This is a genomic window from Pseudomonas aegrilactucae (assembly GCF_019168305.1).
Lineage (GTDB): Bacteria > Pseudomonadota > Gammaproteobacteria > Pseudomonadales > Pseudomonadaceae > Aquipseudomonas > Aquipseudomonas aegrilactucae.
Genome location: NZ_JAHTBI010000043.1, coordinates 1 through 51308, shown reverse-complemented (window position 1 = coordinate 51308; position 51308 = coordinate 1). Strand labels below are relative to the sequence as shown.

41 protein-coding genes and 1 pseudogene are annotated in these 51308 nt (G+C 64.9%); 35 read left to right on the top strand and 7 right to left on the bottom strand.

Going from position 1 to position 51308, the window contains the following annotated elements; genetic code table 11:
* The first annotated feature begins 538 nt into the window (after positions 1-538).
* From KUO17_RS12820 to KUO17_RS12720, 21 genes are all read left to right on the top strand, one after another.
* Entirely contained in the window at positions 539-733 is a 195-nt protein-coding gene (locus KUO17_RS12820; protein WP_217975927.1) for a Flp family type IVb pilin, read from the top strand.
* Between the two features lie 18 nt (positions 734-751).
* Entirely contained in the window at positions 752-1312 is a 561-nt protein-coding gene (locus KUO17_RS12815; protein WP_217975926.1) for an A24 family peptidase, read from the top strand.
* Between the two features lie 14 nt (positions 1313-1326).
* Entirely contained in the window at positions 1327-2241 is a 915-nt protein-coding gene (gene cpaB, locus KUO17_RS12810; RefSeq protein WP_217975925.1) for a Flp pilus assembly protein CpaB, read from the top strand.
* Between the two features lie 63 nt (positions 2242-2304).
* Positions 2305-3828, top strand: a complete 1524-nt coding sequence (locus tag KUO17_RS12805; RefSeq protein WP_217975924.1) for a type II and III secretion system protein family protein — start codon at positions 2305-2307, stop codon at positions 3826-3828.
* Between the two features lie 17 nt (positions 3829-3845).
* On the top strand, positions 3846-4496 hold the full coding sequence (locus tag KUO17_RS12800) for a CpaD family pilus assembly lipoprotein (protein WP_217975923.1): 651 nt from the start codon (positions 3846-3848) through the stop codon (positions 4494-4496).
* Positions 4497-4511: 15 nt separating this feature from the next.
* Positions 4512-5750 (top strand): CpaE/TadZ family protein, encoded by a 1239-nt coding sequence (locus KUO17_RS12795; protein ID WP_217975922.1) that lies wholly within the window; start codon positions 4512-4514, stop codon positions 5748-5750.
* Between the two features lie 16 nt (positions 5751-5766).
* Positions 5767-7128, top strand: a complete 1362-nt coding sequence (locus KUO17_RS12790; protein ID WP_217975921.1) for a TadA family conjugal transfer-associated ATPase — start codon at positions 5767-5769, stop codon at positions 7126-7128.
* Positions 7125-8108, top strand: a complete 984-nt coding sequence (locus tag KUO17_RS12785; protein WP_217975920.1) for a type II secretion system F family protein — start codon at positions 7125-7127, stop codon at positions 8106-8108. The genes KUO17_RS12790 and KUO17_RS12785 overlap by 4 nt, the downstream gene beginning before the upstream one ends.
* Positions 8105-9076: a type II secretion system F family protein gene (locus KUO17_RS12780; protein WP_217975919.1), complete on the top strand. Its 972-nt coding sequence runs from the start codon at positions 8105-8107 to the stop codon at positions 9074-9076. The genes KUO17_RS12785 and KUO17_RS12780 overlap by 4 nt, the downstream gene beginning before the upstream one ends.
* Positions 9077-9107: 31 nt before the next feature.
* Complete coding sequence (locus tag KUO17_RS12775; RefSeq protein ID WP_217975918.1) at positions 9108-9959, top strand: tetratricopeptide repeat protein; 852 nt, start codon at positions 9108-9110, stop codon at positions 9957-9959.
* Positions 9960-9966: 7 nt separating this feature from the next.
* Positions 9967-10536 (top strand): TadE/TadG family type IV pilus assembly protein, encoded by a 570-nt coding sequence (locus KUO17_RS12770; RefSeq protein ID WP_217975917.1) that lies wholly within the window; start codon positions 9967-9969, stop codon positions 10534-10536.
* Complete coding sequence (locus tag KUO17_RS12765; RefSeq protein ID WP_217975916.1) at positions 10533-11105, top strand: TadE/TadG family type IV pilus assembly protein; 573 nt, start codon at positions 10533-10535, stop codon at positions 11103-11105. Before KUO17_RS12770 ends, KUO17_RS12765 begins: the two co-directional genes overlap by 4 nt.
* Positions 11106-11110: 5 nt before the next feature.
* The gene (locus tag KUO17_RS12760) at positions 11111-11506 is read left to right on the top strand and encodes a YbaN family protein (protein WP_217975930.1); all 396 of its coding nucleotides are present in this window, start codon (positions 11111-11113) and stop codon (positions 11504-11506) included.
* Positions 11507-11606: 100 nt separating this feature from the next.
* Positions 11607-13166, top strand: a complete 1560-nt coding sequence (locus KUO17_RS12755; protein WP_217975915.1) for a TadE/TadG family type IV pilus assembly protein — start codon at positions 11607-11609, stop codon at positions 13164-13166.
* 45 nt (positions 13167-13211) lie between these two features.
* Positions 13212-22415, top strand: a complete 9204-nt coding sequence (locus tag KUO17_RS12750; RefSeq protein ID WP_217975914.1) for a beta-propeller fold lactonase family protein — start codon at positions 13212-13214, stop codon at positions 22413-22415.
* Positions 22416-22578: 163 nt separating this feature from the next.
* On the top strand, positions 22579-22920 hold the full coding sequence (locus KUO17_RS12745) for a hypothetical protein (protein ID WP_217975913.1): 342 nt from the start codon (positions 22579-22581) through the stop codon (positions 22918-22920).
* Positions 22898-24256: a TolC family protein gene (locus tag KUO17_RS12740; protein ID WP_217975912.1), complete on the top strand. Its 1359-nt coding sequence runs from the start codon at positions 22898-22900 to the stop codon at positions 24254-24256. Before KUO17_RS12745 ends, KUO17_RS12740 begins: the two co-directional genes overlap by 23 nt.
* Positions 24237-25028, top strand: a complete 792-nt coding sequence (locus tag KUO17_RS12735; RefSeq protein WP_217975911.1) for an efflux RND transporter periplasmic adaptor subunit — start codon at positions 24237-24239, stop codon at positions 25026-25028. Before KUO17_RS12740 ends, KUO17_RS12735 begins: the two co-directional genes overlap by 20 nt.
* Positions 25025-26356: an efflux RND transporter periplasmic adaptor subunit gene (locus KUO17_RS12730; protein WP_217975910.1), complete on the top strand. Its 1332-nt coding sequence runs from the start codon at positions 25025-25027 to the stop codon at positions 26354-26356. The genes KUO17_RS12735 and KUO17_RS12730 overlap by 4 nt, the downstream gene beginning before the upstream one ends.
* Entirely contained in the window at positions 26353-28470 is a 2118-nt protein-coding gene (locus tag KUO17_RS26960) for an HlyD family efflux transporter periplasmic adaptor subunit (protein ID WP_217975909.1), read from the top strand. Before KUO17_RS12730 ends, KUO17_RS26960 begins: the two co-directional genes overlap by 4 nt.
* 96 nt (positions 28471-28566) lie before the next feature.
* The gene (locus tag KUO17_RS12720) at positions 28567-29154 is read left to right on the top strand and encodes a biliverdin-producing heme oxygenase (protein WP_217975908.1); all 588 of its coding nucleotides are present in this window, start codon (positions 28567-28569) and stop codon (positions 29152-29154) included.
* A gap of 118 nt (positions 29155-29272) precedes the next feature.
* Here KUO17_RS12720 and KUO17_RS12715 read toward each other — a convergent pair whose 3' ends face one another.
* Positions 29273-30676, bottom strand: coding sequence for an amino acid permease (locus KUO17_RS12715; protein ID WP_217975907.1), 1404 nt, complete (start codon positions 30674-30676; stop codon positions 29273-29275).
* Positions 30677-31010: 334 nt separating this feature from the next.
* On the opposite strand from KUO17_RS12715, the gene gcvA reads away from it, so the two are divergent.
* The 3 genes and pseudogenes from gcvA to KUO17_RS12700 all read left to right on the top strand — a co-directional run.
* Positions 31011-31901, top strand: coding sequence for a transcriptional regulator GcvA (gene gcvA / locus KUO17_RS12710; RefSeq protein ID WP_217975906.1), 891 nt, complete (start codon positions 31011-31013; stop codon positions 31899-31901).
* Between the two features lie 89 nt (positions 31902-31990).
* Positions 31991-33238 carry a 2-aminoadipate transaminase gene (locus KUO17_RS12705; RefSeq protein WP_217975905.1) on the top strand — a complete coding sequence of 416 codons (1248 nt, stop codon included), beginning with the start codon at positions 31991-31993 and terminating at the stop codon, positions 33236-33238.
* A gap of 100 nt (positions 33239-33338) precedes the next feature.
* Positions 33339-33647, top strand: a pseudogene (locus tag KUO17_RS12700) (MerR family transcriptional regulator); the annotation flags it as partial.
* A 13-nt stretch (positions 33648-33660) separates the two neighbouring features.
* Here the strand turns inward: KUO17_RS12700 and KUO17_RS12695 are convergent.
* A complete protein-coding gene (locus KUO17_RS12695) occupies positions 33661-34701 on the bottom strand; it encodes an NAD-dependent epimerase/dehydratase family protein (protein ID WP_217975904.1) in 1041 nt (346 codons plus the stop codon).
* A gap of 191 nt (positions 34702-34892) precedes the next feature.
* Here KUO17_RS12695 and KUO17_RS12690 point away from each other — a divergent pair, with 191 nt between their 5' ends.
* Entirely contained in the window at positions 34893-35480 is a 588-nt protein-coding gene (locus KUO17_RS12690) for a hypothetical protein (protein WP_217975903.1), read from the top strand.
* Here KUO17_RS12690 and KUO17_RS12685 read toward each other — a convergent pair.
* On the bottom strand, positions 35455-35889 hold the full coding sequence (locus tag KUO17_RS12685) for an Imm10 family immunity protein (RefSeq protein WP_217975902.1): 435 nt from the start codon (positions 35887-35889) through the stop codon (positions 35455-35457). The two genes, KUO17_RS12690 and KUO17_RS12685, sit on opposite strands and share 26 nt — an antisense overlap.
* Before the next feature lie 297 nt (positions 35890-36186).
* Positions 36187-37197, bottom strand: coding sequence for a zinc-dependent alcohol dehydrogenase family protein (locus KUO17_RS12680; protein WP_217975901.1), 1011 nt, complete (start codon positions 37195-37197; stop codon positions 36187-36189).
* Positions 37198-37369: 172 nt separating this feature from the next.
* Here KUO17_RS12680 and KUO17_RS12675 point away from each other — a divergent pair, with 172 nt between their 5' ends.
* The 7 genes from KUO17_RS12675 to KUO17_RS12645 all read left to right on the top strand — a co-directional run bounded on the left by KUO17_RS12675 (position 37370) and on the right by KUO17_RS12645 (position 46502).
* The gene (locus tag KUO17_RS12675) at positions 37370-38293 is read left to right on the top strand and encodes a LysR family transcriptional regulator (protein ID WP_217975900.1); all 924 of its coding nucleotides are present in this window, start codon (positions 37370-37372) and stop codon (positions 38291-38293) included.
* Positions 38250-38861 carry an RNA polymerase sigma factor gene (locus KUO17_RS12670; RefSeq protein WP_255263559.1) on the top strand — a complete coding sequence of 204 codons (612 nt, stop codon included), beginning with the start codon at positions 38250-38252 and terminating at the stop codon, positions 38859-38861. Before KUO17_RS12675 ends, KUO17_RS12670 begins: the two co-directional genes overlap by 44 nt.
* A 5-nt stretch (positions 38862-38866) precedes the next feature.
* Positions 38867-39796 carry a FecR family protein gene (locus tag KUO17_RS12665; RefSeq protein WP_217975899.1) on the top strand — a complete coding sequence of 310 codons (930 nt, stop codon included), beginning with the start codon at positions 38867-38869 and terminating at the stop codon, positions 39794-39796.
* Positions 39797-39890: 94 nt separating this feature from the next.
* The gene (locus tag KUO17_RS12660) at positions 39891-42356 is read left to right on the top strand and encodes a TonB-dependent siderophore receptor (RefSeq protein WP_217975898.1); all 2466 of its coding nucleotides are present in this window, start codon (positions 39891-39893) and stop codon (positions 42354-42356) included.
* A 136-nt stretch (positions 42357-42492) separates the two neighbouring features.
* A complete protein-coding gene (locus KUO17_RS12655) occupies positions 42493-43032 on the top strand; it encodes a sigma-70 family RNA polymerase sigma factor (protein ID WP_217975897.1) in 540 nt (179 codons plus the stop codon).
* A complete protein-coding gene (locus tag KUO17_RS12650) occupies positions 43025-43993 on the top strand; it encodes a FecR family protein (protein WP_217975896.1) in 969 nt (322 codons plus the stop codon). The genes KUO17_RS12655 and KUO17_RS12650 overlap by 8 nt, the downstream gene beginning before the upstream one ends.
* A gap of 79 nt (positions 43994-44072) precedes the next feature.
* Positions 44073-46502 (top strand): TonB-dependent siderophore receptor, encoded by a 2430-nt coding sequence (locus tag KUO17_RS12645; RefSeq protein ID WP_255263558.1) that lies wholly within the window; start codon positions 44073-44075, stop codon positions 46500-46502.
* Between the two features lie 93 nt (positions 46503-46595).
* On the opposite strand, the gene KUO17_RS12640 is transcribed toward KUO17_RS12645, so the two are convergent.
* Both KUO17_RS12640 and KUO17_RS12635 read right to left on the bottom strand, forming a co-directional pair.
* Complete coding sequence (locus tag KUO17_RS12640) at positions 46596-47198, bottom strand: hypothetical protein (protein WP_217975895.1); 603 nt, start codon at positions 47196-47198, stop codon at positions 46596-46598.
* Between the two features lie 122 nt (positions 47199-47320).
* Positions 47321-48262 (bottom strand): alpha/beta fold hydrolase, encoded by a 942-nt coding sequence (locus tag KUO17_RS12635; RefSeq protein ID WP_217975894.1) that lies wholly within the window; start codon positions 48260-48262, stop codon positions 47321-47323.
* 93 nt (positions 48263-48355) lie between these two features.
* On the opposite strand from KUO17_RS12635, the gene KUO17_RS12630 reads away from it, so the two are divergent.
* Both KUO17_RS12630 and KUO17_RS12625 read left to right on the top strand, forming a co-directional pair.
* Positions 48356-48940: a CGNR zinc finger domain-containing protein gene (locus KUO17_RS12630; protein WP_217975893.1), complete on the top strand. Its 585-nt coding sequence runs from the start codon at positions 48356-48358 to the stop codon at positions 48938-48940.
* Positions 48941-49132: 192 nt separating this feature from the next.
* Positions 49133-49933, top strand: a complete 801-nt coding sequence (locus tag KUO17_RS12625; RefSeq protein ID WP_217975892.1) for a hypothetical protein — start codon at positions 49133-49135, stop codon at positions 49931-49933.
* A 197-nt stretch (positions 49934-50130) separates the two neighbouring features.
* Here KUO17_RS12625 and KUO17_RS12620 read toward each other — a convergent pair whose 3' ends face one another.
* The gene (locus tag KUO17_RS12620; protein WP_217975891.1) at positions 50131-50460 is read right to left on the bottom strand and encodes a hypothetical protein; all 330 of its coding nucleotides are present in this window, start codon (positions 50458-50460) and stop codon (positions 50131-50133) included.
* 440 nt (positions 50461-50900) lie between these two features.
* Between KUO17_RS12620 and KUO17_RS12615 the strand changes: the two genes are divergently transcribed.
* A complete protein-coding gene (locus KUO17_RS12615) occupies positions 50901-51209 on the top strand; it encodes a DUF3077 domain-containing protein (protein ID WP_217975890.1) in 309 nt (102 codons plus the stop codon).
* The last annotated feature ends 99 nt before the right edge of the window (positions 51210-51308 follow it).

The following is a 51308-nucleotide window of genomic DNA, read 5'->3' as shown; positions in this document are numbered from 1 at the left end:
GTCCAATTTTCATGCCAGAAATAATTTAATCGTTAACTATCAATGACTTGTATTTTTACTGTTCATTTTTTGATCGTTTTTATCTGAAAAAACCCGAAAAAGTGCGCAACTTCTTGCGCAGTACTGCGCAAGAAGTTGCGCACTCGTCTGTACATGACAGCCCATATGGCCTGCAGCGATGTATGCACAGGGTTATCCACATTTGAGTGCGCAAGAAGTTGCGCAGTGGGTAAAAATCGAAGAATCGGATTTTTGCTATTGCAATTCTGTAAAACACGAAAAATCGCAATTTCCCTGCCTAACAGCGCCGCGTGAAACTGAATTTATTTGACCGTTCGTCGGAAAATGTCACGCACCAGCCATTGCTCAGCACCCGCCATCCAACACCGCAAAACACCCGCTCTCTCGCCGCCTTCGCCACGCCCTTCGTTAAGCATTCTTAATGGTTGGCGCCTTGCCCGCCAATTGAGAATAAATCTTAATATCGCCACGCCCAGACGGGCCTTTCTTCCACACCGCCTTACACCGGAGACAGTCCATGAACCACCGCATCCGCGCCTTCCTCAACGACGAAAGCGGCGTCACCGCCATCGAGTACGGCATCCTCGCCGCCGCCATGGCCGCGGCCATCGGCATCATCTTCGGTGAAGACGGCGTGTTCATCAGCGCGCTCAAGGACCGCTTCCGCGCCATCGGCGACCAGATCAGCAACACCAACGGCAACGCCCAGTAACCCGGTCGCCTGCCCGCCATGAACAGCCCACTCGCCTTCTATGTGCTCATTCCCGCCCTGTGCTGGGTGATCGCCTCGGACCTGCTCTACCGGCGCATCCACAACCTGCTGGTGGTGATGCTGTTGCTGGTGTGGTGCGCGCTGCCGGTGTTCGGCCTGCTCGGCCTGGGCCCCTGGGCCGGCCTGGGCACCGCCCAGGTGTTCAATACCGTAGGCAGCGCCCTGCTCGGTGGGCTGGCGGTACTGGCGGTAGGTTTCGTGCTGTTCAACCTGGGCCAGGTCGGCGCAGGCGACGTCAAGCTGATGGCCGTGCTGTGCCTGTGGAGCTGCGGCAGCAACCAGACCGCCTTCCTGATCGTCACGGCGCTGGCCGGCGGCATCCTGTCCCTGAGCATGCCGCTGCTGAACCTGTTCGAACAGGCCTGTGCACGGCTCTGGCTGCGCCTGTCCACGCACCTGCCGCAACTGGGCATTGCGACCCCGACGGTGCTCACCACCGAGCGCCCGCAGGGCTTGCCCTACGGCCTGGCGATCGCCGCCGGCAGTTTCTACACCTTGTTGTTTCCCATTCACTCCTGACGACCGGTTGACCCATGAAAACCCCTTCCGTCCTTCTTCTGGCTGGTGCCCTGGTACTGGCTGGCGGCGCCGCCCTGCTCGCCCGCGTGCTGCTGGCCCCGGCGCCCGCACCGGCGCCTGTCGTCCAGGCCCAGGCCGCGCCCGAGCCGCCCAAGCCTGCAGTGCTGGCCCTGGCCCGCGACCTGGAACCCGGCCAGTTCATCGACTACAGCGCCCTGACCTGGCAGCAAGCCGATCGCGAGCTGCCCGCCTCGCAGTACTACATCCGCGATCAGGACGACATGAGCCTGGTGGTCGGTGCCACCGTGCGCACACCGCTGCGCGCCGGGCAGCTTTTGACCAGTTCCAGCGTGGTACGCGCGGATGAACCGGGCTTTCTGGGGGCGGTGCTCAAGCCCGGCATGCGCGCCCTGTCACTGCCCACCAGCGCCGTGGCCGCCGGTGCCGGGCTGGTGGCCGCCGGTGATCGCGTCGACGTGATCCTGAGCCTCGACCAGGAAGCCCTGAGCGGCGCTGAAACCAGCGGCACGCCCCCCTTCCCGCCACCGCTGGCAGCCCAGACCCTGCTGCGCGACGTGCGCGTACTGGCCCTGGACCGTACCGCACGCAGCGACGTGACCCTGCGCGATGCCAAGCGCGAGGCCGCCACCGGCAAATCGCGTCGCCAGGAAGTGTTCTTCGACACCGTGACCCTCGAAGTCACCCCGCGCCAGGCCGAGCGCCTGGCCCTGACCAAGGAAATCGGCGTGATGCAACTGGCGCTGCGCAGCAGTCGCGAAGCCACCAAGGGCATCCCGCAAAGTGGTACCCGCGAGGTCACCCGCCTGGCCCAGGCCGCCGACCTGTACCCCAAGCCGACCGCGATAGTGCCCCCGATCATGCTGTACCGGGGCAACAAGGTCGAGGCGGTGCTGCCCCTCCAGCACTGACCCCCAATTCTGCCACCGCCCCTGTTGCAGGGGCATTGACCGGCCCTTTCGGAATTCTTGACGATGAAGTTCGCCCCCACCTCCCATGCCTTGTCGCTGTCCTGCGCGCTGGGCCTTGGCCTGATCTGCTCAAGCCCCCTGCACGCCGAGGTCGTGGTGCTCGACCCGCCCCTGGACCTGCCCGCGCAGTACCCTGAAGCTGCGCCCGAGGGGGGTGTGCAAGCGCCCGACTACGACGCAGGCGACAACTACATCGCCTCTGCCCCGGCGCCCCCCGCGCCTGCGGCGCCGATCCTGCCCAAGACCCTGACCGAGGTGAAGGAAACCCGCGACGTGCACTTGCTGCTCAAGCAGGGCCGCCTGCTGCAACTGCCCAAGGTGGCCGCCAAGGTACTGGTGGCCGACCCGAAAGTGGCCAGCTACCAGGTGCCGGGCCCGGGCAGCGTGTTCGTGTTCGCCGAGGGCGCGGGCACCACCACCTTGTATGCACTGGATGCGCAGGACCAGGTGATCGCCGCAATCCGCGTGATCGCCGACTACGACCTGGGCGCCCTGAGCAAGCAGATCGCCGCTGAAGTACCGGGCTCGCAGGTCGAGTTCGGCCCGTCCTCGGGCAAGGGCCTGATCGTGCGTGGCACGGTGCGTACCCCGCAGCAGGCCCGTCAGGTGATCAATGCGGTGGAGGCCTACCTCGGTGCGCCCAGCAGCAGCCCCAACGGTGGCGGCGGTGGTGGCGGCAGCGACGGCCCGCGGGTGGTCAACCAGCTCAAGGTCGAGCTGTCGGCCCAGGTCAACCTGAGCGTGCGCATCGTCGAGGTCTCACGCAGCCTGACCTCGGAACTGGGCCTTAACTGGGAGGCCACGCTCAAGAACGGCAACTACTTCTTCCGTAATGCCGGCGGCCTGTTCGATGCCAGCACCGGCGTGTTCAACGGAGGCAGCGCAGTCAACGCGGTGGCCGGCGGCTTCCACCGCTTCGGCTCCACCACTGTCGGCGGCCTGCTCACGGCGCTCTCCGAGGACGGCCTGGCCACGGTACTGGCCGAGCCCAACCTGACCGCCATGTCCGGTGAGACCGCAGGCTTTGCCGCCGGCGGCGAGGTGCCGATCGTGATCATCACCAACAACAACGTGACCATCGAGTACAAACAGTACGGCGTGATCATGCGCATGACCCCCACCCTGCTCTCGCCCAACCGCATCAGCCTGCACGTGGCACCCGAAGTCAGCGACCTGAGCGACGAAGGCGCGGTGATGCTTGAAGGCAACGTGATCCCCGCGTTCAAGGTGCGCCGCGCCGACACCACGGTGGAACTGGCCAGCGGCCAGAGCTTCGCCCTGGCCGGCATGCTGCGCAGCAACATCGACCAGCAGGTCACCGGCGTGCCGGGACTGCGCAGCATCCCCGGCATCGGACGGCTGTTCGAAACCCACAAAGGCAGCCAGGAAGACACGGAGCTGGTGATCATCGCCACCGCCAACGTGGTCGAGCCGACCTCCCCCAGCGCATTGCAGACCCCCGGCCGCGGCATCCGCGCGCTGGACGCGCAACTGCCGAGCCAGGCTTCGGCCGGCTACCTGTACTAAGTCTCGGAGCCCTGCCCATGCACGTCGCCAAACCCCTGTTCGTCGCCCTGTCGCTGTCACTGCTGCTGGGCGCCTGCGATCGCAACGTCAACAACCAGCGCATCGCCACCTATACCCCGTTTCCGGAAAACCTGGCGATCCAGGCCAAGCCTTCGGCCATGGTCGCCAACCTCAAGGCCACCGGCCATGGCGGCCTGAGCCGCGAGTCGCTGGCCGACCTCAATACCCTGTTGCAGCGCCAGGGCCGCGTGACCCAGCAAACCCTGACCCTGCGCCCCACCAGCCTCGCCGGTGAGCAGGTGGCCATGCGCCTGAGCGAAGCACTCAAGCAACTGGGCGCACGCCAGGTGATCGTGGCGCCCACCCAACTCAGCGCCAGCACTGCCAGCACCGCCGACCTGCAGGTGGTGTCCGAAGCGGTGGTGGCGCAGATCCCGGACTGCCACATCGCCGACCCGACCCGCTGGACCGTGCACCCGTTCATGGCTGTCGGCCCGCTGGGCTGCGCCAACCGCGCCAACATCGCCGCCATGCTCGCCGACCCGCGTGACCTGAACCGCGCCCAGATGCTGGACGGCGGCGACGGTGTGGCAGCGGTCAACGCCGTGGAGCGCTACCAGCGCCACGAAACCGTCGAACTGCTCGATATCGACTTCAACAAAGACTGACCGGGGAGCGATCCGATGAACGACACCACGCGTACCACCCTGCCCGGCAGCGAAGAGCGCCCGCCGCTGATGCTGTTTGCCGCTACTGCCGCCGACACCGCGCAGTTCGCCGAATACCTGCAGCGCCTCGGCCTGCCGGCCCACCTGGCCCAGCCTGGCGGCTTTGCCGCTGCGCTGCAGTGGTGCGAAGCGCAATCAGCGCCCGAGCTGCTGCTGGTCGACCTCGACGGCCAGGCTGCGCCCCTGCAGGCGATTGCCGAGCTGACCCAGGTATGCCCGCCCTCGTGCCGGATCATCGCCCTGGGCAGTGCCCACGACCTGAACCTGTACCGCGCCCTGCTGCACAACGGCGTATTCGACTACCTGTGCAAGCCGCTGCCGCTGGACCAGCTGGCCAGCACCCTGCGCCGCGCCAACGACCCGCAGCCCGGCCTGGCGCAAGGCTCGCGCATGGGGCGCACGATTGCGGTCACCAGCGCCTCTGGCGGGCGCGGCACCAGCACCGTGGCCGCCGCCCTGGGCCTGCTGCTGACCCAGCGCCGGCACAGCAGCACCGCGGTGGTGGACTTCGACCGCGGGCGCAGCGACCAGGCCCTGCTGCTGGGTTTTGACGGCGACGCTGGCCTGGCCGGTGCGCTGAGCGCCGGCGAAGTCGACTCGCGCTTTCTCGAACGCTCCATCGGCCAGGTCAGCGAACGCCTGTTCCTGCTGGCCCAGCACGCCGACCTGCGCAGCGCCGACCACTTCAGCAGCGAGCAGGTGCTGGACCTGGGTGCGAGCCTCTGCCAGTTGTTCAACCAGGTGGTCTGGGACCTGCCCGGCGGGCGCTGCCATGGCGCGCTGGAGGTGCTGAGCCATGCCGACACGCGCATCCTGCTGTGCGACTTCAGCGTGCAGGATGCGCGCAACACCCTGCGCCTGCTGCGCGAGATCGGTGACGAAAGCAACGGCCAGCGCCTGTTGCTGGTGGCCAACCCCGGCCGCGCCGGGCACACCGACGTGGTCGAGCGCCAGCAGTTCGAAGACTTCGTGGGGCGCAAGGTCGACCTGCTGCTGCCCAATGTCGGCAGCGCGCTGGCCGACAGCCTGCTGGCCGGCCCCCTGCAGCTCACGCGCAGCCCGGCCCTGGAACGCGCCCTGCTCGACCTGGCCGACCTGGCCTGTGGCCGCCAGCCCGAACAGCACGTGGCAGCCCCCAGCAGTCTGATCCTGCGCCTGCGCCAGGCACTTGCGCGCCCACGCCGCGCAGCCTGAACCGAGGAGATCGCCCATGCTCATCCGACATACCCGCAAACCGGCCCCCGTGGCCGCACCACAACCGGTCGCGCCTGCCGTGCAAGAAGTACGCGCCACCAGCGTGCAGCGCAACACGGCGGCCAAGCCCGGCGACACCCTCGGCACCCAGAACCGCAAGCTGATCCGCGACCAGCTGTACGACCAGATCGACCCGCTCAAGGCCGCAAGCCTTGGCCGCGACGCCCTGCGTCAGCAGATCGAGGCGGTGATCCGGCGCATCTGCGACGACAGCCGCTTGCAGCTGTCGCGCCAGGAAGAGCAGGCCGTGGGCGAGGAAATGCTCAACGAGATGGTCGGCATCGGGCCGATCCAGCCGTTGCTCGCCGACGACACGGTCAACGACATCCTGGTCAACGGTGCCGGCCAGGTGTTCGTCGAACGCTTCGGCAAGCTGGAGCTGTCGCCGATCACCTTCATCGATGAAGAGCACGTGTTCAACACTGCCCAGCGCATCGCCGCAGCAGTGGGCCGGCGCATCGACGAAAGCCACCCGATGGTGGATGCGCGCCTGGCCGACGGCAGCCGGGTCAACGTGATCACCTACCCGCTGGCGATCGACGGCACCACCATCTCGATCCGTAAGTTCATGCGCCGCAACATGTCCCTGGAAATTCTCGCCGAGCGCGGCGCGTTATCCCAGGAAATGGTCGAGGTGCTCAAGCGTGCCATGCTGGCCAAGCTCAACATCATCGTCTCGGGCGGTACCGGTGCGGGCAAGACCACCCTGCTCAACGCGCTGTCGCAGAACATCAGCGATGAAGACCGGGTCATCACCATTGAGGACGCCGCCGAACTGCAACTGCAACAGCAGCACGTGGTGCGCCTGGAAACCCGCCCGGTCAGCGCCGAGGGCACCGGCAAGGTCGACCAGCGCGACCTGGTGCGCAACGCCCTGCGCATGCGCCCCGACCGCATCATCCTGGGCGAGGTGCGTGGCGGCGAAAGCTTCGACATGCTGCAGGCGATGAACACCGGCCACGACGGCTCGCTCTGCACGGTGCACTCCAACACCCCGCGCGACGCGATCATGCGCATGGAAAACATGGTGATGATGGCCAGCATGCAGTTGCCGCTCGAAGCCATCCGCCGCCAGATCGCCAGCGCCGTGAACCTCATCGTGCAGGTCGAGCGCATGCGCGATGGCGGCCGGCGCATCGTCTCGATCACCGAAGTGTGCGGCATGGAAAACGACGTGATCCAGACCCAGGAACTGTTCGGTTTCACCACCACCAGCGTGGACGCCGACGGTCGCCTGATCGGCCAGTTCAACGCCAGCGGCCAGCGCCCGCTGTTCTACACCAGCCATGCGCACCTGTTCGGGGGGTACGGCGGATGAACACGGTACTCGATCTGTTCACCCTGCTGGTGTTCCTGTGCGTGCTGGCCGGGTTCTATGCCGCACGCGGCATGAGCCGCAAACGCCAGCGCGCCGAAGCCCAGGCCGAGCGCCTCGACGCACTCAAGGCGGTGTTCGAGGGCCAGGGCCAGGCGCGGGTCGAGTCCGCCCAGAGCGTGCTCAAGACCCTTGACGTACCCACCTTCGCCACCTGGCCCGTGGTGGGCCAGGCGCTGGGCCGGGTGTGGCTCGACCTGCAGGTGCTGGGCTGGCGCGACAGCCTGCGCCCGCGCCTGATCGCCCTGGGCCTGACCAGCCTGCTGGTGGGCATCGGCCTGGGCCGGCAGATGCCGATGCCGTGGCTGATGGGCAGCCTGCTGACCCTGGCGAGCTTCTTCGGCATCGGCCTGGGCCTGTACCGCAGCGCCATGGCCAAGCACCTGAACGAACTCAAGCTGAACCTGCCCCAGGCCATCGACGCGATCACCCGCGCAGCGCGCGCCGGGGTGCCGGTGACCAATGCCTTCGCGCTGGTGGCACAGAACATCAACGGCCCGCTGGCCGTGGAGTTCGCCCTGATCGACAACTGGCTGCGCCTGGGCGTGCCGCTGCGCCAGGTGATGCAGGACTCGGCCACCCGCGTGCCGCTCAACGAATACCGCTTCTTCGCGGTGATCCTGATCATCAACCAGGAAGCCGGCGGCCGCCTGGGCGAAACCCTCGACCGCTTGTCCGCCACCCTGCGCGAGCGCCAGGAACTGTTCCTCAAGGTGCAGGCCAAGACCTCCGAAGCGCGCGCCTCGGCCAAGATCGTCGCGGCCCTGGTGCCGTGCGCGCTGGGCTACATGTACCTGAATTCGCCACGCGACTTTCACTTTCTGCTCGAAGACCCCACCGGCAACACCGTGCTGTTCTATGCGCTGGGCAGCGTGACGCTGGGCTTGCTGATTACCCACCTGATGGTCCGGAAGGTCACATGAACACACTGCTCACCGATCCGTATGTGCACCTGGCCCTGGGCCTGCTGCTGTGTGGCCTGGGCATCGGCCTGATCGGCCTGTACCGCCAGCAGCAGCGCCCGACCCTGAGCCTGCGCCTGACAGCGCCGGGAGCGGTGCGGCCCGGCACCGGCGCGGCCGCGAACAACGACATCCTGCGCCAGCAGGGCCTGCAACTGCCTGCGCGCCTTTTGGCGCTGTCGCAGGCGCTGGCACGCACCGGCGAAGGCATGGCCGGCACCGCCAGCGACCGTGCCAAGCTGCTGCGCCTGTTGAGCATGGCCGGCTTTCGCCAGGCCGAGGCGCTGGGCCTGCTGATGGTCGGCAAGTACCTGCTGGGCCTGCTGCTGGTCGTGGTGGCGGTGTTCGGCGGGCTGGAGTCCGGTTCGCGCCTGGGCCTGAACGGCGTGGCCGCCGGGCTGATCGCGCTGTTCGTCGGCACCACGCTGCCGGAGCTGTGGCTCAAGCTGCGCGCCGCGCGCCGTGGCGGGCGCCTGGAGCGCAGCCTGCCCGACGCGCTGGACCTGATGGTGATCTGCGCCGAGGCCGGCCTGCCGCTGGGCCGGGTGCTGCAGGTGGTGTCCAAGGAAATGGCCCTGTCGGCGCAGGAGATGGCCGACGAGCTGCGCTACACCTGCGCTGAACTGCAACTGCTCAGTGACCGCGCCAAGGCCCTGCTGAACCTGGCCGAACGCACCGGCGTGGCCGGCATCGAGACCATGGTCTCGACCCTGATCCAGGCCGAACGCTACGGCACGCCGCTGTCGCAGGCACTGCGCACCATTTCCGACGAAAGCCGCAAGACCCTGATCCTCACGCTGGAAGAGCGTGCCGGCAAGCTGCCGGCGCAGCTCAGCGTGCCGCTGATGACCCTGATCCTGCCGCCGATCATCGCGATGATGGGTGCACCGGCCATGGTGCGCATCGTGCGCCTGCTGGCACCGAACTGACCTATTCACCTTGACCCCCGAGCCCCTGCGCATGCCTCGTTACCTGACCACCCTGACCCTGCTTGCCCTGCTGACCCTGAGCGGCTGCGCCAACCTGGGCAGCCTGCCCGGCAGCGCCGCCCCCGCCGGCAAGGAAGCCCGCGAAGCGCTGAAACTGGCCCGTGTGCTGCGCGACAACGGGCGCCTGCCCGGCGCCTATGAGGTGTACCAGCGCATGGACCAGCGCCAGCAGCTCAGCGGCGCCTACCTGCTCGAATACGCCAGTGTCGCCGCCGCCGTGCGCCCGGCCGGCGAGAGCTATGCATTGTATGAGCGTGCGCGCCGCGAGCTGGGCCCGGACGTCGCCAGCATCGCGCCTGCCCAGCGCCAGGCCCTGTGCACGGGCCTGGCCCGCGCCGCGCTGGCGCTGGGCAATGCGAGCAACGCCGAGCGTGACTTTCGCTGCGCCCTGAGCGCGGCGCCCGAGGATGCCCAGGCACTCAATGGCCTGGGCGTGGCGCAAACCCTGCTGGGCCAGGCGCAGCAGGCACGTGCCTCGTTCACCCAGGCCTTGAGCATCAACCCAGGCTACAGCGCCGCCACCAACAACCTGGCCCTGAGCTGGCTGGCCGAGGGCAACAGCGCCCAGGCCATCGGCCTGCTCAATGGCGCCCGTCACCAGGGCGACGTGTCGCTGCAACTGAACCTGGCGCTGGCCTACGTGCTCGAAGGCCACGACGACACCGCGCGGCGCGTGCTCGAAGAGCAGTTGGAGCCTGAATACGCCACGCGCATCCTCGAGCGCTTCAGCGCCACCCGCCAGCGCATTGCCAGCGGTGCACCGCTGGCCAGCGAACTGCTCGCCGCCAGCCAGCAGCCGCTGGCCCTCAGCGCCCAGGACTGAGCCGACGATGAGCTTACTTGACGCCCTGCGGCGCCTGCGCCGCCGCCAAGACGGGGTGACCGCGGTGGAAACCGCGTTCGTGCTGCCGGTGCTGCTGTTCGGCCTGATGATGCTGTTCGAACTGGCCCACATCGCGCTGGTGATCGGCGCCGGCAACCTGGCCCTGGAGCATGCCGTGCAGCGCTTTCGTGAGCAGCCCAACTTCTACAACCTGAGCGCCGCCGCCATGGAGCAGCAGATTGCCCAGCGCATGGATGAGCGCAGCTTCGGCCTGTTCAAGACCTCGGAACTGAAAGTCGACGTGCTGCCCTTCGACAGCCTCAAGCGCTTTGGCGAAAGCCAGTTCGGCAGCAGCGAAGGCGCCGAAGAGGCGCTGGAAGGCGAGGACCAGGCCGGTGTCGACGAGGCCGAGAACCCCGTCACTGCGCCGCCGATCCTGAGCGTCACGGTGGACCTCAAGCAGTCGTTCATGACCGCCATGCCGGCCCTGTTCGGCCTGGGCGAAGGCTACCAGTACCAATACCGCCACCTGCTCGGCAACCTGATCAACGGTGTGGACGACGAGGACCCGCAATGAACGCCAAAGCGCAACGCGGCAGCGCGCTGCTTGAAACCATCCTGCTGCTGCCGGTGCTGATCGGCATCACCCTGCTGGCGGCCGACCTGTACATCCTGCACCAGGCCCGCAGCTACCTGGAGCAGTCGGCGCACAACGTCGCCTCGGTGATCGGCGCGCAGGGCAGGCTGGATGCCAACGGGCTGCGCGCACTGATCGAGCAGGCCGCCTCGACCCAGGTGCTGCACAACTACGAGATGATCATCAGCAAGGTCGAGAACGACCGCAGCATGCAGTGGCGCCCGCTGCACCGCGGCCCGGCGCAGGGCTTGTGCACCGCCTACAGCGAGGGCAACCGCTACACCGGCGAACTGCCCGAGGCGTTGCCCGACCCGGAGGACGAAGACACCGGCACCCGCACCTCGCTGATCGTGGTGCAGGTGTGTCGCAGCAGCGAAGACCTGGCCCTGAGCGACGCGCTGATCGGCGGTGCCACCCTTGAAGCCATGGCCATCAGCCGGCTGCAGCATGGCACCCCGAGCCTGGACGCTGCACTGACCCGCGAGCTCGACCCGCAGGAGACCCCATGAGTACGCTGCCGGTGCCCGCGCGCGGCCTGAAACGCGCAGCCTACCTGCTGCTGGCCTACGCCAGCCTGGGCCTGGCGATCCTGGGGGTGTTCGTGCCCGGGCTGCCGAGCACCGAGTTCGTGTTGCTCAGTGCCTGGGCCGCGGCACGCAGTTCGCCGCGCCTGAGCCGCTGGCTGGAGCAGCATCGCGTGTTCGGCCCGCTGCTGCGCAACTGGCGCAATGGCGGGGTGATCACGCGCAAGAGCAAGGCCATCGCCAGCCTGGCCATGGGCGCCTGCCTGGCGCTGCTGGTGTGGCATCAGCCGCCGCTGTGGCTGGCGCTGTGCGCCGGCGGCGGCATGGCCTGCGGCGCGCTGTACATCTGGTCGCGCCCGGAGCAGCCGCAGATTAAGCAATCTTAATGGTGCGCCGATTGTCGATAACAAGAATTATTCCTATCTTTGCCGCCACCTGAGCCGTGCTAAACCCGGCCTGAACCTGCTACAGGACCTCGCCTTGCGCATGCCCCGCCCTCTTCGCCCTGCCCTGCTCCGCCGCTTCGCCGCCCAACAGCAAGGCGCCATCGCCCCCTTCGCGATCCTGGTGCTGGGCGGCGCGCTGCTGGTGATCGCCTACGTCATCGACCAGGGCCGCGCCCTGGAGAACAGCGCCCAGCTCAAGCGCGCCACCGATGCCGCGGCCATGGCCGTGGGCAACCAGCGCCTGCTCGACGACCGCATGAGCGAGGCCCAGATGCAAAGCATGGCCAGCAGGTACGTGATGGCCAACCTGGGCATGGACCGTGAACTGCGCGAGCAGATCGGCCAGGCCTCGGTCAGCGTCAGCACCGCACGCAGCGAAGCCGGGCGTCTCAGCATTCGCGTGCAGGCCGACTTCGACGCGCAGTCTGAGCTGTTCCAGGCCAACACCACACGCATCCAGGTGGCCTCCACCGTCGAGGTGGTCAACCGGCCGGTGGAGATCGCGCTGATGCTGCCCAATACCAACAGCGAAAGCGCTGCCGACATTGCCGCCCTGCGCCGTTTGACGCGGGATTTCGCCCGCGACGTGATCGGCACCCGCCCCGATGCCAGGACCTGGGTGGCGCTGGTGCCCTACAGCCAGTCGGTGAACGTGTACGACCCCGAGGACAGCAACCGCATCCTGCGCTGGTCGACCCCCGCGGCGCTGCGCCCGGTGGAGCTGCGCTCGCTGTTCACCCGCTATGCGGGCCTGAACGACCGGCGCATCCCGGACCGGCGCGCCAACCTGCTGTGCATGTACCGGGGCCTGGGCACGGGCCAGAACTACTACTGGGACCAGGCGCCATCCGGGCAATTCAAGATCCACTACCGCCACGACCTGGTGGAGAACGGCAGCCCGCGCGCCCCGGCGATCTCCTGGGTGGGACCCAACCCGGATTTCGGTGAAGCCAACGGGGCCAACGACACCCGCTGGATGGTGGCGGACAGGGGCTGCCCGCATGCCCCGCTGCTGCCGCTGACCCGCGACCTGAACAAGATCGAGGAGCGCCTGCCGATGTTCGAGACGCGCTTCAACGTCAACTACGCCATCGCCATGGGCTGGGCCGGCATGGCCCTGTCGCCGCAGATGCGCGGCACTGCCGGCTGGGGCGACGCCGAACTGCCGATGGACTTCAACGCCGACAACCAGGGCGACAACGTCAAGATCGTGGTGATGCTGGCCAACACCGTGGGTGACTGGTTCGATACCGACAGCTACAACGCCGAGGTCGGCCAGGCCATCGACGGCGACACCGAGCCCGGCGAAGGCGGCAAGAACGCCGCAAGACAGCGTTTCATCAACCTGTGCAACAGCTTTCGCGCGCGCGGCCTGAAGTTGCATTTTCTCGGCGTGCGCCCGGGCGATCCGAACGAGTTCGGCCGCCGCCTGTTCGACCAGGTCGCCGGCCCCGGCCTGCTGATCTGTACCCAGGGACGCGACAACATGCTGTTCGCCAACGCCACCAACTTCAGGGATGGCGAAGCGCAGATCCGCAACCTGCTCAAAGAAATCTCCGACAAGATCAAGCATGAGCGCTACGTGCGCCTGATCGACTGATTCGCCCGCCCCTGCCCCTTTTTCAGTTATCGACAAGGACATGCCATGAGTGCGTCACGCCCGCGTAACCGCAAGCCCTACAACAGCCTGGCGCTGGCCCTGGAGCCACGCATGATGTTCGATGCCGCGGCGGTGACCACCGCCGTGCAGACTGCCGAACAGGCTGATGTGCAGCAGGCCGAGCCGGTGAACACCGCACCGACGGTGACGGCCGAGCCAGCCAAGGCCACCCACACGGTGGGCGCCAGCGACAATGGCGGTGTGACGCTGTTCAGCAATGCCCTGGCCAACAGCGGCGATGCGAACCAGGGCTTCGACAGCCTGGTGATCACCGTGAACAGCGTCAGCAGCCAGGAGGCGCTGATCGTCGATGGCACCCGGATCATCCTGGGCGCCGGCACCGGCACCACGGCAGGCAACGACTACTTCTACGACGTCACCACCAACGGCGGCGTGACCACGCTGACCCTCACCCTGGCCGCCAGCGATAAAAACGACGCAGCCTCGCTGCAAACACTGATCCAGGGCGTGCACTACACCACCCTGGACAACAGCGTCGACAGCGGCACCCGCACCATCAGCCTGGTGCAGGTCAAGGACGAGGGCGGCACCGACGGCGGCGGCCTGGACACCACCACGCTGGCGATCAGCGCCGAAGTCACCCTGAACAACGCCACCAACCGCGCGCCCGTGTTGGGCAACGACAGCCTGGTGGACCTGGCCCAGTCGCTCAGCGCCAACGGCCTGGGCACCCTCACCGAGGTGGCCTACAGCAGTGATGGCAAATTTGCCTATGCCGGCAGCGACAAGGGCCTGCTGGTATATGCCGTCGACAGTCATGGCACGCTGCTGCAGCTCCAGAACCTCACCGGCGTGGCCGGCCTGGGCACCCTCACCGACATGGCCCTGAGCCGCGACGGCAAGTCGCTGTATGCGGTGTCGGGGTCGAACATCCTGAACCTGGCGATTGCCGACGACGGCACCCTGAGCCTGAGCCAGACCACCGCCGGGGGCGATACCCTCAAAGGCATCGCGCTGTCGGATGACGGCACCCAGGTGTATGTCACTACCCAGGTCTCGGGGCTGCGCGTGTTCGCTCGCGATACCGCCACCGGCCAACTCGACCCGACGATCCGGCAACGCCTGGATGAGGGCACGCTCAAGAGCTCACGCTTCAACACGGTGACCAGCGTGGGCGACTATGTGTTCATCGTCTCCGACCCCTCCAGCCTCGTCGCCGACGACACCCTCACCGTGCTCAAGCGCAACGCCGACGGCAGCCTTGCCGTGGTGGACCTGGGCTGGGCACTGACCGGCGCAGCCCGCTCCGTGACGACCCGCCATGGCCTGGCCGCCAGTGCCGATGGCCAGACGATCTACCTAAGCGACCAGACCCGCGGCGTGATCCAGACCTTGCGCCTGACCGCCAACGGCCTGGTGCTGCAGGACACCCTGAGCCTGGCCCAGGCCAACAGCGTGCGCCTGAGCGCCGACGGCAAGCAGCTGTACGCCACCTCTGCCAACGGCAGCCTCAACCTGTATGCGGTCGGGGCCAATGGCACGCTCAGCTTCGTCGCCAGCCAGGCGGTCAGCGGCGCACGCGAGGTGGGCCTGAGCGCCGACGGCAAATCGGTACTGGTGGTAGGCGAAGGCCTGAGCCGCTTCAGCAGCGTGCAGACCTACATAAACGGCAGCCAGATCACCTTCACCGCCCCGCTCAGCCTCAGCGACGCCAACCTAGACCGCCTGGCCGGCGGCGCCGGCGACTACACCGGCGCCAGCCTGACCATCAGCCGTGCGGACGGCGCCAGCAGCGAGGACCACTTCGGCTTCGCCCCGGGCGACGGCTGGACCCTGAGCGGCAACGACCTGTTCAAGGACAGCCAGAAAGTCGGCACCCTGATCGACGACAACGCCGGCACCCTGACCCTGACCTTCACCGCCGCGCTGACCAAGGCCGAGGCCAACGCCGTGGTGCAGCGCCTGCTCTACAGCAACAGCGCCACCAGCAGCGAAACCCGCACCGTGCAACTGCAGGCCCGCGCCAGCGACGGCGAGCTGCAAAGCCAGGTGCAGACCCTGGAATTGCTGCTGACCGACAACAGTGCACCGACGCTAGACGCCGTGGTGGTCACCCAGCCCACCTACGTTGACGCCAGCACTACGGTGAAGCTGTTCAGTGACACCCAGGTCAATACCGGCGAGGCCGGCCAGCGCATCACCACCCTCGAACTGAAACTAAGCGGTGTGGCCAGCGTCGCCAGCGAGTACCTGCTGGTCGACGGCACAGCCATCGACCTTTCCCGTGGTGCCAGCGGCACCACTACCAGCGGCCTGAACTACGTCTACACCCGCACTGGCGATAGCGCGAGCCTGGTGCTCAGCAGCCAGGGCCTGGAGACCAAGGCCGTGCAGACCCTGATCAACGGCCTGGCCTATCGCAACGACAGCCCCCTGGCGGTGAGCGGCGAACGCAGCTTCAGCCTGACCCGTGTGCAGGATGACGGCGGTAACGCCAACGGTGGCACCGACAGCCGCGAGCTGACGGTCACCAGCCGCATCACCCTGAACATCGACAACCCACCGACCCTCTCGGGTGATTTCACACCCGACCCGACCCTGATGTACGCCGACGGCACCCTGTCCGGCTTCACCGACTACGTCACCGCCATCCGCCTGAGCGACGACGGCAAGACCCTGCTGATTGTCGCCAACAGCGCCAGCAACAGCGCCGGCGTCAGCGACCTGCGGGTGTATGCCCGCGACCCGGACAGCGGCCAGTTGAGCCTGCTGCAGAGCTTCACCCAGGGCGCCAACGACGACTCCGCCACCGCCGCCATCGAGGTCGACGGGCTCAAGACCATCAGCACGGTCAGCGTCAGTGGCGACGGCACGTCGGTGTACGTGGCCGGTTTTACCGGCACCCAGGCCGACGGCACCCTGGTGCACTTTCAGCGCGACCCGGACAGCGGCCTGCTCGCCTATGTCGGCATCATTGCGCGCAATGACGAAGCCGGCGTCACCGGCCTGGATGGCCAGGTCACCCAGATCGTGGTGTCAGCCGACGGCAAGAGCCTCTACACCATCAACGGCATGAGCGCCCATGACACCGCCACCGGCAAGGCCCAGCTCAACCTGTTCAGCCGCGACCCGGCCACAGGCGACCTGACCTTTGTCAGCGGCTTCAACGACACCAGCAAGATGCCGGCGCCCAGCGGCCTGGCCGTGTCTGCCGACGGCACCTCGGCGTACGTCAGCAACGCCGCCAACGGCAGGACCCTGACCGTCTTCAAGCGCGATGCCGACGGTACCCTGAGCCATGTCGAGAACATCACCCTGGCCAGCATCGGCGCCGACCCGGACAGCGCCGCCCTGCCCTCCAGCACCGGTTTCATGAACGCCCTGCAGGACGTGATCGTTTCCGCCGACGGACGCTCGGTGTACCTGAGCTCCAACGACCCGGGCTTTCTCAACACCTTCAGCCGCGACCCGCTGACCGGCAAGTTGACCTTCGTGCAGGCCATTGCGACGTATCCGTTGAACACCGTGACCACCTTGCGCGAGCTGTCGCTGTCGGCCGATGGCAAGGCGTTGTACGCCACCACGTTCAGCGGTGGCGCACTGCTGGTGTTCAGCCGTGACACCGCCACGGGCCTGCTGACCTACACCGACAGGGTGGTGATCGGCAAGAACGCCAACCATATTGCCGTGAGCGCCGATGGCCTGAGCATCTACACCGGCACCACCAGCTTCCAGACCGGTGTGAGCGTGATCAGCGCGAAGATCAACGCCGCCTTCAACCAGGGCCAGGACAACCTGTTCGCCAGCGGCGTGAGCTTCAGCGACGTCGACTTCGACGCCAAGGGCGACTACCAGGGCAGCGTATTCACGGTCAGCCGCAGCGGTGCGGCCAACGCAGCCGATCTGTTCGGCTTCAGGACCGGCAACGGCCTGACCCTGCAAGGCAACCAGGTATTGCTGGGCGACGTTGCAGTGGCGCGCTTCGAACAAGCCGGCGGCACCCTCAGCGTGACCTTGAGCAGCGCGGTGGACAAGGCCGTGGCCAACCAGATTCTGCACCAGCTGACCTTTGCCGGTGAACTGCCGAGCGGTGCCAGCACCCTGGGCCTGAACCTCGTCGTCAGCGACGGCATCAAGCAGGCCAGCCGCGAGATCGTGCTGGTGCTCAACCATGCCCCCGAGGCACTTGAACCGCCCACCCTGAACCCGGCACAGGTTGGCAGCGCCTACGCCTATACCCTGCCCGCCGACCTGTTCAGCGACCGCGAAGGCGATGCGCTGACCTACACCGTCAGTGGCCTGCCGGCCGGGCTGAGCTTCGACCCGGCCACCGGCCTCATCAGTGGCACCCCGAGCGGCAACGTGGCCGGCGACCATGACCTGCTGATCACCGCCACCGACGCCCGCGGCGCGGTCAGCGAACTGACCGTGCAGTTGCAGATCAGCAATGATCCGTTGCAAATGCCGACCCTGGCCGGCGAAACCAGCCAGCTGGAGCAAGGCGGCGAAATCGCCAACCGTGACGACAACTGGAACGACCTGCTCAAAGGCTCGCGCGACACCGCCACCAGTGCCGATGGCTACCTGTATGTGGTCAGCCAGCCGGAGGATGGCCAGGCGACCGTCAGCGTGTTCCTGCGTGACAGCGACGGTCAGATGCAGTGGGTGCAGACCTTGCGGGCCGGCAACGACGGCCTGGCGGACCTGGCAGGCGCCCAGGCCGTGCGCGTGTCGGCCGACCAGAAGTGGCTGTACGTGGCGGCCGAAAGCGGCCTGCTGGTGTTCAGCCGCAGCGCAGACGGCAACCTGACGCTGGCGGCCCGCCTGGATGGCAGCGCGTTCGGCGCCCAGATCGGCGACCTCGCCAACCAGGGCGACCGGGTGTACCTGGCCGCGGGCGACAGCGTCTACCTGTATCGCCAGGCGCCAGACGGCAGCCTGACCCAGGTGGCGCAGTACGCAGCAATCGACGGGTTGGAAAACGCCAATCGCCTGTTGCTCTCGGCCGACGGCCAGTACCTGTTCGCCAGCGGCATGGGCACCTCGACCCTGGTCAGTGTGCTGCGCATCGCCAGCGACGGCAGCCTGAGCCTGGTCGACAGTGTCAAGACCACTGCTCCCGACACCTACTACGCCACCGCCGCCATGGCCGTGTCCGGCGACGGCAAGACCCTGTATGTGCTCGACAACTACGACCAGGCGGTGCTGCGCCTGTTCACGCTGGGTGCCGACGGCACACTGCAAGCACTCGGCGAGCAAGCCGTGAACGCGGTGGCCAACGACCTGATCGTGGCGGCCAACGGCAGCGCGGTGATCGTGGTGGGCAAGGTGATCGAAGTGTTCAGCCGTGGCGACGACGGCCTGCTCGCCCCCGTCAGTGGCGCACCGCAACTGCAACTGCTCGCCAACAGCCTCGGTGGCCTGAGCCTGAGCGCCGATGGCAAGACGCTGTTCGTGGCGGGCGACTTCGGCTACGAAAACCTGATCGGTTACGACCTGGGCCTGCGCGGCCAGCACTACACCGAAGGCGGCGACGGCGTGGCGGTGCTGCCGAGCGGCCAGCTCGGCGACCCGCAACTGGACGCCGCCGGCAACTACCAGGGCGCGACACTGGTGTTCGAACGCCAGAACGCGCCGGGCGCCAACGATGTGTTCGGCTTTATCGCCGCCAACGGCCTGAGCCTGCGCGATGGCCAACTGTTCAACGGTGACGTGGCGATTGCCACCTTCGAACAGGCCAATGGGCGCCTGAGCATCACCTTCCTCGCCGGCGTCAGCCAGGCCACTGCACAGCAGGTGCTGCGCCAGGTCGACTACCGCAACACCAGCCAGGACCCCACCGCCAACGGCGACCACGCCACCGTGCGGGTGACCATCGATGATGGCGACAACAACCGCGCCCGCCTTGATGTCGACATCGAACTCGAAGGCGTCAACGACCCGGCCATCATGGACAGCACCGTCCTCGACCCAACCGTGGCCGAGGATGGCGAGTTCGTGAAGCTGTTCAAGGACACCGTGATCGATACCATCGAAGTGGGCCAGACGGTGTGGCAGGTAATCCTGACCTTCGACAAGACTGACGTGAATGATGTGATCCGCGTCGGTACCGTGAAGATCCCCCTCGACCAGGCCACCAGTGGCGTTCTGACCCGCGACGGCGTGCAGTACTACATCAGCTTCGAAAACGGCAAGACTGTGCTGACCCTCTACCCGGAAGGCGATGGTTCCACGGCCGCCGCGATGATCGACAGCCTCGCCTTCAACAACACCGGCACGGGCCTTACGGGCACGCGCACGATCACACTGAGCATCCGCGAGAACCTGCCCGAGAACGACACCGGTGTCGACCTGACCACCCTGGCAGAGACGGTGACCATCACCCTGGCGCCACCGCGTGAACCCAACACCGCCCCGCTGCTGGGCAACCCCGGCACTGCCCCGCACTATGTCGAGAACGGCGCCCCGGTGCTGATCGCCCCAGGCGCGGTGATCAGCGATGCGCAGATGGACCGCCTGGGTGGCGGCAACGGCAACTACCAGGGCGCGACCCTGACCGTCAGCCTTGGCCAGCCCGCAACCGGCGACACATTCGGCTTCACGGCCGGCAACGGCCTGAGCCTGCAGGGCAACAGCCTGCTCAAGGACGGCGTGGTGATCGCCAGCGTGAGCAACCGCGACGGGCAGTTGATCGTCAGGTTCAACGACGACGCCGGGCTGGCCCCGAGCAGCAGCGACGTGCAGAACACCTTGCGCCAGATCACCTATGCCAGCACCAGCGACGCGCCGCGTGCCGGCGACACCCTGAGCGTGACCCTGAGCGACCTGCACGTGACCTCCAGCGTGCTGAGCATCGCGTTGCGCATCGAGGCGATCAACGATGCGCCGGTGGTCGCTGCGGACCCGGTGCTGTCACTCGGCGAGTTCGGCATCACCGCCAGCCTGCCCGGCCTGCAAGGCCTGAGCGATGTGCGCAGCGCCACCTACAGCGTCGACGGCAAGTACCTGTACGCCGCCGACAGCAGCGGCAAGCTGGCAGTGTTCAGCCGCGATGCCAGCAGCGGTGCACTGACCTGGATCGCCACACTGCCCGCCGCCACCGATGTGATCTCGATCGACCGTGTACAGGTGAGCAGCGACGGCAAGGCGTTGTACGCCATTGCCACAGTGCCTCAAGGCAGCGATACGACAAAGGCCGTGCTGGTGTACAGCCTGGACAGCCAGGGCAACGCCAGCCTGGTACAACAGGTGCGCAATGGCGAGAGTACCGAATGGTCCCTCGACGGCGCCAACGACCTGGTGATTTCCAGCGATGGCAAGTCGGCGTATCTGCAAAGCCTGTACGAAGTGGCGCGCTATGCCCGCGATCCTCAGAGCGGCCACCTGACGTTCATCGAGAAGCTGCCCACCGACGGTAACGAGCCCCCCTACCTGTGGGGTCCGAACACGATGGCCAGTGCCGGCGACATTGTCGTCGTGGCGACCGCCTCCGCGTACGGTGCCGATACCCTGATCGTGTATCAGCGCAACAGTGAAGGGGCACTTACGCCACTCACCTACCTGCGCGATGGCACCCTGGACAGCGACGGCAATCGCTACAACCTGGAAGGCCCGAACAAGCAGGTGCAACTCTCGGCGGACGGCAACACCGTCTACCTCTACGTCAACGACACGTTGCAGCAATTCACCCTGGATCGTGACAACGCCAGCCTGACCCTGCAAAGCAGCGTGCCCCTGAACGGTGTCAGCGACATGGTGCTGGGCGCCGATGGGGCCACGCTGTACGTGATCGCCGCTGACCGCATCAATCGCTACAGCACCGCTAGCGGCCTGGTCCTGGTCGACAGCCTGAGCAGCGGCCAGGCCAGCGCGCTGGGCGCCGCGCGTCAGCTCCAGGTCTGGGCAGATGGCCGCGTGCTGGTGGTCGGCCAGGGCCTGGCGCTGCTCGACGCGCCAGGCCTAAAGGGGCCGGTGTACAGCGTCGACGGCCCGGCCGTGGTGGTGCTGCCCAACCTGCACCTGAGCGACGCCGAACTCGACGCGGCAAATGCCGGAGCGGGTAGTTACAAGGACGCAAGTCTGGTAGTGGAGCGTGTCGGTGGCGCCTCGACACAGGACCGTTTCGGCCTCAAGGACGGCAATGGCTACAGCCTTCGCGACGGCCAGGTGTATCTGGACGGCGTTGCGGTGGCGCGCTTCAGCGAGGCCGGTGGCAGCCTGACCCTGAGCGTCGATGCGGCATTGACCACCGCCCAGGTCAACACCCTGGTGCACCAGTTGACCTACACCAACGACGGCGGCGCAGCGGGCAGCCAGGTAAACCTGCGCGTGACCCTCAACGACGGTGAACTGAACAGCGCCGGCTACCAGACGCAGGTCAGCCTGACCGGCAAGACCACCCCGGTCGATCCGGTTGACCCTGTAGATCCAGTTGACCCTGTAGACCCGGTTGACCCTGTAGATCCAGTCGATCCAGTCGATCCAGTTGACCCAATCGATCCGGTCATCCCGCCAGCACCGACCGCACCGATCAGTCGCGTTGCCCCCGTGGTCCCCGGCGAGCGCGACACGGTTCGCTCCACCGGCCTGTTCAGTACAGCGCAGGTACGGGCACAAAGCCTTGAACCGGCCCTCCACGCAGGCCCCGACAGTGCCGAGTTGCTGCGCCAGGTGCAGACCGACCAGGCGCACTTCAGGCAAGTGGCCGAGCAGATCAGCGCGCTGCCCGAGCCCGACGACCTCACCCCGCACGACCCGCTGCCGGCCTCGCTGCAGGCCGACAACCCGCTGGTCAGCCGCGAACCGCTGAGCGACGCGCCAAGGGCCACCCAGGCCGAACTCAACCTGGCGTTGCCAGCCGAAACGCTCGATGGCTGGGCCCTGGTCAACCTGCCACGCGGCCTGTTCGCCAGCCGCGACGGCCGGCTGGTGCTGAGCCTGCGCCTGGCCAACGGCCTGCCCTTGCCCGCCTGGGTGCGCTTCGACGCACGCCAGGGCCAGGTGCAGGTCGAGGCACGCCACCTGACGCGCTTCGGGCAACTGCAACTGCAATTGCTGGCGCGCGACGCCAACGGCCACGAAGTACGGCTGCCGCTGCGCCTGCAAGCCACCACCGATGCACGCGCCGACAGCGGCGCAGGCGGTTTCAGCGAACAGGTGAGCGCCACCGGCAACGGCGGCCTGCTGGCACGCAGCCAGGCGCTGCTGGCCAGCCTGATGGGCCGCTGAGCCCTGCGGGCCGCCCGGTTGCGGCGGCCCGCACCACCCGGCATTAAGCAATCTTAATGAACCCGGGATTGCCCGATATTGGGAATCATTCCTATCTTAGCCGGCGTCGGGTCGACCGCACCGCTGCCGGTACGCCTCACTCCATTCGTTCAAGGGAAATCACGTGATCAAGAAGCATCTGCCAGGCCCCCGCAAAGGCTTGCCGTTGAACCTCGCACTGGGCCTTGTGGCCATGGGCCTGAGCGCTTGCTCGATCACGCCCGAGCCATTGAGCCTGGACCAGCAGTTGGCCCAGGCCACCGGTGACCGCAGCACGATGTTCGACCATCAGGAGCCGGTCAGCCAGCCCATCGACCTGGAGCAGGCCATGGCCCGCGCGGTCAAGTACAACCTGCAACAGCGCCTGGGCCTGATGGAGCGTGCACTGGAAGACAACCTGCTCGACCAGCAGCGCTACGACATGCTGCCCAAGCTGGCCGCACGTGCCGGCTGGCGGGGGGCGTGACAACACCCTGGCCTCGTCCAGCGAATCGATCCGCACCGGCAGCCAGTCGCTGGAGCCGTCCACCAGCCAGGACCGCTCCACCCACAGCGCCGACCTGCAACTGTCGTGGAACGTGCTGGACTTCGGCATCGGCTACTTCGGCGCCAAGGCCCAGGCCAACAAGGTACTGGCCGCCGAAGAGCGCCGCCGCCGGGTGATCGCCGACATCATCCAGCAGGTGCGCAGTGCCTACTGGGAAGCCGCCACCGCGCAGCGCCTGCAACCGCAGGTGCAACGTGCCCTGGTCGAGGCGCGCCGGGCCCTGGCGCAGGCCCGCCAGACCGAACGCCAGCGTCTGCTGGCCCCGGTCGAGGCGCTGCGCTACCAGAAGGGCCTGCTGGAGATGGTGCGCCAGCTGGAGACCGTGGACGGCGAACTGGCCACCGCCAAGGCGCGTCTGGCGGGCCTGATGAACCTGCCACCGGCCACCCGCTTCGAGCTGGTGACCCCGACCGAGCAGCAGTTGCAACAACCCAAGCTGGCCTATGCCCTGGACGACCTCGAGGCAATGGCCATGGTCAAGCGCCCCGAAGTGCGCGAAGAGACCTACCAGGCGCGTAATGCCGTGCTGGAAACCCGTGCGGCGCTGCTGCGCCTGATGCCGGGGGCCTCGCTGTTCGTCGGCGGCAACTACGACAGCAACAGCTTCACTGCCAACAACAGCTGGGCCGATGCCGGCGTGCAGGTGAGCTGGAACCTGTTCAGCGTGCTCAGCTACCCGGCCATCACGCGCACCGGCGAAGCCCGCCAGGCGCTGGCCGACGTGCGCCGCCAGGCGCTGCGCATGGCGGTGCTGACCCAGGTAAACGTGGCCTGGCAGCAGTACCATCAGGCGGTGCAGCTGTTCGACCGTTCCAACGAGCTGCAACGCATCCAGAGCGGCATCCTGGTGCAGACCGAAAACGCCGTGCGCAGCGACGCGCAAACCGTGCTGGAGCAGGTGCGCACCAGCACCGAAACCGTGCTGGCGACCCGTGGCCGCGACCGTAGCTTCGCCCAGTTGCAGACGGCCTATGGCGCGATCTACCAGGCCGCCGGCCTGGACCCGCTGCCCGAGCGCCTGGCCGGCGATTCGGTGGCCGAACTGGCCCAGGCCATCGCCCGCAACAGCCTGGCCCTGGCCAATGGCAACGTGCAGGTGCCCTACCTCGCTGCGCGCGGGCCGGTGCCGCCGGGGCAACCCGTACCGCTGGCGGCACCCCGTGCAGCGCAGCCGCAGCTCGACCTGTGGAGCAGCGTGGGCTCCTTGCAAAGCACCGAACTGGTCGAGGTCAGCCATGCGTCGGCCACCCGTTAAGCACTGCCTGCTGGCGCTGCTGCTGTCGGGCAGTGCCAGCGTTGCCGCCGACGAGCCACCACCGCTACAGCCACCGGAGGCGGTCAGTGCCGCCCAGCCGGACCTGCGTGTGCAGCTCAGCGCGACCCAGCGCACCGTGCTGTCGAGCGAGCTGGCCGGCAAGATCACCGAGCTCAAGGTCAAGGAAGGCGACAGCTTTGGCAAGGGCGAGCGGCTGGTGAGTTTCGACTGCGCGATCCATCGCGCACGGCTCAACCACTCGACCGCCGCCGAACACGCGGCCAGCAAGAAACTGGGGGTGGCCAAGCGGCTGGACCAGCTGCAGTCGATCAGTGTCTCGGACCTGACCCAGGCCCAGGCCGAAGTGAACATGGCCCGCGCGCAGAACGGCGTGAACCAGGTGATGGTGCAGCATTGCACCATCGCCGCACCGTTTTCCGGGCGTGTGGCCGAACGCAAGGTGCAGCCCGGCGAATACGTGGCCGAAGGCAAGGAACTGCTGACCCTGTATGACGACAGTGCCTTTGAAGTCGAGCTGATCGTGCCCTCGCGCTGGATGGCCTGGCTCAAGCCCGGCTACACCTTCAACGTGCACCTGGAAGAGACCGCCACCGACTACCCGGCCAAGGTGGTGCGCCTGGGCTCGGTGATCGACCCGCTGAGCCAGTCGATCAAGGTGTTCGGGCGCATCGACGGCCAGGCCGGCGTGCTGTTGCCCGGCATGAGCGGTACCGCACGCATCGACCCGCCCGCCACAGCGCCGCGCTCATGAACGCGGCGTTGCCCTCCCCGGCCCTCGCAGGGCTGGTGCAACTCGAACGCCAGGCCCGCGCCGCCGAGAGCCTGGCCATGCTCGGCTTTGTCATGGTCAACGACAGCCACCTGCTGCTGCCCTATCGCCAGGCCCTGCTGTGGGACGCCCAGGCCGGGCGCCTGCTGTGCCTGTCGGGGCTGGCCAGCGTGGAGCACGATGCGCCCTTCACGCATTGGATCAGCCAGCACTGCCGGCAGTGGCAGAGCCTGTATCCGGGGCCGGCGCTGAGCGCAGTGCAGGCCGATGTGCTGGCGCCCAAAGACCAGGCGCAGTGGGCCGAATACCTGCCACCGCACCTGCTGTGGTTGCCACTGGTGGCGCGCAACGGGCAGTTGCTCGGGGCCCTGCTGCTGGCCCGCGAGCAGCCGCTGGGGGCAAGCGAAGCCGCGTTGTTGCCACTGCTGCAGGATGCCTACGGGCATGCCTGGAACAGCCTGCGCCCGGCCCCCCGCAAGCGCACCCTGGCCTGGCGACGGGACAGGCGCTGGTGGCTGGGGGGTGGCGTACTGGTGCTGGGCATTCTGGCGCTGCCGATTCGCCAGGCCGCACTGGCGCCGGCCGAAATCGTCGCCCTGCAACCGAGCGTGCTGCGCGCCCCGCTGCAGGGTGTGGTGGAGCGTATTCTGGTCGAGCCCAACCAGCCGGTGAGTGCCGGCCAGGCACTGATCCAGCTGGATGCCCGCGAACTGCAAAGCCGCCTGCAGGCATCGCGCCAGGCACTGGCGATTGCCGATGGTGAGTTCCGCCAGGCCCAGCAACAGGCCCTGAACGACGAACGCAGCAAGGCCGGCCTGGCGGTGCTGCAAGGGCGACGCGAACAGGCCATGAGCGAGGTACGCTTCCTGGAGCAGAACCTTGAGCGCACACGTATCCTGGCCCCGCACGCGGGGGTAGCAGTGTTCGACGACCCCAGCGACTGGATCGGCCGCCCGGTGGCGCTGGGCGAACAGATCATGCAGGTGGCGGACCCGGCCCGCGCGCAGCTGGAAATCCAGCTGCCGGTCAACGACGCCATCGAACTGCAGAACGCAGCACCGGCGCTGCTGTTCCTCAACACCGACCCCAGCGCGCCGTTGCGCGCCAGCCTCAAGCGCCTGGGCTACCGCGCCAGCGCCACCGCCGAGGGCGGCATGGCGTATCGCCTCAAAGCCGGCTTCGAGGCGCCCGACCCGCGTATCCGCATCGGCCTCAAAGGCACCGCGAAGGTCTACGGCGAACGCACCAGCCTGTTCACCTACCTGCTGCGTCGCCCCCTGGCGACCCTGCGCATCTGGCTGGCGCTGTGAGCGGCGGCGCATCGCTGGGCTGTCTGCGCGAAGAGCTGCGCCTGCACGAAGGCCCGCCGCACAATGACGGCGCGCCAAGCTGGACCCTGGAAGACCCCGCGCGCGGGCAGTTCTTCCGCCTGGGCTGGGCCGAGCTTGAAATGCTCGGCTGCTGGGGGCTGGGCAAGCCGCAAGCGGTGGCCGAACACGTGGTACGCCACACCACGCTGGCCCTGGACGCCAGCGATGTCGAACGCTTCCACGGTTTCCTGCGCCACAACCAGCTGCTGCAAGCCACCGGCGGCGACGACAACGCGCGCCTGCTCAAGATCCTCGAGGCACAGAAGACCGGCTGGGCCCGCTGGCTGCTGAAGAACTACCTGTTCGTGCGCATTCCGCTGCTGCGTCCCGACCGTTTTCTGCAGCGCAGCCTGCCGTGGGTAGCGCCGTTCTTCAGCCTCACGTTCCTGTACCTGACCGTGGCCGCCGGTGTGCTCGGGCTGGCCCTGGCATTGCGCCAGTGGGACACCTTCACCCACACCTTCCTGCACTTCTTCACCCTGCAAGGTGCGGCCATGGCCGGCCTGACGTTGATGCTGGCCAAGGTGCTGCACGAGCTGGGGCACGCCTACACCTGCAAGCGCTACGGCGCACGGGTGGCGACCATGGGCGTGGCACTGCTGGTGCTGTGGCCGGTGCTGTACACCGACACCTCCGGCGCCTGGCGCCTGCGCAAGCGCCGCCAGCGCCTGGCCATCGGCGCGGCCGGCATGGCCGCCGAACTGGCGCTGGCGTGCTGGGCCACACTGCTATGGAGCTTCCTGCAGGACGGCATGCTGCGCAGCGCGGCGTTCATGCTGGCGAGCACCACGTGGATCCTGACCCTGGCGGTGAACCTCAGCCCGTTCATGCGCTTTGACGGCTACTTTCTGCTGTCGGACCTGCTCGGGGTGCCCAACCTGCAGCAACGTGCGTTCGCCCTGGCCCGCTGGCGCCTGCGCGAAGGGCTGTTCGGTTTTGGCGATCCGCCGCCGGAACACTTCGCGCCGGGCCTGCGTCGGCTGCTGGTGGGCTATTCGATCGGCACCTGGATCTACCGCCTGTTCCTGTTCCTGGGCATCGCGCTGCTGGTGTACCACTTCGCGTTCAAACTGCTCGGGCTGCTGCTGTTCGCCGTCGAGATCGGCTACTTCGTGCTGATGCCGCTGATCAACGAGGCGCGCCATTGGTACACCCGCCGCAAGGACTACCGCATGAACCGCAATACCTGTGTGACCCTGGCCGTTGCGGCGTTCGCGCTGCTGCTGGTGTGCGTGCCGTGGCGCAGCAGCGTCGAGGCGCCAGCGCTGCTCAAGGCCGAACGCCAGAGCAGCCTGTACACCCCGGTGGGTGCACGCCTGGTACGGGTGCTGGTGCAGCCTGGCGAACAGCTCAAGGCCGGCCAGGCGCTGTTCGAACTGGAAGCGCCGGACCTGCGGCACGAACTGGAAAGTGTCGAGCGCCGCCTGGTGATCTTGCAGTGGCAGAACAGCTTCCAGTTGCTCAACCGCGAAACCGCCGCCAACCTCGGCGTGGTGCGCCAGGAGCTGGCCGCCGCGCAGCAGCGCCAGCAACTGCTGCGCCAGCAATGGGATGAACTGACCGTGCGTGCGGCCTTCGATGGCCAACTGGTGGAACTGGCCGAGCCATTGCAGGCCGGGCAATGGCTGCCGGCGGGTGAATGGCTGGGCACCCTGGTGGGCGGCCACAGTGCGCTGGTGGAGGCCTTTGTCGAAGAACATGACCTGCAACGCCTGGAGCCAGGCAGCGCGGGGCGTTTCTACCCCGAGACATTCGCCCGGGCGGCGCTTGAGGTACGCCTGGAACACCTGGCGCAGACGGCCGTGAAACACCTCAGCTCGGCGCCGGAGCTGGCTTCGCCGTACCAGGGCGCGATTGCCGCAAGCCTGGACCACCAGCGCCAGCCACAGCCGGAACAAGCACTGTACCGGGCGACCCTGCACGTGACCGACGCGGCGCAGCGCCCGGCCATGGCGCTGCGCGGCACGGTGGTGCTGGAGGGCAGGCGTCAGAGCCTGATCGCCCGTGGCTGGCGCAACCTGATGGCGGTGCTGATCCGCGAGTCGGCGTTCTGAAGGTTAAGCGTTCTTAATGGAGCGGCGATTGTTTGAGGTAGGCTAGGCTTTGCATCATGAGCGCCTGTTCACTACCGATATGAGAGCCCCTCCCCCATGAATGCCCCTGCCGTCAGCGCGCCTGACCTCAGCCGTTGCAAACGTCTCAAAGCCGCCAGCAGCCGCGACCACGACAGTGTCGATGCGCTGGTGATGGGTGTGCGCCCGTTCGAAAGCCGCGAGCGCTATGCGCTGTTCCTGCAGTTGCAGCATCGCTTTCATGGCAGCCTGCAAGGCCTGTATGGCGATGCGCAGTTGAACCGTACGTTGCCCGGGCTGGTTGAATTGTCGCGCTTCGAAGCGGTGCAGGCCGACCTGCGTGACCTGGGGCTGGCGGTGCCAGCAGTGCCGGCACCGGTGCAACTGGCCCACCCAGGTGAAGCGCTGGGGTGGCTGTATTGCAGCGAAGGGTCGAACCTGGGCGCGGCGTTTCTGTTCAAGCAGACCCAGAAACTGGGCCTCGATGGCGAGGCCGGCGCACGTCACCTGGCCGCACACCCGGATGGACGTGCACTGCACTGGCGCCAGTTCGTGGCATTGATCGACGCGCTGGAATTGAGTGAAGCAGAGGAACGTCAGGCGGTTCAGGGTGCGCTGGATGCGTTTGATTTCTACCGCAGCAGCCTGCGCGAGATTTTTGCCTGACTGAACGGGCCTCTTCGCTGGCAAGCCAGCTCCCACAGGTTTGGCGCAAATCCCAGGATCGGCGCGGTACCTGTGGGAGCTGGCTTGCCAGCGAAGGGGCTCAAGACGCTCGCTGGCCTTACACGCGTTCCGGCGCAACCCCCTGCGGTGTGTGCTCTATCCGCGCCCGCTTGCGGTACAGCGCAATGCCCAGGATCAACGCCGTCACCCCCGCCGTCATCAGCGTCTCGTAGCGGTAGTCGGCGCTGAACAGCATGTACCCCAGCACCAGCGAGATCACCACGATCACCAGCCAGGTCAGCCACGGGAACAGCCACATCTTGAACGCCAGCTGCGTGCCCTCGCGCTCCACGATGCGGCGCATGCGAAGCTGCGATACGGCGATCACCAGGTACACCAGCAAGGCGATCGCGCCCGTGGTCGACAGCAGGAAGCCAAACACCTTGCCCGGGAAGGCGAAGTTGACGAAGCACCCGACAAACCCGGCCAGCGTCGACAACACCACCGCCACCGTCGGCACCCCACTGCCCGAGATGCGTCGGGTCGCCGGATGCGCCTCACCCCGCGCGCCCAGCGAATAGAGCATGCGCGAGGCGGTATACAGGCCCGAGTTCATGCAACTGGTCACCGCCACCAGCACCACCACATCGATCAGGAACTTGGCCCCCGGCACGTTCAGAATCTCCAGCGCGCGCTGGAACGAACCCACCTGCAGCAGGCGCGGGTCATTCCACGGCACCAGCGCGACGATGAAGAAGATCGAGAAGATGTAGAAGATCGCGATGCGGTACACCACCAGGTTGGTGGCACGGCGGATCTTGTCTTTCGGGTTGGCCGTCTCATCGGCGGCAATGGTGACGATCTCGGCACCGAAGAACGAGAAGATGGTGATCAGCACACCGCCCAGTACCGCGCCGAAGCCATTGGGCATGAAGCCGCCATTGGCCCACAGGTTCTCGACCCCCGAGGTCTGCGCCAGCGGCCATACGCCGCTCACACCCAGTGCACACACCACCAGAAAGCCGATGATCGCGACCACCTTGACCAGCGCGAACCAGTACTCGAACTGGCCGAAGTTCTTCACGCTGATCAGGTTGGTACACGACAGCACGATCATGATCAGGAACGCGAAGGCCCACGACGGCACGTCGGGGTACCAGGCATGCAGGATGTCGGCACCGGCGATGGCTTCGACCGGGATGATCAGCACCCAGAACCACCAGTACAGCCAGCCGATGGTAAAGCCTGCCCACGGCCCGATGGCGCGCCCGGCGTAGGTGGAGAACGAGCCGCTGTTGGGGTCGGCGATGGCCATCTCGCCGAGCATGCGCATCACCAGCAGTACCAGCAGGCCGGTGATCATGTAGGAGAGGAGGATGGCCGGGCCGGCCTTGGCGATGGCGTTGGAAGAGCCGATGAACAACCCGGCGCCGATGATGCCGGCGATGGAGATCATCGAGACCTGACGCGAGGTCAGCCCGTGCTTGAGTGAACGCTGAGGTTTTTCTTGTAGGGACGACATGGTTGCCTCTCTGGCCAATGCCTGCTGCACCTGACTGCGCACGACACACGCAAATCAGGCCAAGGAAATTCATGGGGGTATGCGGCAGCAGAAATGTAAGGAGCCGTTATTGTTGTTTGGGCATTGAAAGCACTAGTGCAGTGTTCGTATTCGCCTCTTCATTGAAATTTCGGGTGCACTTTCCCAGGCCTTGAAGGCCATCGAAAACAGCGGTTGAAATCATTGACGCAGGTCAGTATTAATCTGCGAAGAGGCTGCTTACAAACGACCTTTTAGAAACACATGATTCCCCTGCGGAATGAACTCAGTCCTTTTCATCCATCCGGTGCCTTTGATGTCCAAGCGTTTGATGCCCTCCACCACGACCCTGCAGTGCTTCGAAGCGGCGGCACGCCACCTGAGCTTCACCCGCGCCGCGCAGGAGCTGCACCTGACCCAGAGTGCAGTGAGCAAGCAGGTCGCGCAGCTCGAGGAGATGCTCTGCCACAACCTGTTCCAGCGCGTGCGCCGGCGCCTGCACCTGACGCCTGCAGGCTCCCTGTACCTGACCGAAGTGAACAAGATCCTCACCCAGCTGGATATCTCCAGCCGCTACATCCTTACCTATGGCGGCGAGACCCAGGTGCTCACCGTGGCCACCCAGCCGACCTTCGGCGCGCGCTGGCTGGTGCCCAACCTGCGCGGGTTCAGCCACCAGCACCCGAACATCCACCTGGACATCAAGAGCGAGCTGGAACCGTTCGACCTGCTCAACAACAAGGCCGACATCGCCTTCTTCTTCGGCCAGGGCACCTGGCCGGGGGCCACGTGCATCGAACTGTTCCATGAGGACGTGGTACCGGTGTGCCACCCCGAGCTGATTGGCGCCGAGCCACCGCGCAGCGCCCAGGACCTGACCCGGCACCTGCTGCTGCAGTGCACCTCGCGCCCGGAAGCGTGGCACGAGTGGTTCTTGCAGCAGGACCTGCACTCGCAGCAGAGCTACCACGGGCCGCGTTTCGACACCTTCTACCTGTGCATTCGCGCGGCGCAGGCCGGTTGTGGCATCGCCCTGGTGCCGCGCTACCTGGTGGCCGAGGAGCTGGCCGAAGGCAAGCTGGTGGTGGCCTGGGACCACCCGATGGCCAGCGAAGGCGCGCACTTCATCGCGCATGCCGAACATGCCGCGCAGGTACCGAAGGTGAAGGCGTTCGTGGAGTGGATTGGCGCAAGGATTGCGACTTGAAGGAATGATTGCTCGACTTTATTTCGCTTGTGGCGCTTGGCAGATGTTGGCTTAGATATATAAAAACTTACGTCCGCCAGGTAGTGAACATGACGCATGAAACGATCAGCCGATCCATTTCGATCGCCCATCCGATTACACTTTCGCACGGGCGCAATGCGCAGGTGTGGGACACCGATGGCAACGAATATATCGACTTTGTCGGTGGTATCGGTGTGCTCAACCTGGGGCACTGCAACCCCGCGATCGTCAGCGCCATCCAGCACCAGGCCACGCAACTGACCCACGCCGCGTTCAACGCCACGCCGCATGGGCCGTATGTGGAATTCATGCAGCGCCTGGAGGCCTTTTTGCCGCTGAGCTACCCGATGGCGGGCATGCTCACCAACAGCGGTGCGGAGGCGGCGGAGAACGCGCTGAAGGTGGTGCGCGCGGCCACCGGGCGCACCGCGGTGATTGCCTTCGATGGCGGGTTTCACGGGCGCACCCTGGCCACCTTGAACCTCAATGGCAAGGTCGCGCCGTACAAGCAGAAGGTCGGCGTGCTGCCGGGGCCGGTGTTCCACCTGCCTACCAGCGCCGACAACGGTGTGACCACCGAACAGGCCTTGCAGGCACTGGAGCGGTTGTTCAGCGTCGAGATCGACGTGAACGAGGTGGCGTGCTTCATCCTGGAGGCGGTACAGGGCGAAGCGGGTTTCCTGGCGCTGGAACCTGCGTTTGCGCAGGCACTGCGTACGTTCTGCGATGCGCACGGGATTCTGATCATCATTGACGAAATCCAGTCGGGCTTTGGCCGAACCGGTCAGCGCTTTGCCTTCCCACGGCTGGGTATAGAGCCCGACCTGCTGTTGCTGGGCAAAAGCATTGCCGGCGGTGTGCCGCTGGGTGCGGTGGTGGGCCGGCGCGAGCTGATGGCGAGCCTGCCCAAGGGTGGGTTGGGCGGTACCTACTCGGGCAACCCGATGGCGTGCGCGGCGGGCGTGGCGACGCTGGGGTTGATGAGCGATGCCAACCTGGCGAGCTGGGGCGAGTTGCAGGAGCAGGCGATCGTGGGGCGCTACCAGGCGTGGAAAGCCAAGGGCTTGACGCCTTACCTTGGGCGCTTGACCGGGGTGGGGGCGATGCGCGGCATCGAGCTGATCACCCCTGAGGGCAAGCCGGCCACGGCGCAGTTGGCCGAAGTGATGGAAAAGGCGCGTGCGGCGGGGTTGCTGCTGATGCCGGCGGGCAAGGCACGGCACATCATCCGCCTGCTGGCGCCGTTGACCATCGAGCCTGAGGTACTGGCGCGTGGGCTGGACATCCTGGAGCAGTGCCTGGAGGAACTCGCTTGATGCCCGTGTGAGTAACGCAAGGCAGCTACCTTGCCCCTTACCTGTCCCGGGCGTATCGTCCAGAACCTCTGCCACCCCCACCGCAACAAGGACGCTTGGCATGTTCATCGGACGACTCGCCCACCTCACCGGCTGCACGCCCAAGGCCATCCGCCTGTACGAAGCGCTGGGGCTGATCCAGGAACCCCGGCGCAGCGGGCGCTACCGCGTTTACACCCCCCATCATCTGGCAATGGTCCAGCTGATCCGCCGGGCACAGCAGGCCGGTTTCAGGCTGGCCGAGATGAAGCCACTGCTGGACGCCAAGCACGCCCTGCAAGCCTTCCCGCTGGCCATGGCGAACCAGGCCGTCGATGCCAAGCGCCAGCAGGTGCAGCAACAGATCGCCGAGCTGCAGGCGCTGGATGTTCATCTGGTGACGCTCAGGCAGGAGATGAATGCACTGTTCGCACAACCGACGCCATGTCTTCATACGGCTGCCGAGGCTGGCGCTGCAGATAGGCAAATGCTTCAGCCAGCGCCACCTGCGGCGAACGCGGGTTGAAGCCCAGCTCGCCCCTGGCCTTGAGCGTGCTGTACTGCTGCCTGACCTTGTGAAACATGCGCACCTGGCTGACCAGCAACTGCGCGGGCTGGCCGGTCAGTTGGGCGCGACGCTCCTGCAGCCAGGCCGCGCACAGCAGCAGCCACCGCGGTGCGGGCGGTGGCAGGCGATAGCCGGGGCTGACCGCGTTGAGTGCACCGAGCACATCGCCAAGCGAGGAGCAGTGGCTGTTGGCAAGCAGGTAGCGCTGGCCCGGCTGCCCCACCAGCGCCGCGCGGATCAGGCCGTCGGCGACGTCACGCACGTCCACGAAGTTGAAATGAAAGCCGGGATCGAACGGCATCTGGCACAACCTGAGCGCTTGCAAAAACCCCATGGTGTCGGTGAGGCGGGCAGCGTTGGGCCCGATGATTGCCGACGGCAACACCGACACCATCCACAGCCCCAGGACCTGGGCGGTTTCCCAGGCGGCGCGTTCGGCGAGTAGCTTGGAGGTGTAGTAGGCGTTGCGGGTGTCGGAGTTCCACTGCGTTTCGTCCAGTGCCTCACCGGCGTGGCCGACGGCAGCGACAGAACTGACATGCACCACCCGCTCTACCCCGGCACGCGCGGCTGCGGCGAGCACGCAGCGGGTGCCCTGCACGTTGGGCGTGATGATTTCGCGCTGCGGGTCACGGGCCCAGTGCTTGAATACGGCCGCGACCTGAAACAGCACCTCGACGCCTTGCATGGCCTTGAACATGGCCACCTCGTCGAGGGCCTCGGCATAGACCACTTCGCAGTCAAGGCCGGCGAAGGGTGCCAGATTGCGAACGTCGCGCACGCCGGCACGAACGCGATAGCCCTGACGCAGCAGCGCCCGCACCAGGGTGTTGCCAAGATGACCGTTGGCACCGGTCACCAGACAGAGAGTGCTCATCTGAAGCTCCAGCAGGATGCGGTTGTGTATTGCTGGAGTGTGAGGTCTGTCCTTGGGGACAGAGTCAATGCCTGAGTGCGGCAAGACGTCCAGGCACTGCGCGGCACCCGGCGGGCATATTCCCAATCAATGACTATGCTTTGCCCGTACCCCACGCACCTCATTCAGCCATCACTAGGGAAAGCAGGCTCATGACCCCGATTCGCTCACTCGCTCAGCGCGCAACCCTCGCCACCCTCCTCGCCACCGCCAGCCTCGCCGCCCACGCCGCCGAACTGCCATTGGCCGGCGTGGCGCTGGAAGACCACATCACCACCCAGGTGCTGGCCGTTGACGCCGCCAACTATCAGGTCACCGTGGAAGGCCCCGACCAGAGCCGGATTCCCATCCAGCTCTCGGACAAGGCCAAGTCGCTGCCCAACCTGAAGGTCGGTGACCAGGTCGACGTCTACGTCAATCGCTCGGTCGCCTATGTGCTCGATACCAGTGAAGGCGGCGTGCCCAAGGTCAGCGAAGCAGCCGGCACCGTGCGCGCCACCAAGGACAACCCGAACCCCGGTGGCGAGGCGTTCCGCCAGGTGAAGGTCACCTCCAAGATCACGGCCATCAACCTGAAAGACCATGAAGTGACGCTGCTGCCGCCAGAAGGCAAGGTGAAAGTGGTCAAAGTGGAAAACCCCGAGCTTCAGGCCCGCATGAAAAACCTCAAGGTCGGCCAGACAGTGGACGCCATCTACACCGAGGTGCTGACCATCAAGACGTCTCGCCAGGACGGCTAGCCGGCGCAGCGGCCACCCGATGAACACGCGGCGCAACGTTCATCGGGCTGGCCGTGAACACTGCCCTGAGCGACGCCTCGATGCCGTCAAGGGGCCCCAGCGCAGGCGAAATGGCTATCTCGACAGTCCGTATGCCCTCGCACCAGGGCGTTCTCTGGTCAAACGTGAACACCAGCTTGTCGGTGCTGATCAGCACCTCATCGATGCCGCTATATCCCGCCAGCGACGGCTCACCGATTTCGACGTAGCAGACGTCGTGCCCCAACGCCACGTCCTGCTCGTCGGGCTCTTCGGCGCGCTGCAGGATGAGGTAGTGCCGAGGGTCGTCTTCACGATCGGCAAAGCCGACGGTGAACACATCATCTTCGGTGTAGGCGCTGTAGCAGGTGGCTGAAAATTCGATGTTCATTGCGCGGGGATCATCTGTTGAAACAGGCTTCTGGTGGCGGTGTGATTGAGCGCCACGTCCTGAACCAGAAAATTGACCCGTTTCTTTTTGACAACCTTTTCATTCATCAGCACTTCTCCTCAAGTACGTTCGCCCTGCGATCGGCCAGGCCAAGACCGGGGATTCTAGCACTGGCCAGAGCCGGCCACGCCACAGGGCGGTGAGCTGGTGCAGGTGCTGATGGAGTCGTTTGGTAGCTGAGCATCGTGGCGCAAAAGGCCCGCCTCGCGGTGCAGGAGGCAGGCTGCTTGGGGGGTATCAGGCAACCTTGATGACGATCTTGCCGAAGGCTCCCCTGGCGAGGTGCTCGTAAGCTTCACGCGCCTGGTCGAACGGATATACCTGGTCGATCACCGGGCGTATCTGATGTTCGTCGAGAAACGCGTTCATGCGGTCGAATGAGGAGCGCGGCGCAACGGCGATACCGCGGATCGTGGTCTGGCGGAAAATCAGCGGCATCAGGTTGAGCTCAACGGTCTGCCCGGTCAGAAAGCCGATCTGTGCAATACGCCCGGATGCCTTGGTGGCTGCGATCGACTGATTGATGCCGCTGCCCCCCGCCACATCAAGCAGTAGATCCACGCCCTTGCCGCCAGTCAGTTTCAGCACTTCGTGCGCCCAGGCTGGGGTGGTCCTGTAGTTGATTCCCGCCACCGCGCCCAGACGCTTCACAGCGTGCAGATTCTGCTCGCTGCTGGACGTTGCGATCACCTTGGCGCCAAGCGCGGTAGCAATCTGCACGGCAAAGATGGACACACCGCCAGTGCCTTGGACCAGCACGGTTTGACCCGGCTGAACCGCGCCGAAGTCCACCAGTGAATACCAGGCCGTGAGCGCGGCAATCGGCAGCGTTGCCGCCTCTTCGTCGCTCATGCTGTCGGGCGCGCCCACGGCGCTGTCCTGATGGATGATCATGTACTCGGCCAAACCGCCCGGCAAGGGCGAGCCGAAGCAGTAGTCCGGCTCGTTGGGGCCAGGCTCGCCGTCCAACCAGCGAGAGTACAGGTGCGAGTTGACCCGATCGCCCAGCTGGAAGCGCGTGACGCCGTCACCGACCGCCACCACTGTGCCGGCCGCGTCGCTCACGGGGATCAGCGGCCTGGGTACCTTGTCCGGCTCGTAAATGCCGTCGACGATAGCCTTGTCGCGAAAGTTGAGCGAGACAGCACCCACCTTGACCAGTAGCTCACCGGCCTTCGGTCGAGGGGTCTCAACCTCTCCCAGTTGCAGGTTGTCGAGCCCGAAATCGCTCAGTAGCCAAGCTTTCATGATGAGTCTCCAGATACACGTCAATGGCCCAAACCGAAACAGGTTGGCCTTGGGCACATCTTTCGCGTTTCAGCCGGCGCAATAAATACGCGCAAAAAGACATGATTGTTCTATTATTCAGCAACAATTATTTACGACTACGCACCTCGGTCGGGGCGCCCAAGGGAACGTCATGGAACTGCTGCAATCGATGCGCCTGTTCGCAAGGCTTGCTGAACTCGGCAGCTTCACCAAAGCCGCCGAATCGCTGGATATCGGGCGGCCGCAGGTCACCCGCTACATTCAGGAACTGGAGACGTCGCTGGGTGTGCGACTGTTCCAGCGCACCACCCGCAAGGTGGCGCTGACCACCGAGGGCGAGCAGTTCTACGCACGCGTACAGGAGATTCTGGCGGGTGTTTCTGCGGCGACCTCAATGTTTGATCGTACCGGAGCAACCCTGGTGGGTCGGCTTCGCGTAGACATCCCGACGGCGTTCGCGCAGATGGCACTCATCAAGCGCCTCAAAGGGTTCACCACACAGTACCCGGGTATCAACCTGGTGCTGGGCGTGACCGACCGCGCCGTGGACCTGGTGGGCGAAGGCGTCGACTGTGCGTTGCGTATCGGTGACTTGCCGGACTCGACGCTGATCGCACGCCCCATCGCGATGGCAACCATGGTGACCTGTGCAGCGTGCGACTACCTGCGCGAGCACGGCGAGCCCAGGACACTCGATGATCTGGCCGCGCATAGCACCGTCAACTTCCTCTCCGGGCAGAGCAACCGGACATTGCCCTGGCACTTCTCGGCCAAGGGCCGGAATCAGGCGTTTGTCGGCAGCGCAGGCATCACCGTTACCGAGTCGAACGCGTATGTTCAGTGCGCCGTGGCGGGTTTCGGGATCATTCAGGCGCCCGGCATCGCCGTGGCAGAGCACTTGGGCAGCGGTGCCCTGGTGGAGATTCTAAGGCCCTATCGGCCAGCCCCTCGCCCTGTGTCGGTGCTGTACCCAAGCCGCACGCACCTGGCGCCGCAGGTGCAGGTGTTCATTGAATGGCTGCAGGATTGTTTTGCGCAGTTGCAGCCTGAGTGGCTGGAACGATCACGCCCATAATTGCAAATGCAAAACATTACCACTAACCTTTGCCGCCTCCACGGTTACGCGGCTGCCGCCCATGTCGAGCATGACTACCGAAGAACTTGAACGCGCCTTCAAAGCCCACTCGGGAGAGCTGCGCTCGTTTTTCTATCGGCATTTGAAGAACACCGAGACAGCCGCAGAGCTTGCACAGGAAACCTATTTGCGGGTACTGCGCCAGCCACCGCGCGAGCCCGTGTTGAATGTGCGCGGCTTCATCTTCCGCATTGCACGCAACCTGATCATCGACCATGCACGCAGCCGCGAAACCCGCGATCACCACGACCAGGGCATGGCCTATCTTTACGAGGTCACCGGGGAAAGCCCCGAATTGTTCGAGGTCGTCGCTGCCCGCCGCGACATGGACGCCCTGGGCGAGGCGCTCAAACGCTTGCCTGCGCAATGCCAGCAGATCTTTCTGATGTGCCGCCTGCAAGGCCTGCCGCACAAGCAGGTGGCGAAAACGCTGGGCGTCTCTGTCAGCACGGTGGAAAAACAGTTGGTGGTTGCCCTCGACTTTCTTCGTCAATGCCTGCAACGATGAACCCCATGCACGATCATCCGTCCCCCATCACCGACCCTTCAAACGTCGATCACATTGCCCATGGCTGGGTGGTGCGTCTCACCTGCGGCACCGCGTCGCCGGAGGATGTGGCCGCGGCGCGCGCCTGGTGCGACGAGCACCCGGCGCACCAGCAGGCATTCGTCGAGGCGCGCCGGCTGTGGCAACTGACCGGGCTGTTGAAGGCACCTGCGCAACGGCGCACCTACAAGCGCCATTGGCAATTCGCCAGCGCTGCTGTGCTGGTGCTGGGCTTGAGCATGCTGCTGGTGCGCCAGAACGCCTGGGACGCGGATTACCACACCGCACGCGGCGAACAGCGTCGCATCGAACTGGCGGACGGCTCGCATATCCTGCTTGATTCAAATTCGGCCGTGGATGTGCAGTTCACTGCCGCCGGCAGGACCATCGTGCTGCGCAAAGGCGAGGCGCTGTTCGATGTGATGCACGACCCGCAGCGGCCTTTTCGCGTCGAAGCCGCCGACCTCAGCGCCACTGCATTGGGCACGGTATACGCAGTTAGCCGCACAGGTAAAGACACGCAGGTCACGGTCGCCCGTGGCCGCGTGAAGGTTGAAGATCCGTCCGGCGATGCGGTTTTGCAAGCCGGTACGCGCATTGAACAGAGCGCCCATGGGCTGGGCACCAAAGCGTCCGTGAACGTCGCTCAGGCCCTGGCCTGGCAGCATGGACGCCTGGTGTTTGACATGACCCCGCTGGCCGACGTGCTGGAGCAACTGCAACGTTATCGCCCGGGGTTCATCCACGCGGCGGATGAACACGTGGGCAACCTCAAGGTCAGCGGTACCGTGCAGCTTGATCGCCTGGACGAGGGTGTAGAGAGCCTGGCGCAGGCATTTTCCCTGGACGTGGTGCGCTACACCAACTACTGGGTCGTGCTCAAAGCCCGTCGCTGACGCTATTTTTCAATTATTTTTACGGGTCCCCGCGTGTCGCCCGTCTTCCTTTCCTAAAACGCTAATGCCTCGCATTCAAGGAAAAGGAACGCACATGTATCGCCCGTGCCACACCGTCAAACCCACTCTCCTGGCTGCCACCCTGCGCCGTATCGTCCTGCTGGCGAGCGCGCTGCCCCTGCTGGCCGTCGCGGCGCCCGTGAACCTGAACATTACTGCGCAGCCGCTGGCCAGCGCGCTCAATCATCTTGCTGAACAGAGCGGCTTGCAGATCATCTATGACGGACGGATCGTGGAGGGCAAATCGAGCCAGGCCATTCGCGGTGCCCAGGAACCGCAAGCGGCCCTGGAGCAACTGCTCGAGGGCAGCGGCCTGACCTGGCGCAGTACGGGCGCAGGCAGCGTGGTGCTGGAACCCCGGCCGGCCAACAGCGGTGCGCTGGAAATCGGCGCCACCACGGTCAACGCCAACCCCTTGGGCGCAACCACCGAGGGCACCGGGTCCTACACCACCGGCGTGACCAACACGGCCACCAAACTCAACCTGAGCCTGCGCGAGACGCCGCAGACAGTCAGCGTCATGACCCGCCAGCGTATCGACGACCAGGCGCTGAGCACCATTACCGAGGTGCTCCAGCAGACGCCGGGGGTGTCGGTGCAGAGCATGGGCAGCGAGCGTTTCAATGTGTACTCCCGGGGTTATCCGATCAGCAGTTACCAGATCGACGGCATCAAGACCACGGCAGAAATCCAGACCCAGGACGTATCCCAAAGCCTGGCCGACATGGCCATCTACGACCGTGTGGAAGTACTGCGCGGTGCGTCAGGCCTGATGAACGGTGCCGGCGACCCTTCGGGCACCCTGAACATGGTACGCAAACGCCCTACTTCGACGTTCCAGGGGCATGTCGCCGGCGCCGTCGGGTCCTGGAACAAGTATCGTGGTGAACTGGATGTTTCCGGCCCGCTGACCGAGACCGGCAACGTGCGTGGACGCTTTGTCAGTGCCTACCAGCAGAGCGACAGCTTCATCGACGTCTACCAACAGGAAAAACAGGTGCTCTACGGGGTACTTGAAGGTGACTTGTCCGAGAGCGATACGCTTACAGCTGGCATTTCCTATCAGAAGGATGATCCCAAAGGCGTGTTCGGCGGCGTCGGCAACCCGCTGTTCTACAGCAATGGAAAACAGACCAGCCTGTCGCGCTCGTTCAACGTCGCCAGCCGCGACAACACCAATCAGGTCGATGCCTACAACCTGTTCGCCACCTACCGCCGGCAGTTCAACGACGATTGGGCGTTGAACGTCTCGGGCAACTACCTCTACAGCAAGCGTGATTACCAGTGGGTAATGGGCGCGGTGTGGTCAGGCTTCCCCAACGAGACCACCGGCGCCGGGCTGCCGCTCTACACCCAACAGGGCAACAGCCGTCAGGACCAGGCCGGGCTGGATGCGCGACTGGAGGGCGCGTATGAAGTGCTCGGGCGCAAGCACGCGTTGGTGATGGGCTTCAACTACACCGACTCGCACACCCGCACCGATACCTATCGGGAGACAGGCGGCCTGGCCGGTCGAACCCCTTTCAATATCTACACCTGGAACAACACCACGGGTGATCCGGTATTCGGGGCCAAGTTCTACGACAACGATACCGACATTCGTGAGCGCGGCTACTACCTGGCCACACGCCTGAACATCACCGATAAGTTGAACGTCATCCTCGGGTCGCGGGTCAGCGACTACGATCGACACTACTCGTACGTCAACGCAGATGCGGCGCGCAGCGTCTACGACCTGGATCAGTCCAGCCGCAAACATGCCGTGGTCACGCCGTATGCCGGGATCACTTATGACCTGAACGAGCAGCACACGCTGTACGCGAGCTACGCCACCATTTTCATGCCCCAGTCTTACCGCGACCGCACGGGTGCAATGCTTGACCCGCGTGAAGGTGACACCTTCGAACTCGGCCTGAAAAGTGCGTTCTACGAGGGGCGCGTGAACACCGCCATCGCGCTGTATCAAATCAACCAGGACAATCTTGCAGTCGCTGACGGCGACAGCTCGGTACCGGGTTATCCGCTGGAAACGGCCTACCGGGCGGCCGATGGCCGTACCCAGGGCGTGGACCTGGAAGTGACCGGCGAAGTGCTGCCCGACTGGAATGTCATGGCGTCCTATACCTATGGCAGGACCGAGGATGAGCACCACGACCCCATCCAGACCATCATGCCCGAGCACATGGCGAAGCTGTGGTCCACCTACAAACTCCCGGGGCAGTTGAACAACCTGACCGTGGGCGGCGGCTGGAACTGGCAGAGCAGGATCCACTTCAGCTATTCATCGTGGATGTTTGCCCAGCCGGTAGAGGCAGAACAAACCGCCTATTCGACCTTCAATCTGATGGCCAGGTATGATTTCACGCCGGACATTTCGGCCACGTTGAACGTGAACAACGTGTTCGACAAGAAGTACCTGAGTTCCCTGGACCAGACCTTCAACAGCGGGTTCTACGGGGATCCGCGCAATGTGCTGCTGAGTACCCGATGGGCGTTCTGAACAGGGTATTGAGCCTGTAGATCCGGCATCGGTCTGGCGTGGCCACGCTTGACCGATACCAGAACCTTTTACGTGTACGAGCCCGAGCGCATGCTGCTACAATGCGACAAATTCTCATTCACGTCTTTCATATCCCGTGCAGTCCACTTCCTCGGCAAACCACCCCCATCATCAAGTCATCGGTCAGCTCTACAGTCACCACCACGGCTGGCTGCAGGGCTGGCTGCGCAGGCGCCTGGGCAGCACCGCCGATGCTGCGGACCTGGCCCAGGATACGTTCGTGCGACTGCTCAGCAGTGCGCCTGGCGAGCCGCTGAACTTCGCCAGGCCGCGCGCCTATCTGGCCACCATCGCCAATCGCCTGACCCTCAACCTCTACCGCCGCCGCTCACTGGAGCAAGCCTACCTGGCCGCGCTGGCGCAAACGCCGGAAGATCTGGCGCCGTCGCTGGAGCATCAGGCGCTGGTGCTCGAGGCCCTCGACGAGATCGACCAGGTACTTGCCCTGTTGCCCGCCAGAACCCGGCAGGCGTTTCTGATGGCGCAACTGGAGGGGTATACGCAGGAAGAGATCGCCAGCCGGCTCGGCCTCAACGTGCGCTCGGTACAACGCTACCTTGCGCGGGCGTTTGAAGAATGCATCGTGCTCGCCAGCCAGAACGCGTCGCATGGGTGATACGCCCATCGACCGGCGCATTGCCCGTGAGGCGGCCAGCTGGTTCGTGCGCCTGCAAAACAGCGGCGCTGGCGCCGCCGAGCATGCCGCCGGCGCCGAATGGCGGGCGCGACACGCAGATCACGAACGGGCCTGGCAACTGGCCGAGCGCTTCTGCGGTCGAGCCCAGTTGCTTGCCGGGGATGCCGAACGCGCGGCGCTGGAGCGCCCGCGCAGCCTGGAGCGGCGCCAGGCGCTCAAGATCCTAGCGGTGCTGATCGCTGCCGCCCCGCTCGGCCTCGCTGCACACCGGGGCCTGCCGTGGCGCGAGTGGCAGGCGGACGAGCGCACCGCCACGGGGGAACAGCGCACCCTGGACCTGCCCGACGGCGGACAGATTCGCCTGAACACCGGTAGCGCCGTTGATCTCGCCTACGACGACAGCGTTCGTCGCGTGCGCCTCATTGCCGGCGAGATGCTCGTCCAGGTGCCGCGCGAACAGGCCAGCCGGGCGTTCATCGTCGATACCGCCCACGCGCACATCACCCTGCTCGGCAGCCGTTTTCTGGTGCGTCAGTACCCGCACTCCACCTACCTCGCCGCACTGGAAGGCGCTGTCGAGGTGCGCCCACGACTGTCACGCGGTGCTGATGGCCTGACCCGCCTGGCGGCTGGCCAGCAGACCCATGTAGACACCCAGGCCGCGCAGCCTCCTATGGCACTGGCGCAGCATCGCCTTGACTGGCTCAGCAATGTGCTGCGCGCAGAAAAGATGCGCCTCGATGACTTCATCAGCGAGCTGGATCGCTACCGACCTGGCCTGCTGCGTTGCGATCCGGCGGTAGCCGGGCTGCTGATCTCCGGCGCCTTCCAGTTGCGCGACACCGACCAGATTCTGCGTGCCCTGAGCCAGACGCTGCCGGTCAACGTCCACTACCGCACGCCCTACTGGGTCACCATCACGGCGCGCGCCAGTGCGTAACAAGAATCATTGTCGTGTTTTACTCAGGCTGCGTGTCCCTCTCTTAACCACTTCACTTTCACAAGGGCGGGACGAACACATGGCGACGACGCAGGGCATGCAACCACTGGCGCGGGCAGTACACGCTGCAGTACTGGGCCTGATCATCGCGGGCACCAGCCTGACTGCAACATCGTCGCAGGCCGTCGAGCAAAGCGCGCAGCAGGGCCGTGCCTACAAGGTACCAGCCGGTAACCTGAGCACTACCCTTGCCGACTTTGCCAGCCAGGCGGATATCACCCTGCCCATCGAACCGGGGCTGGTGGAAGGTTTGCGCAGCCCCGGGCTCGATGCCACCACCAGTGTGGAAGGCGGTCTGCAGCAACTGTTGCGGGGCACCGGCCTGCAAGCGTCAGCGCAGGGCAATGGTCTGTACCTGCTGACACCGCAGGTCGCTGGCACAGGCTTGGAACTGGGCGCAACCAGCGTTACCGGACAGGGCCTGGCGGCGACTACCGAGAACAGCGGTTCCTACACCACCGGGACCATGCAGACTGCCACCAAGTTGCCCTTGAGCTTGCGCGAAACGCCACAGTCGGTCAGCGTGGTCACGCGCAAGCGCATGGACGACAAGGCCATGACCAGTATCAGCGATGTCGCCAAAAGTGCGCCGGGCATTTTCCTCAATAACGCCGGCGGCGTTGGGCGGCCCACCTTCAGCGCACGCGGTTTCGACGTCGACAACATCATGTACGACGGTTTCCCAACCAGCTTTTTGACCTACCTGCCCAGCGGAGAAGCCAACCTGGCCATGTATGACCGGGTGGAGATCGTTCGCGGCGCCACCGGGCTGGCCCAGGGTGCCGGCAACCCCGCTGGCGCCATCAACCTGGTGCGCAAGCGCCCGACCCATGAGTTTCAGGGCACGCTCACCGGCAGCGCCGGTAGCTGGGACGATTACACCGGCACGCTGGATATCGGCGGCCCGCTCAATGACAGTGGCACCCTGCGCGCCCGCACCGTGGTCTCGCGCCAGGACGCCAAAAGCTTCCGTGACTCGGTGCAGAGTGATCATGATCTGTTCTACGGCGTGGTCGACGCCGACCTGAGCGACAGCACCACGCTGACGCTGGGGGCCTACCGGCAGAAGAACCATACCAACTATATCTGGGGCGGGTTGCCCATGGCCCGTGGCGGCGGTCACCTGGGGCTGCCACGCGACACCTTCCTGGGCCATGACTGGGAATACTCGGACGATCGCACCACCGGCTATTTCGCCACCCTGGAACAAGGCCTCGCCAACGACTGGACGCTGCGCCTGGCCGCCATGCAGTCCAAGACCGACACCGACGTGCTGGCCTCTTCGGTATGGGAATACGATCGTCACTACCTGTGGACCGAAGCCATGGAGCAAAAGGAAACCGGCTACGACCTGGCGCTCAGCGGCCCCTTCCAGTTGCTCGGCCAAACGCATGACCTGACCCTGGGCGTAAGCAAGCGTGAGCTGAATTATCGTTCCGGCAAGGCCTGGAGCAGTTTCATCGACGCGGGCAGCAACCCCTTCGACTGGGATCCAGGTGCGCATGCCAAGCCGGATTACGTCACTGGCAGCAACGGCCTTCCCGAGACCACCACCCAGGACAGCGTCTATGCCACCACCCGCCTGCGCCTGAGCGAGCCACTGTCGCTGATCCTCGGGGGCCGTGTCGACTGGTACGAATTCGACGACGGCCAAGACGGCGAAGGCAACTACAAGGTCACCCGCAATCTGACCCGCTATGCCGGCCTGGTCTACGACCTGGACGCCAATCACTCGGTCTATGTCAGCTACACCGATATCTTCAAGCCACAGAGCAGCAAAGGGCTGGACAGGAAAGTGATCGTCCCGGTAGTGGGTGAGAACTACGAAGTGGGCATCAAGGGCGAGTACTTTGGTGGCGCACTGAACACCAGCATGGCTGTATTCCAGATCGACCAGAAGAACCGCGCCCAGGAGTTGCCTGACAACAAGGGGTGCGGCTCAGGCCCCGCCAGTGCCTGCTACGAGGCCGCCGGCCTGGTGCGCAGCCGCGGCGTCGACCTGGAAGTCCAGGGTGCCCTGACCGACAACTGGCAACTGGCGGCCGGCTACACCTATACCCAGACCCAATACGTCAGTGATGCCAATGCAGCCCGCGAAGGTGAAGACTTCGACCGCAAGAAGCCGCGTCAGCTGTTCAAGCTGTCCACGATCTACACCCTGCCGGGTGAGCTGCAGCGCTGGCGCGTGGGCGGTGATGTGTACCAGCAGAGCCGCATCCGCACGGCGGGTGGCACCGGTGCCACTGCCTGGAAAAACCAGCAGGGCTCGTACACGGTGGTCGGCCTGGTGGCAGGCTACAAGGCCAGCGAGCAACTGGACCTGCAGGTCAACGTAAACAACCTGTTCGACCGTACCTACTACACCAGCATCGCCAATGGGGCCTATAGCCCGTACGACATCTACGGCGACCCCCGCAACCTGAAACTGACTGCCCGCTACAGCTTCTAGGGAGCGGTTCGCTGCCAACGATCGAGCGGCTGCTATCCGGCCAGATGGGGTCGCTCACTGCCTACGAAATGAGGGACGATTCAAGCAGCACCTCTATAAAACGTCTATGCCGGGATAGAGATCCGCAGGGGGCTGGTAATCGGGATCCTCGAAGCGACTGTTGTTGTAATGCGTTTTGGCCGTCGGCCCTTCGCCTTTGTAAGTCACCTGCGGGTTGGGGGTGAGGTGCCACCCGGCACCGTCCTTGTCGCGCTCGATCAGCGACGGGTACAACGTACAGGTGCCTCCTGAGCCGGAGGTCAGCCTGAACTGATAATAGCGCCCCGCCTGGGGTGTGAACTTCGTTGTGACGTAGCAGGATTGGGTGCGCGGCCCCTCCCAGAACATGCCCACGTGCGTTTCGATACCGGGCCGGATCCGCGTTTCATAGTAGTCCGACGTCAGGTCTTGCCCTGCCTTGGGCATCCCCTCATCCTGCGTGTGGGTGAACGGAAGCGGCCCGCTGCGGATGACGCCCCCCGAACGCACACCGTTTTCGTATTGGTACAGATCGGCATGCTGCGTGAAGTTGACGATGCGTATCCACGCGGGATCGGGCTCGTTCTCAGGTGCTGTGAAGTAATCGGTATGTGGCAGATACTGGCAGCCGGCAAACAACGGCAGGGCCAGCAGGCAGAGTGCAGGGCGTATCGACATGGAACCAGTCCTTTGCAGAGTCGTTGTAAAGACCCCAGCAAAGGAGATGCATTCCGTAACCGGTACAAAATTTCCTGGGGGCCGTCAACGCTCCACTGGAATACGCCTTCAGGACCTACCCGCTACCGAAGGGTCTTGTCCAGGAACCCACGAATGACAGGAATGATCTGCTGGCCGTGAGTTTCAAGCGCGAAGTGTCCGGTGTCATAGAAGCGAATATCCGCATCCGGCAGATCGCGCTTCCAGGCCTCGGCCCCGGCCGGAAGGAAGAACGGATCGTTCTTGCCCCACACCGCCAGCAGCGGTGGCTGGTACCTGCGAAAGTACGCCTGGAAGGTGGGGTACATCGCGACGTTCGAGGCGTAATCCAGCACCATATCGAGCTGAATATCCGCATTGCCGGGCCGCGATACCTGAAGCCCTTCCAGCGTGTAGCCATCGGGTGAAACCGAGCTCTTGTCGGCAACCCCTTCAAGGTATTGCCACTTGATCGAGGCCGGCGTCGGGAAGTCTTTCAGGGCATTGCGGTTCTGCTGCGTAGGTTCGTGCCAATACGTCTGGATCGGCGCCCAGCTGTCGCCCAACCCTTCCTCATAGGCATTCCCGTTCTGAGAAATGATTGCGCTGACCCGATCAGGATGGGCGACAGCCAGACGCCATCCTACGGGGGCGCCGTAGTCGTGAACCATAAGCGCGTATTTATCGAGCTTGAGCTGTTCGGTGAACTGGCCGATGGTCTTGGCCAATTGAGCGAAAGTATAGGCGTACCCGGCCCTCGCAGGCGCTTCGGTGAAGCCGAACGCAGGCAGATCCGGCGCGATCACATGATAGCGATCGGCTAGTTGGGGGATAAGTTCGCGGAACATGAACGATGATGCGGCGAAGCCGTGAAGCAGCAGTACCGTAGGGGCGCCGGGGTTGCCCGCCTCACGATAGAAAACCTTCACATCACCGACTTGCTCGTAGCGGTAATGAACCACGCTGGTTCCATTGGCGGCCTGCGCACCGCCAACCAGCACAGAGACCGCGAGGCCGGCACCTGCAATCGATTTGGAAGAGGTCATGACGATTCCTTATGTAACCGTTAAATTTGCCGTTTGAAGGTTACGCAGCTATTTGGTAACCTGTCAATATTATTTTGACGGTTACAGGGCGACATGAATCCGACCAGCGTTTCCTCCGGCCCACTCTTTCTGGCTGACAACCTTGCCCTCGATTTCATCAATACCGAGTACGGTGTGGGTGAGCAGCATCACGACTGCCTTACCGATGATCAAAGCGTCATGAACTGGCTGAAGATGGCCGGGCAGTTACCTGAGCACGCGGCCCCGAAAGTGCCGCATGGGCTGCTGGCTGAAGCGCGCAGGCTTCGCGACTGTTCAAGGGCGTTGGTGAACGCTGCAATGAAAGGCGTTGCAGTCGATCTCAGCTGGATCAATCAACTGCTTGAAGCAGGTCGCCCGGTGACCAGGCTGGAATGGGATGGCAAAGCGCAGGCGATGCGGGTCGGCGTTCATCAAAGGGACTGCAGCCCGGCAAGCTTGCTTTGGCCTGTGGCCGATGCGTTGGTGAAGCTGGTCACGAGCGAGAAGTTCGAGTTCGTTCGCCAGTGCGAGGCGCATGACTGCATTCTGATGTTCCACGACCTGAGTAAATCGCACCGCCGCCGCTGGTGCAGCATGTCGACGTGTGGCAACCGCATGAAAGTGGCGGCGTTTCGTTCCAGGCACAAACTTGAGTAGACCGAGTACAGCATCCCTGGGCCCGGCCCGTATCCAGTGCGGTCATGCCTGGGTTTCGACAAGCTGCCTGCGACAACACCGCCAGTTGGGTCGGGCAGCGGCTCATACGCTCTATGAGAACTGCTGCTCAATGCGAACGGACACATTATGTTACCTTGCCCCTCCCTTTAATCGACTTCAGGAAGAGGTCTCATGCAATTCCCCTTTGCTGCAAACGAGTTCAATGAAGCCCAGGCACTGAAACAGGCTTGCAAGAGCGCTCGCCTCAAGGCGCTAAGCGTCATGGCCACTGCGACGTTCATGGCCCTCGCGAGCACAGCCACCCTGGCAGCAGATGACATTTCGGGCGTAACCATCGGCTCTTCGTTGGCTGAAGCCAAAGAAGCCATCGCCAAGGCCAACCCCGACTACGCAATTACACCGCTGATGCTGACTACCGGGCAGGAAGCGGGTGTCACGGCGAAAACCGATACGCTCATGATGAGTACGGGCACCAACCACCCGGGCGGACCTTCTGACGAGTTTGCAGCATTGCTCAACGACGCTGGCAAGGTATGGTTCGTCGCACGCGTGCAACGCCTCGATAAAGGAGGCCGCATCGAGGTCAATACGTTCAAGAACGCGCTGATCGAGAAGTTTGGTCCACCCTCCGACACCACGGCAATCGGAGCAATGGGCTTAACATGGCAATACGACCGCAACGGTAAACAGTGGACTGGATCGGGCTCGGCCCCATGCCAGGGTAACGGCACCATCACGCCTATTCCTGGCGTTTCGGTCACCGCTCCGCGCTCGTTCAGCCCCAGATGCGGGAAAATCATCTCGGTCAGAGCGGCAAAACAGACGGATAATATGGTGGCGTCCTACACCCTCACCATCACCGACGCCAAAGGCATGTTCGATGAGCTGAGCGCACGGGATGCGAACGAAGAAGCCACGCGCAAACAGAAACTGGCCGACGAACAAGCCAAGGCCGTGAAACCGAAGATCTGAGAACACGTCGGTAGCTTCCAGCCATCGCCCCTGTCACGTTCGCATCACTCATCGATGAGCGCTGAAAAGCCACGATCACGAGCAGCACGGCAGGTGCTGATGATGCGATACAGCGTTTGCGGCCCGCGGCTGCAAAGGCGCGCCGGACCGGGGCGGGAGGGGCTGACAGCCACAGCGAGCCAGTCAGCCCCTCCAGATCAATCTACCCGCACGAACACGTTCTTGGCCATCTCACTGCCGCCAATGGCTTCCAGACGCTTGCCGCCATCCAGTACGCGAACGTTGATCAACGCGACCCCGTCTTTGTTCCGAGCAATGACCACATCGTCCTTGCGCTCCCACTCACCGACCTTGACCTCGATGCCGTTTGCGATGATGTAGTCACTCGAGAACTCGACCTTCTGGGTGGGGCCCTGGATGCCCATCACTGTGGTGGTTTGTTCGTAGGTGCCTTCCAGCGCGTCGTTGCCGCAGCCGGCCAGTATGCCGAACGGCAATGCCGCGAGTACGAGTTTGAATTGACGCATGAAATGTCCTTATCTGTGGGTGTTGATCAACGTTGTCGGCCCTTGCACATGAAATGACACAAACGACCCTGCGCGTATTAAGCCATTGAATTCAAAAGCAAGCCAGATCGTCGACGTGCAAGCATCAACACTGAAACGGTAATGTCTCATCCTTCCATCAGCCAGAAACTTGAATCCCCACCCCAACCCCGTTAACCTTGCCCCGTCGTTGTAAATCCAGCGACCGGGTTTGGTAGCCCGAGTACTCTATGACGTGCAAGCGTCCATCCGTCTCAGCTGGCGCTTTTTTTTGTGTCTGCTGTTTCGTGTTATGGCGGCTGTACGCAGGGCGCATTCGTGCGCGCTGGGTTCCTAGAGTCCCGGTCTACCAACCTGCGTATGGCCGTCACCCTTCGTTTGGTAGCGATGAGTGACAGCTCCACCACTCTAGGAGCAGCACAATGACAAAAATCGTCCCCGATCCCCCGCTAGCCACCACCCTGCGCAAACCCGTCTACACCTCCTTCGGCTGTTGCCACGGCGATCACCCTCCCCTGTTTTCCGTGCGCGAGAACATCAAGCTCGAAGACGCGCTGGTCTACCTGTCGATCATGATCCAGTGCGCCAAGGACACCACCGCACAAGCCTGCGAACGCGCCGATGAGCAGTTCAAGAGCCTGCTGATGGCCTCGCAGCATTCGCTGGAATTGAGCAATGCGTTGATCGAATCGGTGCTCGATGGCATGGAGGCGAAAGCGCCAAGCAAGTAACGATGCAACCACACGGGCCGCAGATGCGGCCTGACGAAAGCGAAGACGTGCCAACGACTACTATCGGCCAGAAGCAGACGTAGGGATGCTCCGATCAAC

Coding starts and splice junctions, on each gene's coding strand:
- KUO17_RS12645 (WP_255263558.1), top strand. CDS start 44,073: ATGGCGACGACGCAGGGCATGCAACCACTGGCGCGGGCAGTACACGCT.
- KUO17_RS12785 (WP_217975920.1), top strand. CDS start 7,125: ATGAACACGGTACTCGATCTGTTCACCCTGCTGGTGTTCCTGTGCGTG.
- KUO17_RS12730 (WP_217975910.1), top strand. CDS start 25,025: ATGAACGCGGCGTTGCCCTCCCCGGCCCTCGCAGGGCTGGTGCAACTC.
- KUO17_RS12690 (WP_217975903.1), top strand. CDS start 34,893: ATGACCCCGATTCGCTCACTCGCTCAGCGCGCAACCCTCGCCACCCTC.
- KUO17_RS12660 (WP_217975898.1), top strand. CDS start 39,891: ATGTATCGCCCGTGCCACACCGTCAAACCCACTCTCCTGGCTGCCACC.
- KUO17_RS12705 (WP_217975905.1), top strand. CDS start 31,991: ATGACGCATGAAACGATCAGCCGATCCATTTCGATCGCCCATCCGATT.
- KUO17_RS12640 (WP_217975895.1), bottom strand. CDS start 47,198: ATGTCGATACGCCCTGCACTCTGCCTGCTGGCCCTGCCGTTGTTTGCC.
- KUO17_RS12650 (WP_217975896.1), top strand. CDS start 43,025: ATGGGTGATACGCCCATCGACCGGCGCATTGCCCGTGAGGCGGCCAGC.
- KUO17_RS12755 (WP_217975915.1), top strand. CDS start 11,607: ATGCCCCGCCCTCTTCGCCCTGCCCTGCTCCGCCGCTTCGCCGCCCAA.
- KUO17_RS12680 (WP_217975901.1), bottom strand. CDS start 37,197: ATGAAAGCTTGGCTACTGAGCGATTTCGGGCTCGACAACCTGCAACTG.
- KUO17_RS12675 (WP_217975900.1), top strand. CDS start 37,370: ATGGAACTGCTGCAATCGATGCGCCTGTTCGCAAGGCTTGCTGAACTC.
- KUO17_RS12790 (WP_217975921.1), top strand. CDS start 5,767: ATGCTCATCCGACATACCCGCAAACCGGCCCCCGTGGCCGCACCACAA.
- KUO17_RS12805 (WP_217975924.1), top strand. CDS start 2,305: ATGAAGTTCGCCCCCACCTCCCATGCCTTGTCGCTGTCCTGCGCGCTG.
- KUO17_RS12620 (WP_217975891.1), bottom strand. CDS start 50,460: ATGCGTCAATTCAAACTCGTACTCGCGGCATTGCCGTTCGGCATACTG.
- KUO17_RS12615 (WP_217975890.1), top strand. CDS start 50,901: ATGACAAAAATCGTCCCCGATCCCCCGCTAGCCACCACCCTGCGCAAA.
- KUO17_RS12625 (WP_217975892.1), top strand. CDS start 49,133: ATGCAATTCCCCTTTGCTGCAAACGAGTTCAATGAAGCCCAGGCACTG.
- KUO17_RS12630 (WP_217975893.1), top strand. CDS start 48,356: ATGAATCCGACCAGCGTTTCCTCCGGCCCACTCTTTCTGGCTGACAAC.
- gcvA (WP_217975906.1), top strand. CDS start 31,011: ATGTCCAAGCGTTTGATGCCCTCCACCACGACCCTGCAGTGCTTCGAA.
- KUO17_RS12665 (WP_217975899.1), top strand. CDS start 38,867: ATGCACGATCATCCGTCCCCCATCACCGACCCTTCAAACGTCGATCAC.
- KUO17_RS12770 (WP_217975917.1), top strand. CDS start 9,967: ATGAGCTTACTTGACGCCCTGCGGCGCCTGCGCCGCCGCCAAGACGGG.
- KUO17_RS12685 (WP_217975902.1), bottom strand. CDS start 35,889: ATGAACATCGAATTTTCAGCCACCTGCTACAGCGCCTACACCGAAGAT.
- cpaB (WP_217975925.1), top strand. CDS start 1,327: ATGAAAACCCCTTCCGTCCTTCTTCTGGCTGGTGCCCTGGTACTGGCT.
- KUO17_RS12735 (WP_217975911.1), top strand. CDS start 24,237: ATGCGTCGGCCACCCGTTAAGCACTGCCTGCTGGCGCTGCTGCTGTCG.
- KUO17_RS12815 (WP_217975926.1), top strand. CDS start 752: ATGAACAGCCCACTCGCCTTCTATGTGCTCATTCCCGCCCTGTGCTGG.
- KUO17_RS12780 (WP_217975919.1), top strand. CDS start 8,105: ATGAACACACTGCTCACCGATCCGTATGTGCACCTGGCCCTGGGCCTG.
- KUO17_RS12765 (WP_217975916.1), top strand. CDS start 10,533: ATGAACGCCAAAGCGCAACGCGGCAGCGCGCTGCTTGAAACCATCCTG.
- KUO17_RS12795 (WP_217975922.1), top strand. CDS start 4,512: ATGAACGACACCACGCGTACCACCCTGCCCGGCAGCGAAGAGCGCCCG.
- KUO17_RS12720 (WP_217975908.1), top strand. CDS start 28,567: ATGAATGCCCCTGCCGTCAGCGCGCCTGACCTCAGCCGTTGCAAACGT.
- KUO17_RS12820 (WP_217975927.1), top strand. CDS start 539: ATGAACCACCGCATCCGCGCCTTCCTCAACGACGAAAGCGGCGTCACC.
- KUO17_RS12800 (WP_217975923.1), top strand. CDS start 3,846: ATGCACGTCGCCAAACCCCTGTTCGTCGCCCTGTCGCTGTCACTGCTG.
- KUO17_RS12635 (WP_217975894.1), bottom strand. CDS start 48,262: ATGACCTCTTCCAAATCGATTGCAGGTGCCGGCCTCGCGGTCTCTGTG.
- KUO17_RS12750 (WP_217975914.1), top strand. CDS start 13,212: ATGAGTGCGTCACGCCCGCGTAACCGCAAGCCCTACAACAGCCTGGCG.
- KUO17_RS12775 (WP_217975918.1), top strand. CDS start 9,108: ATGCCTCGTTACCTGACCACCCTGACCCTGCTTGCCCTGCTGACCCTG.
- KUO17_RS12695 (WP_217975904.1), bottom strand. CDS start 34,701: ATGAGCACTCTCTGTCTGGTGACCGGTGCCAACGGTCATCTTGGCAAC.
- KUO17_RS12715 (WP_217975907.1), bottom strand. CDS start 30,676: ATGTCGTCCCTACAAGAAAAACCTCAGCGTTCACTCAAGCACGGGCTG.